This window comes from Paenibacillus gyeongsangnamensis, assembly GCF_027533625.1.
GTDB lineage: Bacteria > Bacillota > Bacilli > Paenibacillales > NBRC-103111 > Paenibacillus_G > Paenibacillus_G gyeongsangnamensis.
Map to the genome: position 1 here is coordinate 1 of NZ_JAQAGZ010000036.1, position 44,574 is coordinate 44,574.

Below are 44,574 nucleotides of genomic sequence, written 5' to 3' on the forward strand. Positions count from 1 at the left end.
GAGTCATGGGATGGTGAACCCCAAGGTAAGTGTGGAGTATGCGTGCAGAAGAATAACCCTTGGAGAAATGTTCCAGCACTTCTTCTGTTCCCGTATGCCCAAAATTGGGATAGCTATGTCTGATAAGCTCTCTCCTGAATAACATCTGCAAACCAAGGTGTTAAAATCCTGCGAATGAGTGAGTATATGTGAGATAAACCATTAAAACCGAGGGAAGGGCAGTTATGTAAAATAAAGACCCTCAATATTAGAGGGTCAAATGCTTAGATAATTGAATAATTAATCCAATCCCCTTGAATGCCTCCCATCTTATCAAAAAACCGTTGAGCTCGTTTATTATCAGTAGCCGTTATCCAAGACATGTGAGTAAATTGATGCTCCTGCGTGTACCTTTGACATTCTAAAAACAGTTGTGATTCCACTCCTGTATCTCTGTATTGCTCAATAACAAAAAGGTCGTTCATTACAGTATATTTATCTGCTTTCATAGTGCTGAATGTAAAGTATAATGTAGCAAATCCAACTAACTTTCTATCTTGTAATGCAACAAACTGTACACCATTTTGCTTCTCTAAAAGTATTTGAATCAAATTATGAATTTTTTCTATGGCTGGCTTAGGTTTCTGATAAAAACCAACTATGTATTCATACATTAATTCGGTCAAATCGTTCAAATCATCAGGTTCAGCATTTCTTATGACAAGTGGCATTAAGCAACCCTCCCAATATTGTATTGAATAAATATACAGTAAAATGTAATAATATTCAATCCCGGCATAATGGGGACATTCTTCTCGATGAGCAGGAGAAGGAAGTCGTCGTCGGCCGTTTCGGACTCGAGCATGGCGGGGAAGAGCGGACACAGAGGGAGATTGCTAAAGAACTGGGGATTAGTCGCTCGTATGGAAAATTTCGCTTGGAACTCTTTTACGACAATCAGAACAGTAAAACTTGTTTGCTAATTCAATTAGGAAAACGAAGTCCCTCAGCCGCTATCCGACGGTGAAGGACTTCTGTCGTTTTTGATAGTATCCACATGAAAATTCTGCTTTATTCTCGTCAACAAATTAATTTAGAGCGTCAGCCCGCCGTCAACCAATACGATGGAGCCCGTCATGTAGCTGGCGCGATCGGAAGCGAGGAATGAGACGACTTCCGCCAGTTCTTCCGGCTGCGCATAGCGGCCCATGCGCATATTGCCGACTTCCTCCGGCACGTATCCGCCTGACATGAAAGCTTGCTCTACGCTCTTCGTCAGAGCCGTCTCGACACCGCCCGGGCAAATGCCGTTGACGCGGATGCCTTTCTTCACATACTCGATCGCCGCGCCCTTCGTTAGACCGACAACCGTTGGTACCCCCGGAGCGCGCCCGCGCGCTGAGCCTGATGATCCACTATGCGATTCGCTCGCAGCCCGTCGACCCGTCAGCGAACCTTCTGGCAGACGGCGTGCCGATGCCGGAACCGGTTGTGAAGAAGCAAGAGCCAGATGCCGAGCTGTCCCGAAGCCGTCGCAGCGGCATGCTTCACGCTAACTTGTCACATGAGCGCGTTCTGCTTCACTACGTGCGCACGGGAGAGAGGGAACGAATTCGGACATTCGTCATGGAACCCATCATCGGCGAGGACGAGCTCGGCGTGTTGGCCAAGCGGAGCCGGCTCCGCAGCGAGAAGAACCTGATGATTACGGGAATCGCTCTGATCTGTCTAGCTGCGATTGAAGGAGGTATGCACGAGGAGGATGCGTTTACGCTGAGAGATTTCTATATTCAGCAGTTGAAGGAGAAGGATACGCTGCAGGCGGTCACCGCCGTCATGACGGAGGTGCTGTTCGACTTCGTCGACCGGGTGGCGGAAGTCCGCCGGGGCGATTACTCACCAGCCGTGCAGGATTGTCTGCACGAGATCGCCAACCATTTGTACGGTGACATTACGCTCGATCGGCTCGCCGAGCGTACCAATCTCAGCCCGAACTACTTGTCGAGCCTGTTCAAGAAGGAGGTTGGTTTGACGATTTCTGAGTACGTCCAACGCGAACGGATCGAGGAAGCGAAGAAGCTGCTCACACTGACCGACTATCCGATCACCGATATCGCAGCATGGCTGAACTTTAACGACCAGAGCTATTTCAACAAGGTGTTCAAGAAATGGGAAGGTATGACGCCAAAGGCATATCGGCAGTCCGAACGGCGTCCGGCGCGAACATATTCAGAACCAAAGTAGTTACTAAAAGAATTATGGTTTTCCGCCGCACCCACGGCATGAATGTGTCGATGTCAATAATAAACTTAAAAGGCACCCACCAGGGTGCCTTTCGATTTCGCTTTATAGGTGGTACGCTGAACCGTATCATAAAGATAGACGCAGACCGGGCGAATGAACTCAATCGTGCGATAATGGAGTGGCTGGAGCTAACCTTGCACCCGATTAAAACGTACATCGTCGGACTTTGGGCAGGAGAAGAAGGTTTCGACTTTCGCGGCATGCATCATCGCAAACCAAAAGCAGAAAAGTTTAGCCTTGTTGTAGCCCTTTGATTCGTTAGCCTATCAATCGCTCAAAACTGCTAAGTCGAGCTGGCGAAGGCGCGTCTGATCGGCAATCATATCGATCTCGGTTATCTTGCCATCCGCAACCTTGAGTTCGAGTACGAAAAGCAGTCGACCGTGTGGGGCCACGACGACGCCTACTGATCCGCTCACGAGCATCGGCCGTGCGCCCTGGGCACGGCCCGCGAATTGTTTGGCCACGGCTTCCGAACCGTGAACAAACGGTAAATTGGAGACCGGCGCAAATGCCGTATCGTTTCTGAGTACGACATTCGGGTCTAATACCGTGAGAAGCTTCTCAAAGTCTCCGGTGCGCGATGCTGCAAGGAATGCATCGACAAGCTCCCGCTTGCGCTTGAGCTCCGCTGAATCCGAAGTTGTCACGGCACCCTGAACCCGCCGTCGCGCGCGGCTGGCAAGCTGTCTTGTTGCGGCCTCGTTGCGGTCTACGATCGGAGCAATCTCCGAAAAAGACAAGGCGAAAATGTCGTGCAGCACGAATGCAATGCGTTCGGCGGGATTTAAGTTTCCGAGGACCACGAGCATAGCAAGCCCGACAGAATCGGCCAACAGCGCTTCGTGCTCGGGGTCGCTTCCGTCCTCACGACTAGTAACCGGCTCGGGTACACTCACCATCGTAAGCTCCTCGCGCTGCGATTTTCGAGATCGCAGCATATCAAGACATACCCTCGAGACGATTGTTGTCAGCCAGCCTCCCATATTCTCGACTCCGCTAGTATTGGAGCGGCAAAGACGTATCCACGACTCCTGCACAGCGTCATCCGCTTCGCTCAGAGAACCGAGCATCCGGTATGCCACTGCTTGCAGGTGATTCCGATGCGCCTCGAATTGTTCCACAAGCCAATGATTATCGTTCAAGCGTCACATTCCTTCCTGCATTTTCTCTTTTACTTATATGTCGAACGGAATTCAGAAGATGTGACGAAGATGTACGAAAACTGCTGTTCTTTTCTTGAGCTACCCATCTAAAAAAAATTTTCGCCGGATCGGTCACGTTTCCTCGCCGACCTCCGACATAGTTAGTGTCAAGGGAAACCGGTCAATGCAAAAGAAACCGAGTGTCCCGGTATAAACATATTAACCAAGGAGATGATAGTTGTGAGTACGAGTTTGATCCCTTTTCTTGAAATGAACGGCAGCGCTAATGAGGCTATCGATTTTTACGTGAAAGCGCTGGAAGCCAAGGTTGTCTTTACGCTGCGATTCGGCGATGTGCCGGGAAATCCGGAATCCCCGCTGCCTCCGGAAAAGAAAGATTTGATAAGCTACGCCATCTTGAAAATCGGCGAATCGGAGCTTCAGCTCACCGACAATGTTACCGGCAGTAGCTACCAGAAGGGAACGCAAGTGACCATCGTTGTTCAAACCAATGACAAAGACAAGGCTGCCCAATATTTTGAAGCGCTGAAACAGGGCGGTCAAGTGAACGAGCCGCTGCAAGCAAGTTTCTTCAGCCCCGCTTACGGCAACGTAACGGATAAATTCGGCATCACGTTCCGGATCCTCACAAAAGAACGCCAGTGATCTATTGGTGATCTAGCGGCTCTGTTCGCATCGTCAGCGGCAGGACCTTAAATCACAGAGAATTTTTATAAAGAGATCGCCAACCATCTGGTCTAGCTGGCCGGATAGGGCGATCTATTTTTTTGCTTACTCTCAGTATTTCAATTTTTTGGATAAAAAATGATGGTATGGTATACCGTCTTGCCATCCGAGACGTTCTTGTAAGTATGCGGCTTATCGGCTGTGAAATGGAGGGCGTCACCGGCTTGAAGCCTGTAGGTTTCCTGATGAATATCGAGCTGCATTTCCCCCCGCGACATCAGGATGTATTCCTCAACGCCTTCGTTATGAGCCTCAGATTCATGTTCGCAGCCGCTTTCCATTTCAACGGTGTACACTTCAAATTGCTTTTGCTGTTCGAACGGGATAAGCGGATAGGAGCGATACTGTCCGTCTTTTTCCGAGAAGGGTTCCAATTCATCAAAGCGGGTATGAGTCACCTTCGGCGCCTCTTCTTCAATCAGAGAGGTGAAGGAGATGTGGAGACCGTTAACAATTTTCCATAAAATCGAGATGGTCGGGTTGGAATCGCCACGCTCGATTTGGCCGATCATGGCTTTGCTGACTCCTGTCAGCTCGGCAACCTGATCCAGGCTTAATGATCTCGCTTTACGGATGCTCTGAAGGTTTCGTCCGATTTTTTTATGGATTTGGTCTTGTTCCATGGCGCTTCTCTCCTAATCATTAGCTAGCCTCCATTATATATGAAATATACGAGGGATGCGATGAAAGAACAATGCTTCTTAGAAGCTGACGATTTTTGTAAAAAATTTTATCGAGGAACATCTGTACAATATGTAGCACATATGTATAATATAATATATATTCGTATTATATTTTGCACAAACGTACAACATAACAAACGTTTTATAGGGGAGGGCAGTCGCCATGAGCACGACCATGATTGGTTTAGTAAAGGAGGTCCGTGGACCTGGAGCGGTATTAAAGGAGGTTCCTAAACCCCGTTGTGGACCTGATGAAGTGCTGGTGAAGGTTAAAGCAACTTCAATCTGCGGGACGGACGTTCATATTTATTGTTGGGATGCCTGGGCGGATCGTACGGTAGTAACCCCGAATGTATTCGGTCACGAGTTTGCCGGCATTGTCGAATCGGTCGGCTCAGAAGTGGTTCATGTCAAGCCTGGCGACTCGGTTTCCGGGGAAGGGCATATGGTCTGCGGTATTTGCAAGGCATGTCGGACTGGTAATGCCCATGTCTGCCCGAATACGAGAAGCTTCGGTATTACAGCCCCCGGTTGTTTTGCCGATTATGCGATTCTTAAAGAATCCAATGTTATTCAAAATAAAAAGGAAATGCCTTACGAGCTTGCTTGTCTCCAGGACCCGCTAGGCAACGCCGTGCAGACGGTTTTATCGGGAGATATCGTCGGCAAGTCGGTCGTCATTATTGGTACTGGGCCGATCGGGTTGATGGCTGTTGCCGTAGCTAAGGCTTGTGGAGCTGGAGCCGTTATAGCTGTGGACGTTAACCCATACCGGTTGGAGCTGGCGCGCCGGATGGGTGCAGATTCAATTATCAACAGCGCGCAAGTGCCGATGGCAAATGCGATAAAGGATTGTACCGGAGGTGAGGGGGCCGAGGTCATTCTGGAAATGTCCGGTCATCCGGATGCAATCCGCCAAGGGTTTGAAGCTGCCGCCCCTGCAGCGCACGTGTCGCTGCTCGGCATTCCTACTCGTGAGGTATCACTCGACTTATCTTCTCATATTATTTTCAAAGGTCTGAGGATAGAAGGAATTACCGGTCGGCGTATGTACCAGACCTGGTATCAGTTAAAGGGGCTGCTTGAGCAGGGGCGCATTGATCTAACGCCGTTAATTACTCACCGGTTCCCGCTGCATCGTTATGAGGAAGCTTTTGAATTAATGACCTCAGGCCAATGCGGAAAAATTGTTTTTACACATGACAGGGAAGCGGGTATGGAAGACCGCTGGAAGGAGGAAAACCATCATGGCCAACTGGCAATCACTATATGATGAGCTGGAGAATCTGAAGAAAGAAGGACGTTATCGTCCTATGACCGTGTGGGACAGCGGCTCCAGTACTTGGATGACGCTGAATGGACGCCGGGTGCTTCAGATGTCATCCAACAATTACTTGGGACTTACCGGGCATCCCGAGTTGAAAGAATCGGCAATAGCCGCCATTCGTGAATATGGCGTAGGCAGTGGTTCGGTTCGTACCATCACGGGTACCATACGCATCCACGATGAGCTGGAGCGAGAGTTGGCTGCTTTCAAAGGGACGGAAGCGGCGCTGGTATTTCAGTCCGGTTTCACCACGAATCAGGGCGTGCTGGCCTCGATTCTAAGTCCAGATGACGTTGTCATCAGCGATGAGTTGAATCATGCGAGTATTATCGACGGCATCCGTCTGACTAAATCTCATCGAAAAATATATGCGCACAAGGATATGGATCAGCTGGAAGCAGCATTGAAGCAATGCTCCAGTTACAAGAAGCGCATTATTGTTACGGATGGGGTATTCAGCATGGATGGAGATATCGCACCTTTGCCTGCCATTGTCAAATTGGCCGAGACTTACGACGCCCTAGTCTATGTGGATGACGCACATGCGAGCGGAGTACTCGGCAAAAACGGAAAAGGAACGACCGATCATTTCGGATTGAACGGCAGAGTCCATATACAGATCGGAACGCTCTCCAAGGCTGTTGGGGTTGTCGGGGGCTATGTTGCCGGGGATCGAGTTCTTAAAGATTTCCTGATTCATAAAGCCCGGCCCTTTCTGTTTAGCACGTCGCAAACCCCTGCCGTTGCCGCATCCTGTCTGGCTGCAATTCGAGTGTTACGGCGGAGTGAAGAACGGATTGCGCAACTGTGGGCTAATGCAACGTATTTTCGTTCCGGCGCTCAAGCTCTCGGATTCGATACAGGCGCGAGTGAAACCCCAATCATCCCGATCATTATAGGCGACCCGGCCAAGACCATGCGGTTTTCTGATTTGCTGTTGGAGGAGGGGGTGTTCGCTCAAGGAATTGTGTACCCAACGGTCGCCATGGACAAGGGACGCGTTCGTTTCATTGTTGCGGCTGAGCATACGCGAGAAGATCTTGATATAGCCTTAGGCGCTATGAGAAGGGCATACCAGAAATTAAGCATTATAGGCTGAGCATTTTGAACTGGATATGCAGCGAACCTAGTCCGAGAGAATGATGAAATTTTTCAGGAGCATTAGAAGAACATCCAATAAACCGTTGGGATGTTCTTTTTTTTGTAAACAACTGCAAACAAAATTGTACGATATCGTTTTGTGCAACCTGTGTAGATTTCTATTATTATTTATAGATTTGTCTTATTTCGTTACTTCTTCCAAGACATTAAGATAATCTTAGAAAGGAGCAGTGCAGATGATAAAGGCTACGAAATTAACCGGAGTGAACGAAAACCTGCAAAAACCGATGACTCGAAAAATGAACCGTTGGATCGAGCCGGTTTGGGGATATGTATTTATTGCTCCGTGGCTCATTGGATTATTTGTTCTCACCATCGGCCCCATGTCCCAATCCTTTTACTTATCGCTAACGCAATATAATTTATTGGAACTTCCCGCTTACATCGGCTTCGAGAATTACCATGAAATTTTTACGGACGACAAAGATTTCTGGAAGGCGCTTCAGGTCACGCTCACGTATGTCGTACTTTCCGTACCGTTAAAACTCATCTTCGCATTATTGGTAGCTATGCTATTGAGTAAAGCGATCCGCGGCATGTCCTTGTTCCGCGCGATCTTTTACCTGCCCTCGCTGATCGGCGGGAGTGTGGCGATTTCGGCCATTTGGCGAAACCTGTTCGGCATGGACGGATTCCTGAACAAATTCGCGGCGCTGCTTGGCATTCAAGGCATCGACTGGATCAACACTCCGGAGACCGCGCTTTATACCTTGGTCATGCTTGCCGTGTGGCAGTTCGGCTCCTCGATGGTCATTTTCCTGGCCGGACTCAAGCAAATTCCGAAGGATTTGTACGAATCCGCCTCGGTGGACGGCGCGTCGAAATTCCATTCCTTCTTCTCCATCACGCTTCCGATGCTGACGCCGATCATATTATTCAACTTGGTCATGCAGATCATAGGCAGCTTCCAAATGTTCACTCAAGCGTTCATCGTAACCAAAGGCGGTCCGATTAATTCCACGCTCGTTTACGCGCTTTACTTGTATCAGAAGGCATTTGCCTACTTTAACATGGGCTATGCCAGCGCCTTGGCCTGGATTTTGCTGTCTATCATCGGACTGTTTACCATGCTCATTTTTTGGTCGTCCAAAAAATGGGTTCACTACGAAACATAGGAGGGCGGCTAGATGAAACGCAGCGGCTTGATTCAATACAGCTTTTTGATTGCGTGCAGCGTTATAATGATATATCCGATTTTTTGGCTGGTAGGGAACGCGCTGAAATCGAATGAGGAAATCCCTAAGTCCAACCTAATCCCATCCGAGGTCCACTGGGAAAACTTTTCCAACGGATGGACGGCCATTCCCGGCTTCACCTTCGCTCACTTTTTCTATAATTCATTTTTCATCGCGGTATTTTCCGTCATAGGAACGCTGATATCGAGCGCTTTCGTTGCATTCGGCTTCGCCCGACTCCACTTTCCGTTAAAAAAATTCTGGTTCAGCATTCTCATGATCACCCTTATGCTGCCGGCTCAAGTTACATTGGTTCCGCAATATGTCCTGTTCAAATATTTCGATTGGGTAGGGACTACGCTGCCGCTGATTATGCCGCATTTTTTGGCGGTAAGCCCGTTCTTCGTTTTTCTGATGATCCAGTTTATCCGCGGCATCCCGAGGGACCTTGACGAATCAGCCAAAATCGATGGCTGCTCGACGCTCGGCATTGCATTCAAAATCGTTCTGCCGCTTTGCACGCCGGCTTTTATTACAACCGCAATTTTCAGCTTTATCTGGACTTGGGATGACTTTCTCGGACAAATGATTTATTTGACGGATACCGCCAAATATACTGTTCCGCTTGCACTCCGGCTGTTCCTGGATAACACCTCCGCCGTAACCTGGGGGCCGATGTATGCAATGTCCCTTTTATCGGTGATTCCTTGCTTTGTCATCTTTATTGCAGCCCAAAAGTATTTTGTGGAAGGTATTTCCACGACCGGGATTAAAGGCTAAGGTTTACAAACGCCGTTTAAGAGCTTTATGCTTAATTCAAAACGGCACAACTGCAGGTGATGATTCGCATGAAGAATCCGTTCAAGGCTTTTTCCTTCCAGGTGACGTTCTTCACGTCCTTTATCCTGATTTCAGCGCTGCTGATTCTGCTGCTGGGGATTACCAGCTATTATATTACGAACCAGGAGATGGTCGACCAGACGATTGCTTCCCGAAAGCTTCTCTTAAGCGAAATAAACAAGCAACTGGATCAGCAGCTCCAGTCCGTAGAATATGACTCGCTTGTTCTGGCAAGCAATCCGAAGCTGATCGGTTACTTGCAATATGGAGAAGATTCCTTTGAGAGGATCCAGCAGAAATCGGAGATGATCGATCTGCTCAGCCGTCTCAGCTATGTCAAGGAAGGCGTCCATTCCGTGCAGCTCTATGCGAAGGATACGACTCTGAACAGCAGGATCGCCGCGAACGGGATCTTCGAGTATTCGATTTTGGAAAAAAGCTCCTGGTATAATGAAATTAAGGACGCCGATTACGGTTGGATCGGTACACATCCTGTCGAAGTGGATGGCTACCCGGCGGATGAACGAATGGTAGTCAGCTTTGCGAGAAAGGTCCTTTCCCCTTCGGGAAAGGAAGTAGGAATCCTGGTTATCAATTTGAAAATGCCTTTCATGCAAAAGCTCGTTACCGGCAGCGCCGGAGATGTCAGCCGGTTCATCGTGGATTCGCATAACCGTCTGGTTGTCGAGCATTACGGCGGAGTCAAGAAAACAGGCTCTTATGACAGCATGAAGAACGAAATATCCGATATTCTTGAAAAAGCTGTTATCGGTGCCGATACCTTTGCGACTGCGCGGCTCCAAGACAAGGATCTCATGATTTGGAGCCGCCAGGACCGGACGCGGTGGATTACGATGGATATCATTCCTTGGGAGGATATTATAAAGGGGAGCCGCCGTATCGAAAAGGTGATTGTGCTCGCGGCCGTTTTTTGCATTTTACTGGCTGTCGTAATGGCTTATTTCCTGTCCAGGCAATTCGCGCTGCCGATCCGTAAGCTGATTCATGCGATGAAGCTGATGAAAATAGGCAAATGGGATGTTCAAATCGCGAACGATTATGAGAACGAATTCGGTCACTTAAACGAGCATTTCAATCAAATGACCCAGCGGATCGATCAGCTGATGCTTGAAGTGGATGAACAGAATCGGCGCAAGAGGGAAGCGGAAATCCAAATCCTACAGGAGCAAATCAATCCTCATTTTATTTATAATACTTTGGATATGATGAACTGGCATGCGATCGAGTCCGGCGCGCGCGAGCTCAGCCATATGCTTTCCTTGCTCGGCAAGATGCTGCGGATCGGCCTCTCCAGCGGAGCGACCTTCATTCCTGTCCGGAGAGAACTGGAGCATCTCCGTTATTATACGGAGCTGCAAAAAATCCGGTTTCACCAAAGGGTGGAGTTTATCCTATCGGCGCCGGAATCCATGATGGTTTATTACACCCCGAAGTTGATCATACAACCGTTTGTCGAGAACGCGCTCCTTCACGGACTTCATTCCAAGGAAAAGGGATGGATAAAAATTACGGGGTGGGAGGACGACTCCAGCCTCTATTTCGGCGTGGAGGATAATGGTGTCGGGATGGATATGAATGAGGTCCATGGCAGGGAACACAGCGGTATCCGAAATGTGCACGAGCGCATTCAGCTGTACTTCGGCGAAGGATACGGGGTACACCTTCATAGCGAGCTTGAACGGGGAACGAAGGTGACCATATCTTTGCCTAAAATGAAATCAGAGCCGTCGCATCCCAGGGAGGGAAAGCCCAATGGTCAAAGCTGTCATCATTGACGACGACATAACCACGATTCATGGTCTCACCCGCACGGTTCGGTGGAACGAGCTGGGCATCCAGTTGGCGGGAACCGCAAAGAACGGCAGAGAAGGGCTGGAGCAAATCCGGGCACATTGTCCCGATATTATTTTAACGGATATCTTCATGCCTGTCATGAACGGGATTGAAATGCTGAAGGCGCTGCGCGAGGAAGGGAACCATGCAGAAGTGATCATCCTGAGCGGGTACGAGGATTTTAAAACCGCCCAAGCCGCCGTCAAGCTGCAGGTGAACGAATATTTATCCAAACCGGCTACGCTCGATGAGATCGAAAATGTCCTGGTCACTACGATGAACAAACTCGAGAAAAGAGAACAATCCAAGAAAGAAGACAAGGAGCTTCGAGAGTTACTGGAAACGAACCTCCCCACCACAAAAAAGCAGCTGTTCAAGGGTCTGCTTGAGCCTGAATTTTGCCATTCGGCTTTTTTCCAAAAAGCGGCGGATTACCTGAAAATCGATTTTACGGACCAATACTTTACGGTGCTGCTGATCGAATTTTTCATCAATCGCGAGCGGACGTCGTACCGTCCAAGCGACTTATCGTTGTTCGCTTATGCCGTCAAAAATATCGTAGATGAGCTTTCGCAACCGAAGCAAGGGGTATATGTAGCCGATGTTCAGCGGAATTTAATTACGGTCATCGTTTCAACGCCCTCCCGCATGAAGAAGGAGCGGGTGAAGCTGCAGGTTAAGCAAACAGCCTTAGAATATTTGGAAAACATCCAAAAATATTTGAAGCTCCAGGTATGCGCATCCATCGGCCAGGTTGGGGATCAAGTTGAAGACATCCACAAATCCTATGCCTCTGCGGTAGATTTACTCGCCGAGCGTGAAAAAATGCCGGATCAGCAGATCATTACGGAGGAAGATAAGAAGGATCAAAGCAAGGCCGTTTGCCGGCGTCCGATCGAAAGCTATCAAGCCATCATCGATGCTGTGATACTCGGCCAGGAGGACCTGGTAGAGGAACGCATAGGAACTTTGATCGGCAAGCTCCGCCGTGAATCCATCCCAAGCATCAGCGTCTTAAGGGAATTTTCGATCGATATCGTCGGCATCCTCGCGCTGGCTTTACATGATCATGGGCTGCAAATCGAAGATATCCATTCGGATTTCAACATGTGCAAGGAGCTGGAGCTTCTTCACAGCCTAAAGGATTTCGGCGATTGGCTGCGCGATCTTTTCCTTCCCATATGCGAAGTGATGAGCCGGCGCAGCTCACAGAAGCACCGCAAAACAATCGACTTTATCATGCGGTACGTCCAGGAGCACTATGCGGAAGACATCACGTTGGACGTTCTGGCCGAGAAGGTATACCTGACGCGGAATTATTTAAGCCAAATTTTCAAGCAGGAGACCGGCGAGAACTACAACAACTACTTAACGCGAATCCGCATGGAGAAGGCAAAGGAGCTAATGCTTAGCGGAAACTATAAGATTTTTGAAATCTCGCAGAAGGTCGGCTACAAGAACAACACATATTTCAGCCAATTGTTTAAGAAGCATACGGGAGTTAATCCTTCCGAATTCAATCAGTAGCCCCAGAACAGTCTGTAGTTTTTTGATACATTTTATAGATTTCTCTAATTTTAATAAATGACAGATTTTTTATAATGAAAGGGTAAGCCAGTAAACGACAGGGGGCCTCACTAATGATTGGATACAGCAGCAAGGTAAGCAAGCTCGTGAAGGCGAGCGTAACATCGACCCTCGTGATGAGTCTGCTCGCAGGATGCGTGCCGACGGAGAAGAAGAATGCGCCGGCTTCCAGCGGCGCCGCGCCCGCAGCCTCACAGGAAAACGTCGAGCTGCGCTTCTCCTGGTGGGGAAGCCAAGGCCGGCATGACCGGACGCTCAAGCTGATCGACAAATTCCAGCAGCTTCATCCGAATATCAAGATCAAGCCGGAATATACCAGCTTCGACGGCTATTGGGAAAAGCTTTCCACTCAAGTGGCGGCCAACAATGCGCCCGACCTGATGCAAATGAGTATTTTGTACATCAAGGAATATTCGGACCGCGGCGTACTTGCCGATCTGACACCGTATTTGGGCAAGGATGTGCACATTGATGATTTGAATAAGGATGTGCTTAAGAATCAAGGGACCATTAACGGCAAGTTAACCGGATTACCTGTTTCTGATAACGCTTCCGTAATGATCTACAATAAAGAAATGTACAAACAGGCGGGCATTGAGCCTCCAAAGAACGATATGACCTGGAAGGAATATTTTGACAAGGCCCGTGAGATAAAGTCCAAGCTGGGTGACAAAGTATACGGCTCGTTCGATTTATCTACTTCGCTGGAAGGTTTTATGTATTATTCCTTCTCGGTCGGCGATACCCTATATAATAACAACAAACTGGGCTACAAGGACGAGACGTTAACCAATTGGCTGAAAATGTGGGATGATGCCCGGAAGGAAGGTCTTGTGCCGCCGGCGGCAAGCACCGCTTCGTTCCTTCCGATCGGCAACGCGGATCCGAACAAGGATGCGCTCATGAAGGGCGTTGTTCCGATCATGGGTCCCCAATTTACGGCAACGTTCCCGGCTTACGAGAACGTGATGAAGGATAAGATCGATATGATCACTTATCCGAAGGATAAGAAAACCGGGAGCGTGCTCGAGACGGCCATGTTCCTTTCCGCTTCCGCCAAGTCGAAGCATCCGAAGGAAGCGGCGATGTTCCTTGACTTTTTCTTAAATTCCAAGGAGGCTGCGGATATTCTGGAGACGGATCGGGGCCTGCCGGAGAACAAAAAAATGCTGGAATACTTGACGCCTAAGTTTACGGAGCGCGACAAGAAGATGGTGAAGATGCTGGAGTATGTTTCCGGTATTCAACCGGCCTGGTACGATGCGGGTCCGAAGGGTGCGGGCGAAGTGACGAAGCTATTTGAACAAACGGTTCAAAAGCAGCAGTTCGGCAAAGTGACCATTGATGCGGCTGTCGCTGAATTCCGTAAAGAAGCGGACAAAATTTTTGAAAAAAACAATAATTAGCAAATAACGTAATAAAAGGAGATCTAATCCAAAATGAACGCACAACAGTTTTCCGTCATCGGCTGTCAGCATGCCCATATCGGGATATTTATCAGCGAAATGCTGGCGCTGGGCTATACTTGCGCCGGAATTTATGAAGAGGAGAACCACAGACTGGCTCGGGGCTTTTCGGACAAATTCGGAATTCCGCTCGCAGCGAATAAGGAAAGCTTGCTAGGCGATACGGTGGCTGTCGTAGGGTGCGCCTCTATTAACGAGGACAAGATCGAAGTGATCGAGCTCTGTGAAAGCCGAGGCAAACATGTCATGTTGGATAAACCGGCGGTCACCAGCCGCAGGGGGTTAGAGCGTCTTCAAGATTTGATCGGCAGGGGGCGCATTCAAATCGGCATGCTGCTGACCGAGCGGTTTCATCCGGCCATCTATACGTTAAAGCAGACAATCGATCAAGGCGTTCTCGGAGAGCTCGTCTCGATCGGGATGCGTAAGCCCCACCGGCTGGATGTACCGATGCGACCGTCCTGGTTCTTTTCCAAAAGACAATCCGGCGGAATTCTGATCGATTTGCTTGTCCATGATTTCGACCTGCTCCGCTGGCTTACGGGGAAAGAAATCGTAAAGCTGGAAGGCATGGTCGGGAAGACGGTCCTGCCCGAATATCCTACCTTTTACAATACGGCCAGCTTGCAGGTATTGATGGAGGGCGGCATCGCAACCCAGCTTTACGCCGATTGGCACACCCCGGACCGGAGCTGGACTTGGGGGGACGGAAGGATTTTTGTAACCGGTACGGAAGGCTTTGTCGAGCTCCGGCTGTCAGGCGATCCGTTAATTAGGGAAGATGCGCTTATGATCCAAATCACCCATCAAGAGCCGGTTGCATCCGCCAAACTGATGCAGCCTCCTCGCACGATCACGGAAGATTTTATCCGTCGCATTCAGGGATACGAGTCCATACTGACCCACGGGGATCTGCTCAAGACAACAGAAGCGACGATTGATGCGGATGAGCAGGTCCACTATTTCACTCATCTGGAAGGGAAGGTGCAGTCCTGATGGAAGGCACGACAACGAAGTTTTCTATTCTCGGATGCGGCGTCATCGCGGAAGTTCATGCCAATGCCATTCACGGGATTAAAGAAGCCGAACTGATTGCCGTATGCGACACCGATCTGTTGAAAGGGCAGTCGTTTGCCCATAAATACGGAGCTGAATTTTACCCGCAGCTGGAACGGATGCTGCAAAACGAACAGATCGACGTCGTCTGCATCTGTACGCCAAGCGGCTTTCACGCGGAACAGACGATTCTTGCGGCCAAGGCAGGCAAGCATGTGGTGGCTGAGAAGCCGATGGCGATCCGGCTGGATGATGCTCATCGAATGATCCGGGAGTGCAAAGAGCGCGGAGTGTTGCTTGCAACGATTTTCCCAAGAAGAATGTCGCCGGTGGCTCAATTTGTCAAACAATTTATTGAGGGCGGAGGACTCGGGAAGCTCAGCCTCTGCGACGCCTATGTGAAAATCTATCGCAGCCAGCAGTATTACGACAGCGCGGGCTGGCGTGGAACTTGGGCGATCGACGGCGGCGGCGCCATGATGAATCAGGGAATTCATACGGTGGATTTGCTTCAATGGCTTGTCGGTCCTGTTCGTTCGATTTACGGCAGAGCGGGTACGATGCTGAGAACAATTGAGGTGGAAGATACGGCTGTGTCGTTGTTAAGCTTCCGGAACGGGGCGATGGGCGTGCTCGAAATGACGACGACTGTCTACCCTGACCTGGGTCAACGCCTGGAAATTCACGGGGAGAAGGGTTCAATCATCATTAAAGAGGATGATATCGAGCTGTTGAAAGTGGAAGGCCAAGAAATTCAATTGCCGGTCTTCGAGCCGTTCAAGGTCATACCGGACGGGCATCGCATCCAGTTACGCGACATGGCGCTCGCCGTACAGGAGAAGCGTACGCCCATCGTACCAGGTGTAGAGGGCATCCATGCGCTAGAAATTATACTGGGTACCTATGAATCCTCCAAACGTCAAAGTGAAGTCTTTCTATGAATTAATTGGAACCCGTTCGGCGGCAGCAAGGTCACGTCCTTTAAAAAAGAGGTAGTGTAAAATTCAAAAGGCCGTCGAGATTAATCTCGATGGCCTTTTTTACAGTTTCAATATGTGGAAGCAGAATGGTTAGAACGTTATATTCCACATTATCAAGCTTTATTGAAGATTCGCTCTTACAGTTCAGTATGATACAGAGCTTCGGCCAACAACACGATCACTAAGGCTTGTCCATAGGCAGTCGGTGCGAAGACGATCTTTTTATAGTCTTCCTTATGCTCGCAGATCGGAGTTCCCGCAGACACGTTTAACACCGTACCGTCTTCAGAGATGTTCTTCAGCACTGCGGCAACCGCTTTACGGCACGGTGCCAGGTAGCTGGAATCCAACAAGCCAAGGCGGATCCCCTTCAGAATGCCCGCTGTAATCGCAGCCGAGCCGGATACCTCCGTATAGCTGATCTTATCGTCAAGGAGGGTGTGCCAAAGTCCGTTCTCATGCTGCAATTCAACCAATTTATCTACTTGAGCCTTATAGGTTCCGAAAATAAGGTCACGGGACTCCGCCGTTATGGAATCCTGCATAATTTCCATAAATTCAGGGGCGGCCAGTGTAAACCAACTGTTGCCCCGGCACCAATGCGCTGCGCTGAAGTTGTTTTGGTTATTGAAATCGTATCCATGGAAGAACAAGGAATTATCAGGATTAAAGATATGTTTGATATGAAGTGCAAATTGATAGGCCGCTTCGTTCATCCATGCCGGATTATTATATTTTTTGCCCATTTTGGCGGTGAACAACACAACCATAAACAAAGTATCGATCCAAATTTCCTGATCGTGCAGGTTTAACTCGAACTTCGAAGTATTGCCGGAGGTTACATGCTGAATCCCGTTCTCCTTCGTCCGCGGGCACTCATTCTCAACCCATTGCATCCATTCCAAAGCAAGCTTCTCCACGCCGTGCAGGTCCATCAGGGTATGTAACGGGGCCGTCGTATTAACATTTTTGAGGGGCAGCCCGCGCTCGATCTGTTCGCCCGCCCACTTCACGAAGAAGTCTTGATATCCGTCAAAGCCGTCTTGTTTCGTGAGTTTATTTAAGCCGTATAAGCCTATGCCTTGCGGCCAGTCCCATTCGTCCATTCCAAAGTCGCGTGGAAAGTATCCCAAGGCTTTACCCTCGGCGGACAATTCCTTTAAATGGCTTTCGTTGTCAGGTCTTTTTAGATGTAACAGCTGATTGATGACTTTCTTTAATTCGTGTTGGATGGTTTCCTGCATAGCATTTGCTCCTTTTTGTTTATGTTTGGTTTATGGTGATCCCTGAAAGGTGAAGCGCTTAATTCAATAAAAAACAATAAAAAAAGCAGAACTTAATAGACATTGTACCTTCTTTCCTCCTTCTGAGCAACGAAAAAAGTAACCGGGAGGTCTGAGAAACAGTAACGGAACTTCGCTCAATCGTTTGGGACCGGAGAAGGCACAGATATTTTACTCGAGCGACTGCGCCCGGTTTGTTTCACCCTACCGTTTCATGTAACGTTCATAGGAAGCCTGCTGAATTTTCAGGACGCTGTCCAGCCCGATTTTCTCGATGTTTTTGACGTAGTCGTCGAATTTGTCGAGCGGCTCCGCCCCCATGATGAATTTGTTCACCATCTCGTCCTTGTAGGTCGTAATTTCCGCGAATTTCGAATTCAGCACATCACGCTCCGCTTGCTTGTAGGAGAGGGCTGCCGGAAATTTATCCTTGATGAACGGCGTAATCGAATCGCGGATTTTTTCTATCTTCGGCGTGACCATAGCGTTCTCGTAACGAATGTCCCATTGGTAAGCAAATTCGCGGTGGCCGAGCTCGTACATTTTAATCAGAGGCGATTTGTTCTGGTCCTTCATGATCAGGTCGGTGTATTTCGGCTGATTGTTCTCCATCGTGTACGTTTCGCCGAGCTTGCCGAAATTCATCGCCAGCTGTCCTTCCTCGCAGTAAAACCAGTCGTGCATTTTGGCCAGCTCCGCCTTGTATTTGGATTTCGAGCTGATAGCGAAGCCGTTTTTGATCAGCGTTTGTTGGCTTTTCGTATACGCGTTGCCGGACGGGCCCTTAAGCGGCGTAATGCCGATCATATTGACCTTCGGGTCGGCCTTGGCCACCAGCTTCTCCAAATACTCGATGCGCGGGAACGAATCAAACGTGATGCCGGACAGCTGGTTCGTAAAGCGGGATTCCCACACCTTCTGGTCGTTCGTAATGTATTCCTTGTCGATCAAGCCTTCGCGGTACAACTTGGCGGCGAAGGCGAGCGCTTCCTTCAGCTTCGGATTCGTGTAGGTGTATTTGACTTGGCCGTTCTCCACGTAAAAATCTTCCTCGAACGACACGCCGAACGGCTCGATAAACGCCAGCAGCCCCCTCAGTTTATTGCGCGTCGTAAACGGGATTTCGTCGTTTTTCCCGTTGCCGTTCGGGTCCTTCTCTTTAAAAGCCTTAAGCACCTCGTATAGTTCGTCCGTCGTGGTCGGCGCCTTCATCCCGACTTTATCCAGCCAGTCCTGTCGGACGATTAGCAGATTGATCGTTTTGACCGCGGAAATTTGCGGGAAGAAGTAAATGTTGCCGAAGGTGCCGGCCTACAGCGCCGCTAAAGCGGCGATTAACAACTTTACCCAATGGCTAGCTGTACATATGGCGGACGTCGGTATTCGGGTCAACGCGATCGCCCCTGGATTTTTCTTAACGGAACAAAACCGCACATTGCTAACGAATGAAGACGGCTCGTTAACGGAACGCTCCCACAAAATCATCACCCATACACCGATGAGAAGGTTTGGCAAGCCTGACGACCTACTCGGCACATTGGTCTGGCTCGCTGACGATAAGATGTCGGGCTTCGTAACTGGCATCACGGTACCGGTAGATGGCGGCTTTATGTCATACTCCGGGGTGTGATGAATACAATCAACCGGAACTGTGCTGATTCTGTTTACAATCCTGATCCAGCGTACCTAGTGGTGGCGTTTTTTTATTTCGTGGCCGAATCGACAATAACAATGGCGCAAAACACAATGAAGAATCGGGGCTCACCCGGTAAGATGGATTTAAAGAACAAATCTGATGTCGCTATCGCGAATTGACTCGGGGAGGGGCTGAGAATATGAACCTTAACATGGCGGATAAAGCGACGAGCACCCTGCACGCCATAGACGCGTCACGCTTGAAGAAGAGAAGGCTCTTGAAAAAGCATATGATCGCTTACGCCTTTCTTGTTCCGATCTTTCTTTCGATGGCGCTGTTCAAATATTATCCTTTGCTGACGGCGGTCACGAAATCGTTCTACCAATGGAACGGAGCGAATCTCAACAAATTCGTCGGCCTGGGTAACTATATTCAACTGCTGAAGGATCCTACGTTCTATGTTTCTCTCAAAAATGTAAGCGTCCTCACGATATCGTTTGTGGTCATACAGCTTACTCTTCCGCTCTTTGCCGCCATTTGCGTCTACCATTCCCGGAAGAGTCTGCAAAAGGTTTACCGCGTGCTGTTCCTTGTTCCCCTGGTTGTTCCCCATATCATCATATTTTTGCTTTGGCGATGGATCTACATGGGGAACGGGGTGCTCAATACGCTGCTCCGGCAGTTCGGATTGGAAAGCTGGGTGCATGCATGGCTCGGGGAGAGCGGTACGGCGCTGGGTGCCATCATTTTCGTTAATTTCCCATGGATTGGGGGAATTTATTTCCTGATCTATTTGGCCGGCCTTATTACGATCTCAAAGGAATTGTTTGAGGTCGGCAGCATGGAGGGGATGGGCGTGTGGCAGCGTTTCCGGCATATCGAACTGCCGCTGATCCGAAATCAGCTTCGCCTCGTCGTCATACTGGCCTTCATCCAGCAATACCAGAGCTTCGAGAATGTTTTGGTGCTCACCAATGGCGGGCCCGGTTTTTCCACGCTAACACCTGCACTGTATTTATATAAAAAAGGTTTCGAATACAACGAATTGGGCTACGCTTCGGCGATCGGTGCGGCGGTTTTCCTCGTTCTTTTATTGTTTACGCTTGCCATGAACCGGTTCGTCAAGCCGGCGGATACGCTGGATTAGGAGGAGAATGCGATGCGGAAGCTTACCATAGGACCACTTGCCAATCAGCTGATTCTCTTCGTTCTTCTCTTGCTGACCCTGATGCCCTTTTACATGCTGCTCATCACATCCTTGAAATATCAGGACCAGATCATACACCAATTCTGGGTTCCGTCCTTCCCGTTTCATTTGGACAATTATGTCGAGGCATTCCGGCAGACGGCGCGTTCCATCGGAAACTCAATCCTCATCTCGGCCGGCATCATTGGAAGCGTGCTGTTGAATTCCACGCTGGCTGGATACTCGTTTGCCCGCTTTGAATTTTTCGGCAAGAAGCTGCTTTACTACCTGATTCTTTGCCTGATGATGGTTCCCGCCTTTCTGCTGCTGATCCCACAGTTTATGCTGTTCAAGCAACTGGGCCTTCTCAATACGTATTGGGCGCAAATTTTCGGTCCCATGGCCGGGGCTTCCGCACTGGGTACCATGCTGACGCGGACCTTCTTTGAAGGCATCTCGCGCAGCCTGCTGGAAGCAGCCGAGTTGGAGGGAGCCGGGGAGCTGCGCATCTTCTGGCAGTTTATCCTGCCGCTCTCAAGGCCCGTCATTTCTACGGTGGCCATTATCAATGCATTAAATGGCTGGAACAATTATATATGGCCGCTTGTCGTAACATCTGGGGACAAGGTAAAGCCGGTCATTCTGGCGCTGAGTAATATCAAGGGCCCGATGGACCAGGTGCAGGGAATTCAATTTGCAGGCTACGTCATAGCAGCGCTTCCGCTGCTGCTGCTGTTCATTTTCGCCACCAAATCATTTATTAGCGGCATCACTTCCGGTGCCGTCAAAGGGTAGGCAACGATGCCTGCATAAAACTCCCATGGGAAGGAAGTTAGACCTAATGAGTCCACTGAAAAGATTGCTCCCTCTATGTCTTACCGTTCCGCTGGCCTTTACCGGTTGCGGTGATGCCGCAACCACAAGCTCATCTGCGGGCTCTTCCAATCAAGGCGGCAAAACGGAATTGAACGTCATGATCATGGCGGAAGCCAGCGGCGATCAGACGGAGCAGCAGGTATGGGAAGAGACGGCCCGATCTTATATGGAAAAGCACCCGAATGTAGACATCAAGCTTCAGCTGCAAAATTTCGGAGGAGTCGAGCAGCATCGGGCATGGATTACCACTCAGCTTCTTGGGGGCACGGCGCCGGATGTGTTCACAACCCGATACATTTGGGACCAGGAGGACTTGAAGAAAGGGCTGCTAGTGGATCTGACGCCTTATTATTCGAAGAAGCAGCCCAATCTGGGAGACAAATCGTGGGAGGAGATTTTCCCTAAATCCATGCTGCAGAGATTGATGGGGGACAATAAAACGTTTGCCAGCGTTCCGACCAGTGTGGACTCGGTTCGCGTGCTCTATAATAAGGATCTGTTTGCCAAAGCAGGTATTCAGAATATCCCTAAGACTTGGAACGAATTTCTTGAGGCGCAGGAGAAGCTGAAGGGCATCGGCGTAACCCCTTTCGGTTTTCCGAATACGAAGCCGGGCGATTACAGCTACAGCTGGTCCGTCCGCATCCTTACGGAGGAGCTGATCGCGGGGCAGTATGAAAAGATGGATGTAAACAAAAGCGGTTTTATCGAGATGAATGAGTATGTGCGGGCGGTCGACCAAGGCATCGTCGATATCACGAAGCCGCCTTACAGGGATGTATTCCCGATTATCAAGAACTGGAGTAAGTATTGGCCGAAGGGCTACAACGGCATCGATTTCGCTACCTCCTCGGATATGTTCCTCCGCGGCGAAGTGGCGATGGTGATGAGGACTTCCGGACAGAGCAAGCCGCTCTATGAATCGAAGGCTCGGAAGTTCGAGATGGCCGCTTTTCCGCTGCCGTATTTAACCAAAGACAATCATCCTGACGCTATTAGCAAGCTGATGGAAATCGGCGGCGTACCTGCAGGCAATCTGGCTATTCCGAAATCGATCAAGCCGGAGAAGCTGGATGCAGCGGTTGACTTTATGGCTTACGTGACCTCGGCGAAAATCCAAGGGACGCATGCGGAGAAGCTGTACCGGACGCCGGCAACCTCTACGGCCGAGCTGCCCGAACAGCTCAAGGGCTTTATGTTCGTCGGAGATCCGATGAAGCTTAATATTTACGGCGGCGAGGTAGACAAGAACGTAACGGAGAATAACCAAAAGCTCGGCCAGCTTTACCTGGAAGGCTCGATGCAGCTGGATAACTATTTGAATGAGCTAAAGAAAATCATGCTCGCCGGCGTTCAGCAGAAGAAGGAGGAGAATAAATGGAACGCAGAGAATAATTATGGGCTAAAATAACAAGCTGCCCGGCTGGACAAGGACGGTGCCAGGCCGATGCTAAAAACGAAAATGTTTCTATCGTTCTCCATCGTATCCTTATTCATAGTGGGGATCACCTGCTCGATTTTCTTCGTCAAATACACAAGCGACATCAAGAACCAGACCTTCTCCTTGTCCTCCGTCATCTCGAGGCAGTTTTCCCAAATGGTCGATTTATATATGCAAAACATCGAAGAGCTTAGCCTGGCCGTATCGATCTCGCCGGCGGTTCAGAACAGTCTGCTGGATTACCGGAGGGCATCCGAATCCATTGAGAAGGAAATTATCGGATATAAGCTGAACCCTTTCCTGTTTGATTTTTCTTATCCCAAGCCCTACGTGCAAAGCATCTCCATATATACCCTGGACGGATATATGTACTATTACACCAAGCTGGTTGAACATAAGCCGGCGGTTCCTTATTCCTTCGATGAGCTGCAGCAATTTAACCTGCTTCTCGAAAACAAAAAGTTCATATTGCAGCCCATGATCGGCGGAGAAGGCATAGGCGAAGCGCCGAAGCGCATTGTGTCGTTTCTTCGCAGGATACATCGCATTCCCACGCAGCAAACGATCGGCTATGTAAACATCCACATTAACGTAAATGCCTTCAAAGCGCTGGTGCTGTCCCAAGTGCAAGCCGGAGAATTCGCCGGCAGCATGCGTGTTCTGCTCGTAGATGAGCAAGGAGAGATTGTGTACGAGAACGGAAGCAGCGCGGCGAATAATACATCCAGGCAAAGGTTCGACTTGGGACTGCTTCAGCAGGGAAAATTGGAGGGGGAGCTGCAGTGGAACGGCAAATCCCAATTGTATACCTGTGAGACTTCAAGCTACACGGGCTGGAAAACGATTGTTCTGATTCCCAAGGATATCGTATTGAGCAAGCAAAAGCGCATTCAGGATATTGTCATTGTCGTCGGCATCGTGACGATGCTGCTCGTCGCCTTGGTATCCTATATCCTGTCTCATCAGATCACGCTGCCTCTCCGGAACATGATGCGGAAGATGTCCAGCGTGGAACTGGGGGATTTCAATCAGCGGATGGATTACACAGGGAGGAATGAGGTCGGAAAGCTTAGCAGAATGTATAACCACATGCTGGACAGCATCTCAAAACTGATCCATGAGGTGTATGAATCCAAGCTCGCCGAGAAAAACGCGCAGCTCGCCGCGCTTCATGCACAGATCAATCCGCACTTTTTGTACAATACCTTAAATATTATGAAGTCGATCAGCAGGCTCAAGGGTATAGAAGAAGTGGCCGAAATTTCGGAATCGTTAGCCGGCTTGTTCCAATACAGCATGAAAAATCTTCACAAGTCCGTTTCGCTGCAAGAGGAATTGGATCATATCAACAACTATTTCAAAATCCAAAAGCACCGGTTCGGGGATCGGCTGGAGCTGTCGCTATCCGTGCCGGACGAATTGCGGCAGGCTTCGATCTTGAAGCTGACGATCCAGCCGCTGGTCGAGAATGCCGTGAACCACGGGGTACAGCGAATGAGATCGGGAGGCTTCATCCACGTAGGAGCAAGGGATCACGACGGACTGCTGACGATTACGGTTATGGACAATGGTCCTGGCATCGAGGACACTAAGCTGGAGCAATTGCAGCACGCGCTTCATACCGCGAATGCGCTTCACGGGCTTCGCGATGCTGCTGACGGCATAGGGCTTCTGAATATTCATCAGCGGATTCAATTATATTACGGGAAGGAATACGGTGTAACGATTAGCAGTCCGCCCGGCAAAGGAACGATGGTCAGTGTAACGACGCCCTTACGACTTGTCGATCAAGAGGAGGCTGACGGAATGCGATGAACATATTTCTGGTAGAAGACGAATATTGGGCACTCGCAGAGCTGAAGGAGCTGTTTAGGGTCTACGAACCGGAACACCGCGTGTTCGCCTTTGATAACGGGGAGGATGCCCTGCTGGCGGCGGATACCGTCCGTCCCGATTTGGTGCTTACGGATATCAATATGCCCGGAATGGATGGGCTGGAGCTGGTACAGAAGCTGAATGAGCGGGATGCCTCGATTATGAAAATGATCATCAGCGTCCACGATCATTTCGAATACGCCCGGCAAGGAATGAAGTTCGGCGTGGCGGACTTTTTGGTCAAGCCTGTGAAGAAGGACATTATGCTCAAAACCGTGGATCAGGCACTGCAGCAGATCAAGCGTCAAATGACGCAGACGGAAGAGCGGCTGCACGCTTCTTTGGTACAAGCGCTTTTGACGCCGGAGTTCCCTACAGGCCCGAAGCTGGAGCGTTTTTACAAAGATCCGTTTTGTATGCTTCTGCTCCAATTGGAGGGAGCAGCCTATATCGGCTGGAAGGATACGGGGCTGCGCCTCGCGGATTTAAAGAAGCTGCCGAGTAATCCCTCGCAAGGTGAAATATTGGGAGTGGAACTGGATGGCAGGCAGCGAGTTCTCCTCTTCGAATGCGATCCGGACGAGGGCCACGACATGATGGAAGTGATTGTCGAACAATTATTCGAACGGATCCGGAGCGATATATATCATATTCATATCGGAATGACGAAGAAATCGGCCCGGCAATCTCTATACGAGGCGTTCGGCCTTCTGAAGCAGCATTTGGAAGACCGGATGCTGTTCGGCATGCCGACATTAGCGCTTCAACAGGGTAACCGCGATGTGGAGCTCGGCGATGCTTGGGACCGGGTGAGACTGCTCGAGACGCATTACAGAAAAGGGGAGCTGGTGAAAGGCGAAGCGGCCCTGCACAATATGCTAAAGGAATTAAGGAATAAAAAAATCACCAGACGGCAGCTCCGCCTGTTTGTAAGCGACATGCTCTTCTCGTTGAAATACAAACTGCTCAGCTCCCGAAGCGGGAGCGTAATTCTGCATGATCTCCACGAGGATCCCCGTTTGCTGCAGCACGTATCCGGCTACGGCGAGCTGCTTCACTATCTTCATGAGAAGATCGTTCGTCTTTATGGGGAGGAAGAACCCGCAGACCGCAACCCGAAGGGACTGATTCCGGTGCTGTTAAGGCTAATTCACTCCCGGTATCAGGAAACGATCTCCTTACAGCGGTTTGCCGCTGAGCATCATGTCAGTCTCGGGTACCTGTCCCGAATGTTTAAGGCTCAAACCGGACTTACGTTCTCCGAGTATTTAGCCGAATACCGGATCCGTAAGGCCAAAGAGCTGCTTAGCGGAGGAGTGGAGCGGCTGCAGGAGGTGAGCCGCATGGTCGGCTACGAAGACCCGAAGCACTTCAGCGCGATATTCAAGAAACTGGTTGGCGAGACGCCGATGACGTACGCTAAGAGGGCGATGAATAAGTAAATGTTGTTCCGAACCATCCAAACAGGAAAATTTACCCCCCTAAATCGGTTCAATTCCTATGTATTCCCATGTTCCTCGTTCAATTACAATATACATAAGATCCGGTGCCGGAGTATAACTCGATAGTAAAGGTGCATACACCGGAGAGTTTCCTGGGAACCCGGGCCTTGGGAACTCATTTGGTAACGAGAGTCGTCGTGAACAGGTGTATCCAAAAGGGAGGAAATGGAATGAATCGGACGAAAATTGCTGCATTATTCTCATGCACAGCCTTACTATCAACCGTCATCGCGGGATGCGGACAAGGACAGCCGTCAGGGGGAGCCGCAGCCGGGGGAGGAGACAGCAAAACCACCCAAGAGAACAGCAAAGCTGCCGCGCCCAAAACGCTGACCCTTCTTACAGGAAGTACCGGTACTGCGTATCCCGCTTTGCAAGCGGTTGCAGCGGAGGCGGAGAAAAAGCTGAACATCAAGATCAAGTTCGATATTAAGCCGGACGGGACGGAAGGCGACAATCTGGTGAAGACGAGGCTGGCTACAGGGGAAATGTCGGACATTCTTTACTATAACTCGGGCTCGCTGTTCCAGGCGCTGAATCCGGAAGAGAACTTCGTAGACCTTAGTAAGGAGCCGTTCGTCGACAAGCTGCTGGACTCCTTTAAATCGACGGTCAGCGCAGGCGGCAAGGTGTTTGGCGTTCCAGGCGGCTCATCCAACGTCGGCGGCATTATGTATAACAAGCGGGTATACAAAGAGCTGGGCCTAAGCGTTCCGAAGACATGGGCCGAGTATATAGCAAACTGCGATAAAATTAAGGCGGCCGGGAAAACGGCGGTGATCGGGTCCTTCAAAACAACCTGGACCTCGCAGCTGTACGTGTTGGCTAACCATTACAACGTTCAGGCGCAGACTCCGAATTTTGTTGCGGATTATACAGCCAACAAAGCCAAATACGCGACCACGCCGGCAGCGCTGCGGGGCTTCGAGATGACAGCGGAAACCTATAGCAAAGGCTACATGAATAAGGATTTTCTCGCTACCACTTATGACGGCGGGCTAAAGCTGCTGGCGGAGGGTACAGGCGTTCATTATCCGATGCTGACCCATGCAGTGGATGCGCTCGCAATGAATTTTCCGGATAAAATCAAGGACATCGGCGTATTCCCGGTCCCTAGTGACAATGCAAGCATCAACGGCTTCACCGTTTGGATGCCAAACGGCCTTTATATCAACAAGAAGAGTAAAAATATCGACGCGGCCAAACAGTTCCTCGACTTCCTGATCTCTCCGGAAGGCATGAAGGTTTACATGTCCAAGAGTAAAGCGAACGGTCCTTACGTGATTAAAGGAATCAATGTGCCGGACGATGCTTACGACGCCATTAAGGAAATGCAGCCTTACTTCGACGCCGGCAAAACCGCACCGGCGCTTGAATTCGTATCGCCGGTGAAAGGACCGAATCTGGAGAGCATTCTGATCGAAGTCGGTACAGGCCAGAAGTCGCCGGTGGACGGGGCAAACGATTACGACAAAGACGTCAAGAAGCAAGCGCAGCAGCTTAATCTGAAGGGCTGGTAACTAGAGATTACGGTTTGATCGGCCCCGGCACAGTTGTGCGGGGCCGATTCTTAAAGGAGGGAAACGAATGACCCTATCCCAGAAGAAGATGTATTCGTATTTGTTCTTGCTGCCGGCGGGCATTATCTATTTCGCGTTCTACCTGCTTCCGACCTTCATGTCGCTCTTTTTTAGTTTGACGCGATGGACGCTCACGAAATGGCAATTTATTGGGCTGGATAATTACAAAATGTTTTTCGAAGAAACCTCTTTGAAAATCGGGTTTAAGAATACGCTCATCTTCGCTGTGGTAACCTGCGGGCTGAAGGTGATTCTCGCCCTGCTGCTTGCCACGCTGCTGACCTCGAAAATTTGGCTGAAGGATTACTTCCGTTCGATGGTGTTCTTCCCTACGCTGCTTAGTACGATTGCCGTCGGGATTGCCTTCAGCACGATGATGCATCCCACGTCGGGTGTGATCAATACCGCTCTGGCCGCGTTGGGCATCGAAGGACCCGATTGGCTTGGAAATACGAAGCTGGCGCTGTATTCCGTAGCCTTCATTGATGTATGGAAGGGAGTGGGGATAGCGACCGTCATCTACATCGCCGGGATCATGTCGATTCCGCAGCATTATTACGAGGCGCTGAAGATCGATGGCGGCAATGCGTTCCGCAGCTTCTGGCATATCACGCTTCCGCTAAGCAGACCTGCAATGAATTCGGTTATTATTCTCGCCTTCATTGGCGGTTTGAGAACGTTTGACCTGATCTGGGCAACGACCCGCGGCGGCCCGGGCTTCTCCACGGACCTCATTGCCTCGATCATTTATAAGCAATACCAAGCGGGCTTCTACGGGCTGGCGACCGCCGGAAACGTGATTCTTTTCATTGGCATCTCCGTGCTCGCATTCCCGCTCTATATGTTCTTGAGCAAGCAGGAGGTTGATTTATGAACAGCGTCACGCGCAAATCGCTGGTCGGTACGATGGAACGTAAAATCAACGTCCGCGCCTTAGCCGGAAAATCGTTGGTCACGTTTTGTATGCTAGTGATTTCAACCGTTATTTTCTGGATCCCTTTTTACTTTGTCATCGTCAATTCGTTTAAATCGAGCGTGAAGGCTGCCGATATGAACATGTCTTGGCCGGACACGTTTCATATCATCGAAAATTATGCCGCCGTGCTGGCAGCCTCAGACCATATGCTGGTCCGGGCCTTTTACAATAGCACGCTGCTGACTGTCTTTTCACTTGCAGGTCTCGTTTTCGTCAGCTCGCTGGCCGGTTTTGTGCTGCAGCGCCGGGAGAAGGGACGAAGCGCGGCAGCTCTCAATTTCCTTGTGCTGGCAGGGCTTATGATTCCGCCGGCTGTCGTGCCTACGATTTGGGTGCTGAATAAGGTAGCCCTGTTCAAAACGATGACGGGGCTGACGCTGGTGGAAATCGCCTTGCACTTCCCGTTTTGCGCCATCTTGTACAAGGCGTTCACCGCAACCATCCCGCGCGACATCGATGAAAGCGCGTTTATCGACGGCTGCGGCGGCTTCAAGCTGTTCACGCATATCATTTTTCCGCTCTTAAAGCCTGTCTCGTCAACCATCATTATTATTCAATCGGTCAGCATTTTTAATGATTTCGTGAATCCGCTCTATTTCCTGCCGGGATCCGAGAATGCCACCGTTCAGCTGACGCTTTACAATTTCATGAGCATGTACCTGACCAACTGGAATCTGCTCTTTGCGGATGTCGTGTTGATCTCCATTCCGCCGCTCATCCTGTTCCTATTCTTCAACAAGCGCATTGTTGCGGGCATGACCGCAGGTGCGGTGAAGGGCTGAGCGATTGCCGGATGAGGTGAAGCTTCCGTGATTGAAAAGGCGGAATGGACATCTAAGATGGCGCAAACGACAATGCGGAGGCCGTCAATCTTATCTATAATAGTAATAGAACGATAAGGAAGGGGAGTAAACATATGGCAGGGAAAAAGACCTGGTTCATTCCCGACGGCTTTCTGCCGCCGAAGAGCACCGGCGACCAAATCAGCCACGAAGCGGTTTGCGTGCTGAATCTTGGTAAAGAAGATGCGCACATTAAGCTCACCTTCTACTTCGAGGATCGGAACCCGATGGATCGCTTCCAGTCGGTCTGCGGCGCCGAGCGCACGCATCATATCCGCCTGGACCAGCTGAAGGACCGGGAAGGGCAGCTGATTCCGGTCGGCGTTTCGTATGCGATCAAAGTGGAGAGCTCGGTTCCCGTGATTGTGCAGCATAGTAGGCTGGACACTACACAGGAAGCGCTGGCGTTGTTTACCACGATGGCTTATTCCGAGGAATAGAGGGACAACCGATGGTACATCAGCTGCGCAGGGCACAGTTTATTAAAGATAATGCATGTCCCTTCAGTATCGGTTCTTATGTTCACGACAGCGAGCATGTTATCTCGGACCATTCGCACGATTTTGTCGAGCTCGTGTTTCTGGTGGATGGGCAGGCCGAGCATTTATTTGAAGGCCAGTGCTATCCCATTCGAGCCGGAGATGTTTTTATTATCAACCCTGGCGAAATTCATTCGTACCGAACGAAGCCCGGACAGCGGATCGAAATCATTAACTGCCTGTTCTTGCCGGAGCTGATCAGCGAGGCGATGCTCCGCGAGCTCGGGGTTTCGCGCTCGATGGATTATTTTTATGTGTACCCTTTTCTGGATGCCGGAGAACGCTTTCATCACCGGTTGAACCTGGCGGGAACGAAGGCGTCGGAGGTGGGCGCACTGCTTGCAGCAATGATCGTGGAGTGGGAACAGCGGAGGCCGGGCTACACCACCATCATCCGTTTGCAGCTGCTTCAGCTGCTTATCATGCTTTCCCGGTTCTATGCCGAGGTCTCGGGCAAAGAATACAAACCGGTAGAGAAGGAGCGGACCGTGCTGATCCGCCGAATTAACGGGTTTCTGGAGAGGCATTTTGATCAGAAGCTGGCCATACCGGACTTGTGCACCTTTTTCAATATCAGCAACCGGCAGCTCAATCGGATTTTTAAACAGGAGACGGGGCAAACCGTCACGGAGCGTATCCATCAGATCCGCATCGAACGCGCGAAGCAATATTTGATGGATGGCCATGACAAAGTGATCGAGATTGCCCATAGGGTCGGTTATGAGGATCCCTCCTTCTTTACCCAGCTGTTCCGCCGCAAGGTAGGCTGCTCTCCGGGGCAATACAGGGATCTGTATATAGAATCCATTTCACAGACGGAGGTTATATCATGACGTTGAAGGTTGCGGTTGTGGGAGTAGGAAACATTGGTTCCATTCATGCGGGAGTCTATAAGGACCACCCGAAGACGGAGCTCGTGGCCGTATGCGACATTATGAAGGAGAAAGCGGACAAGGCCGCAGAGAAGTTCGGCTGCCGGGCCTTCTACAGCGTCCGCGAAATGCTGGACAGCGGTATCGGGCTGGATGCGTGCAGCGTGGCCACCAAGGGAGAGGAGAACGGCGGAGAGCACTTTGAGCCGACGATGGAGCTGCTGAATGCAGGCATTGCGGTGCTCGGGGAGAAGCCGATTTCCAACCGGATCGAGGAAGGGGAGCGTATGGTGAGGCTTGCCCGCGAGAAGCACCTGCCATATGCGGTCAATCTGAACCATCGCTTCACTCCGGCAGCCGAGAGGGCGAAGAGCTGGGTCCAGGAGGGACGTCTCGGCAAGCTGCACATGATCAACATGCGGATGTGGATCAACAATCCGGTGGAAACCTCGCCTTGGTTCCATCTGCGCGCGCTTCATCCGCATTCCTTCGATGTGATCCGGTATTTCTGCGGAGATGTCAAGCGAGTTTCCGCCTTTATGATGAAGGGAGAGGGGCGTGCCATCTGGTCCAATGCCCAGATCATCATGGAGTTTGAGAACGGCGCCATCGGCAATTTGGTCGGAAGCTACGATGCGGGGCCCGGCTACGGGCTGGAGCGGTGCGAGCTGGTAGGCTCCAAGGGCAGGTTTGTGCTGGAGGATGCATGCGAGCATCTCACCTTCTATCCGCGTAAAGGGATCGAGACGGAATCCTACAGCTACTTAGGCGGTATGCGGTCTTTCCCCGAGACGTTCAAGAGCCGGATCAGCGATTGGATCGAGCAGCTCGACGCAAAGACAGCCTACGATCGGATCAACGGCTCCGGCGAGGATGCGCTGAAAGCTCAGAAAATTATTGAAGCGGCCATTCGTTCCTTCGAGACGTCCAGCGTCGTCGAACTTTAATCAAAGGGGGATAAAAAGCATGATTCAATTAGGGATTAACTCCGTTCTGTTTAAAGAGTATGACTTTGCCACAGCGGCAAAACATATTCAGCTCTGCGGCTATGACGGCATCGAAATTGCGGCCATTAAGGGAATGTGCGAGCATCTGGAGCTTGACCGGTGGAACGAGCAGGCGGCTGAGATCAAGCAAATCACGGAGGAGCTTGGCCTGAAGCTCCTTTCCATGGAGGTGGCATCGCTGGATGAGAACCGGCTGAAGCTGGCCTTCGAGGCGGCGCGCGAGCTCGGAATTCCGATTGTCAACGTAGGACCCAGCGGGAAGTCCGATGTGGTGGAGGACTTGACGGCTTCAATCGAAAAGCTTTCGCGAATGGCTGATCTGGCCGGAGATTATGGCGTAACCTTGTGCGTGAAGGCCCATGTCGGTCAGGCGGTATATAATACGCCGACTACGCTGCGCGCGATGGAGAGCATCGATTCGGCTTCCTTCGGCATTGACATGGACCCCAGCCATATTTTCCGGGCGAATGAGAATCCGGAAGAGGCTTTGGCTCAAGTGGTCGGCAGGGTGAAGCATATCCATATCCGCGACTGCAAAGGCCGCCAGGCCGGTCCGGGATCGATTGAGGCCCAAGCCTGCGGCCGGGGGGACATCAACCTGATCGACTACTGCAAAGTATTGGTCGAGAGCGGCTATGACGGTCCTGTCAATCTGGAAGTGATCGGTGCGAAAGGCCACAGCCTTGCACAGCTGGCCATCGTAGCCGCTGAGAGCCGGGGGTACCTGAATGCGGTGCTGAAATCGCTGGGGGCCCGGGAGAACGATTCGCTTTTGCCAACTCATTAGTAAAGGAGCTCGTTCCATGAGTAAAAAACAGCCTAACCTTCTACTGCTAGGGATCGACAGTCTGCGCAGAGACCACATGAGCGGATACGGATATTCCCGCTTGACCACGCCTCACTTAGACCGGTTTAGTCAAGAGGGGGTTCTGTTCGAGCAGCACTTCTCTCCGAGCATCCCTACGACGCCGGGATACGCCTCCATGCTGACGGGTATGGACTGCTTCGGTACGGATGTGGTAGCGCTCCGTCATAAGGGCCCTCTCGGAGATCATGTGAAAACGCTGGCCGAGGTGCTGGGGGAGCAAGGCTATAATACGACCTGCGTCGGCTTCACCGGTAACCCCTCCTCACGGGGCTTCCAGAAGTATCTCAATTATGAATCCTGGCTGCCGGATGAAACCGGACGCTGCCCGAAGGCGGAAAATCTGAACGCGGTAACCCTTCCCGAGCTGCAGAGACTTGCCAAGGATGAGAAGCCGTTCTTCTTATTCCTCCGGCATATGGATCCGCATACGCCCTACCTGCCTCCGAAACCGTTCGAACGTTTGTTCTACGGAGGAGACGAAAAAGATCCGGATAATCATTCCTTGGACGCACTGTACGCGTTTAAGCCGTTTGTGGAATATTTCTCCTCCTGGTTTCCCGAGGGCTGTACGGACAGCGAGTATATTGACGCCCAGTATGACGGGGCCGTCGCCTACATGGATGCATCCATACAAGCGCTGTTCAATGGGCTGGAAGCACTCGGCCTTAATGAAGAGACCTTGGTCGTCGTGACCGCGGACCATGGGGAAACGCTGAACGAATATGAATGCTATTACGATCATCACGGTCTATACGAATCGAACCTGCGGGTCCCGCTTATCCTCCGCTATCCCGGTAAGCTCCCCGAAGGGAAACGAGTAAGCAGCCCGACGCAGATCAAGGATATCATGCCTACCATCCTGGAGCTCCTCGAGATTGAGACCGGCACCTCTTACGACGGGCGAAGTCTGATGCCGCTTGTAAGGAATGAAGTCCGTGTTCCCGAGAGCGAAATGTATATTACCGAGTGCACGTGGATGCGCAAGCACGGCTGGCGTACGCCGGAGTGGAAGCTGATCGTCGCTCTGGAGCCGGATATTCACTTCAAGCCGATGGTCGAGCTGTATAACCTCGTTCGCGATCCGTTGGAGCAGACGAACCTGGCCGAGCAGGAGCCTGAGGTGGTAAAACTGCTGTCCGCCCGCATGGAGGCACATATTGCCTCTATGGAACAGAAGACCGGCCGTACCAATCCGATGTATACGAATTTGAACTGGCACGGTCTGGATGTCGGACCCTTTGCCTCTTCTCAGCAGGCCTACGATTCTATGCGGATTAGGTCGGCATCCTCGGCTAGACGGCTGCAGGAGAAGGAAGCCGCCAAGAAGGCTGCCGAAGCCGAAGCTGCTATCACGGCTGCGAAGGAAGAGACGTCCGAGAAGGTTTAATCAGGCAAGCTAACATGATCATGGAGGCGATGCTGCGATGCAGAAGGCAGCGGTTGTCGGCCTGAACAATATCGGGCGCATTCATTGCCGCTCCTATAAGGAGCATCCGGACGCAGAGCTGACGGCCGTCTGCGATCTGAATCGGGAGCTGGCGGATCAGGCCGCAAGGATGTTCGGAGTGAAGGCATACTACGATGTGAACAGCATGCTGGAGCAGGAAGCGATAGATATCATAAGTATCGCTACCGGGGGTGTGGAAAACGGTTCCCACCATTACGCGCCGGCCATGGCGGCCATAGAAGCCGGCAAGAGTGTCCTTGTGGAGAAGCCGCTCTCCAACGATCTGGCGGAAGCCCGGGAAATGGTGGTCTTCGCCAGAGAGCGGGGGGTGCGTCTCGGGTGCAACCTGAATCACCGGTTTACTCCCATGGCGCTTAAAGCGAAGGATTGGATCCATGCAGGCGACCTCGGCGACCTTCTATTTGTCAACATGAAGCTGACGATCGGCAACGCCAAGGAATCCAGTCCATGGCTTCATATGAGGGCCCTTCACCCGCACTCCTTCGATGTATTGCGATACTTTGCAGGCGATGTGAAGCGGGTTCAGGCATTTATGACCAAGGCGCCGGGGCGGACCATGTGGTCAACTGCGTCTATTAATCTGGAATTCAAGTCCGGTGCGGTAGGCCACTTGATGGGCAGCTACGACATGGACAATAGGCATCCGATCGAAGCCTGCGAGGTGGCGGGTCACCGCGGACGCTTTGTCCTGGATAACGTTTATGAATCGCTCACGTACTATCCCCACGGCCAAGAGGAGCTCCGGGTGTACCGCAATCCCGTGCTTGGCGGTTTCCCCGGATTCGATGCGACATTCCGTTCCCGGCTGGACACGTTCATCAAGCAGGTGGAGGCCCAGGTGCCTCCGGATCAGATCGAAGCCTCCGGCGCCGATGGATTGGCCGTTCAAGAGCTGATTGAAGCGGCCATTCAATCCCAGCTCTCCGGGGGCAAGGTCATCGATCTATCCTGAAGAGGAAACACGAATCGTAAAGCCTACAGCCAAGGGGGGATCCGCGTTGAATGATCGGTACGGTCCTGTTCTGTGGTTTACCGGGCTCTCGGGAGCAGGAAAGACGACCACGGCGAAGGCGCTGCAGGACATCCTGCAGGCCTCCGGCAAAAGGGTGGAGCTGCTTGACGGCGACGAGCTCCGGACCAAGATTTCCAAGGGGCTAGGCTTCAGCCGGGAGGACCGGATGGAAAATATCCGCCGTATCGTCTATGTCAGCAAGCTTCTGTCGCGCAATGGGGTGACCGTATTGGTAGCGGCCATTTCACCCTACCGGGAGATGAGGGAATATGCGCGGCAGGAGCTGCCGGGCTATGTGGAAATTTTCGTCGATTGTCCTCTGGAGGAATGCGAGCGCCGGGACGTTAAGGGGCTTTACGCTAAAGCCAGGGAGACTAAGCTGAACCATTTCACCGGCATCAGCGACCTCTACGAAATTCCGGAATGGCCCGATTTGGTCTTGCGTACGAATCAGTACACTTTGGAAGACAATCTCCAGCTCATTCTCGGTTATCTTTCGGAAAGCGAGCCGAAATGGAGGAAATCGGTTTGAATATCGTCTTTGTCTCATTGGATACTCTGCGGGCTTCGCGTCTCGGCTGCTATGGCTGCGAGAAGCCCACTTCCCCTTACATCGATCGAATTGCATCCCAGGGCGTTCTGTTTGAGCGGGCCTATGCGTCTGACATTCCAACGGAGGCGGCACATACGGGCATTTTCACCGGCAGGCTCGGCATCCATACCGGAATCGTATCGCATGGCTCCGCATTGTCCTATCTGCCAAAGGGCGGCGCTTGGATGCCCGAGCTGCTGCGCAGGAAGGGCTTTACGACGGCAGCCGTAGACAACTTGTACCAACTCAAGGAGTGGTTCGCCCGCGGGTACCGGTATTATATGAATTCTGTCGGCGAACATCGGCATATTGACGGGCGTACGGTGAATTCGTTGGCATTTCCGTGGATACGGGAGCATAAGGAGAAGAGCTTCTTTTTGTTTCTGCATTACTGGGACGCCCATACGCCTTACCTGCCGCCCAAAGAGTATATCGAATCTTTCTATGAAGCCGGGCGCGACCCGTTTGATTCGTCAAACCGCAGCATGGATCAAGCTTATAACCATCCGGCCTATCCGTTCTTTAAGCATCATCACTACGATCATTTGGGACCGGTCACGGACTCGGCTTACATCGATGCGCTGTATGACGCAGAGGTGCGCTATTTGGACGACCGGCTTCGGGAACTGGATCAATGCTTGATTCAGGAAGGTTTGTATGAGAATACCCTCTTGGTCCTTTTCGGGGATCATGGCGAAAGCTTAACGGAGCACGGGATTTATTGGGACCACTGCGGTCTTTATGAAACCACCGTCCGGGTACCGGTCATTATGCGCTGGCCGGGGGTTATATCCGCCGGTAAACGGGTGACCGGTCTCGTACAGCATGTGGATTTGATGCCAACCGTCATGGAGGCTGCAGGACTGAAGCTGGAGGAGCCGATCGACGGAAAGAGCTTGTGGCCGGTCATCCGCGGGGAGCAAGAAGGGACGCAGGAGCGAATTTATTTAAGCGAGTGTGCATGGCAGGCGTCACGCGGTATCGTGACGCGCGATTATAAATTCATCCGCACGTTGGATTCCGGACCGTATGTAAGACCGGTGCGGGAGCTCTATGCCCTGAATGCCGATCCGGAGGAACTGGTCAACCTAGCTGTCGAAATGCCAGTATTTGCCGATCAATTGGAACACGATCTGGAGCAATGGGTGGCACGCGAGTTAACCGGAAAGCAGGATCCGATGCGGCTTCAGCTGGAGGCGGGGCTGCCGTTTCAGCGGCGGATCGATCTTATCCTGCAGCAGTACGGCTTAAGCTGGGAGGAATGGAACGCAGACCCTAAGCGCGAGATTTTTGACGAAGCTGTCGAGAAATCACGTTATGCGGGGGAGGTCACGTAAACATCATGAATTCCGAAGAGGGTCGCCCGAACGTATTGATTCTGATGGCTGATCAGCTGCGTTATGATTGCGTCGGTTATTCGGGTATGGTTCCGGTAGCTACCCCCCATATCGATCGTTTGGCGGAGGAAGGGATCTGGTTTGATTCCGCCTTCTGCCATTTTCCTGTTTGCGGACCGGTACGGCAATCACTGGTATGCGGCCAGCGGCCCGATTCCTTCGGAGGCCTTTGGAATTTTTCGATGGGGCTGAAGGTAGGAGCCTTGGAGCCGGGCGCTTATTCCTGGGCAAGAACGCTAAAGGCAGGCGGCTATCGCTGCGGCTATGTCGGCAAGTGGGATGTTCACCCGGACTATGACCCTACCTTTTATGGATATGACGAATATGTCGACAGCAGGGCTTCGCACCGCCGAATGGTTCGTGAACGTTATCCGGAAGTCAGGTATACGAACGGATATTTGGGAGAGACGGATCCGCTTCCCCTGGAAGACGCTAACACACATTGGACGGCCCGGCAGGCTGTGGAGCTGCTCGCAACGCTAGCTTCCTCCGGCAGCCCTTGGCATCTGCGGGTAAATTTCACCGAGCCGCACCTGCCGTGCCGGCCGGCCCAGCCCTTCGCCGGGCGATATGGTCCGGGGGATGCGCAGGAATGGGGCAGCTTCTCCGACACTTTTCAAGGCAAGCCTTATATCCAAGCGCAGCAGCTTCGCAACTGGGGGATTGAAACATACGGCTGGGACGATTGGGCGCCAATCGTTGCACGCTATTATGCGGTGATCAGCCAGCTTGACGATGCGGTCGGCAGGCTGCTGAAGCAGCTGGAGGAGCTGGGGCTTCGGAACAATACGTGGGTCATCTTCACTACCGATCACGGGGATATGTGCGGAGGACACCGCATGCTCGACAAGCACTATGTTATGTATGAAGACGTGGTAAGGGTACCGCTGGTCATGCGATGGCCCGGCGTCATTCCGGCAGGTCAGCGAACATGCGAGATGGTTTACAACCTGCTGGACCTTCCTCCTACCATCCTGGACGCGTGCGGTTTGGCTGCACCGGAGACGCACCGCTTTCACGGAAGATCACAGTTAAAGCTGATTACTTGCGGCGTTTCGGATGCCTCAAGACAGGAGGTGGTCGCAAGCTATAACGGGCAGCAGTTTGGGCTGTACACGCAGCGCATGATCCGCACGAGGGAATGGAAATATGTCTGGAATCTGACGGATGTGGATGAGTTGTATGACCTGAGAAGAGACCCGTACGAGCTCCACAATCAGATAGACCACCCGGGAAATGCCTCCGTTGCACAAGAGCTGCGAAAAAATCTATATGACATCCTGCTGAGCGACGGAGATCCCATGGTTTGTAACGGCTGGCTAAAGCGCCAGCTGCTTGGCGGGCAGACCGGCTTGGGCTTCTAATGCTTAAGCGCACAAGATGCGGATGCAGGGGTTCTGAAGCCTGCAGCGGTATAACCGATCGGAACCGGTACCCGTACGATAGCCGAGTGGTTTTCTAAAACAAGGGCCACTGCAATGAATTATTTGCCGCGGCTTTAAATAGTTACGCTTCGAACATGGCGGCGAGGAGCGGATACGGCGGGAGATCGTGAAGGAGTTGGAGATCTCGCGCTCCTACGTATCGCGAATTGAGAAAGGAGCGCTGATGAAGCTGTACCATTAGTTTAATAAGGCGAAGCGGTAGTGTAAAATTCAAAAGGCCATCGAGATTATTATTCTCGATGGTTTTTTACTCAGTTTCAAAATGTGGAAGCAGAATGTATGTTCTGAATAGAAAGCGGCACGCTCTTACAGTTCAGTATGATACAGAGCTTCGGTCAACAGCACGATCACTAAGGCTTGTCCATAGGCAGTCGATGCTAAGTCGATTTTTTTAACGTTATAGAAAGTTTAAGTCCCTAAAGCGTTAAAGCGGACTGCAACTTTCTATACCAAGAAAAACTACCTCTAAAAACGGTCTGGCTGCTTTGAAGGACTCCGATAAGGAGTTTTTCTTATAGTCTTCCTTATGCTCGCAGACCGGAGTTCCCGCAGAGACGTTTAACACCGTACCGTCTTCAGAGATGTTCTTCATCACTGCGGCAACCGGTCCGTTCTCATGCTGCAGTTCAACCAATTTATCTACTTGAGCCTTATAGGTACCGAAAATAAGGTCACGGGACTCCACAGTTATAGAATCCTGTATAAACGAAGGAGCTGCCGCGGCATGCTCCTTTCGTGATTTTCGCCGTTATGACCGTTAAGGTGAACCTTACTATAAGTAACGGCAATTCTTTTATGAAACGCCTAGAGCCTGTAAAAATTATGTTGCGTGGCCTTTGGGACGTGATTATACAGGGTGAAAAATGCGTTTTTATGGGCTTTCTGTGGCCAGTTTGAGATCAGATGAAGATGGTAAGATTAATTTTATAAATTAATATGTACAAGTAAAACATTTCCGTTATATTATTACTGTTTCAATCGTTTCAAAAGGGTTATAATTGATTAAATAAATCAATGCCTGGAGGCAGTCAGAGATGCTTCAATTCTTGGGTCATATAGGATCATTTCCAATTCGATCGTATAGTTTGCTTTTTATGTTAGCTTTTGGGTTAGGTGTTGGCGTAACCGTTACTTTAGCAAAATTACAAAAGAAAAATGAATTGGCAGAACATTTTCTTAACATGGTGGCTCCTATGTTCTTATGTGCCATCTTGGGGTCTCGTTTTTGGCAAGTTTTCTTTTTTGATTGGGAATTTTATTCTCAGCATCCAGGGGAAATCATTGCAATCTGGCATGGTGGTCTTTCCATCCAAGGTGGGATTGTAGGGGCCCTTTTGTATGGAATATGGTATGTAAGAAAGCACAAAATCTCTTTCTGGGAGCTCGCTGATTTATGTGCACCGGGTCTTATTCTTGGACAAAGTATCGGTAGGGACGCAAATCTTATGAATGGTGATGCTTTCGGAGATCCAACTGGAGGAAATTGGGGAATTCTTTACCCAGAAGGTACTAATGCTAGAGCTGCATTCGGTGATAAGCCATTATATCCAGCAGAAGTATGGGAAGGACAGATGGATGTCATTATTTTTGCTATCGTTATGATTCTTTTGCCACGGAAATTAAATAGAGGGTATCTGTTTTTGATAACCAATGCTTTATACAATATTGGACGTTTTCTTTTGGAAATGTTGAGAGGGGATTCACCTGGATTTTTATTTGGTTGGACAGCGGCACAGTGGACATCGGTGAGTATTATTACCATTTGTGTCATCGCAGCGATTATTATTTATTTAAAAGAAAAAGAGAACCCACCGTTAAAAACCACGGATGAAATGTTGTAAAGAGATCAATAGCAGAGCAGCAACAACCAACCGCGGCGGCAGTTGGTTGTTGTGCTAACTGGAGATAAGAGTTCAATAAGCGACGTCATCATGAGGCTTTCGAGGGATCGATCTATAGCCTTTGATCTCTCTAAGCTCAGTTCTTCCGACGATAGGAATCATGGACGAGGTTGATAAATACATTAGGTTTAGCAACGCATGAATGGGGGACGGCAAATGTACTATCAACCATGGTCTCCATATCCTCCGATCGCTTCATCCTTATTTCCCAAATGTAGTAATAAGATTGAAGTCACGGGGGAAGGAACTATTTCGGCAGCTCCCCAAAAAGCCATTATCGTTGTTGGCGTGATAACTGAGAATGTAAGCCTGACAGCGGCTCAGAAAGAAAATGCAAGTGCTGTTACCAATATCGTCGAAGCGTTGTTAAAACTATCCATCCCGAAGGAGAATATTCAAACGACGCATTACAGCATCGACGTCCAATATAACTATGAAGATGGCAAACAAGTGTTTCGGGGATATAAAGTAACCCATTTGCTTCAACTAACAATTGATAAAATCGATCTGACTGGACTTATTGTGGATACGGCCGTCAAGAACGGTGCCAATACTGTGTCGAACATTCAATTTACATTGGCGCACCCGGAAATTGCCTATAACAATGCATTATCAATAGCTATAAAAAATGGCCTGTTCAAGGCCACAACCATAGCCAGAACATTAGGCGTGACGCTTTATCCGGCTCCTTATCTTGTTCAAGAAATATCCCGTAGTCAAGAACCAATTCCATACGCTGCTGCATTATATACCAAGAGTGCAGCAACGCCAATTCAGCCGGGTGAGTTGAAAATTTCCGCCTCGATAAAGGCTAATTTCACATATAATTGATACAAATTAACCATCAATAATCTTCAGTATTATGATTTCTATGACGGAAGCCTTGATAAATCCTCAATCTCCGCGGTGTAAGCGGCTCGTACTCTTCGAATGATAAGCGGCCGCGCAGTGATGGTTATTGGGAGTCTTTTGGCAAGAAAAGAAAGATCCATCCAAATCGGTACAAGATACGGTTCAATATAGCACACTAAAAATAACCAGGCTGCTTCGGCAGCCTGGTTTATATTTGTTGATAACGGAATCCGGGGTATGCTTTTGTCCGGCGGCGCCGCATTTTCGCTGAAATCGGGTTGTTCTCACATCTGATTACGGCTGCACTCTAAAAATAGCTTATCCATTTATGGCATAATTTCCAAAGTAATGTCATTTATTTTAATAGGATCACAAAGATGCCGCATCGTGTGGTAACTTTCCCTAAAGCAAACTTTTTTCTAAGCGGGACTGCAAACGCTTTCTTTTTATTTTTGCGAACTAACTCTCATTTTCTTATTAAGTGATCTTTAAACAAAACGAAATTTTGTAAGCGATTCCATTTTTAGTTGAATTAAGGAGGAGTTCGATGATCCGAAATGGAGTAGGAATTACGTTGGTATTGATGGCCGTGATGATGTTCGACGGGTGCTCTACACGCGATACCGGTTCTGTCCCCAAGGATGCAGAGGGCAATGATAAGCAAATGGATGTTTCCAAACCGGTGACCGTCAAAATTCTACGTGGGGCTTCAATGAATGATGAAACATTTCAAATGTTGATTCTGGAACCGATGGCCAAAAAATATCCGAATATTACTGTAGAACCTCTAAGCGGTAAACTGGAAGACCTGATCGCCGCCGGCAACATTCCGGATTTGCTGACTACACCACAAAACAGTTTGCCGGGCTACGCAAAGTTCGATGTGTTGGAGGACATGACGCCACTCTTGAAAAAGCATAATTTCGATTTGGGTCGCTTCAAGCCGATTTATATTGATGCCATTCGGGTCGCTTCCGATAAAGGAGAACTGTATGCCATTCCATATTACGCGCAGTTGAACGCACTGTTCTACAACAAAAATTTGTTCGACAAATTCGGAGTTCCCTATCCGAGGGACGGAATGACATGGGAGGATGCCATAGAAGTAGGAAGGAAAATGACGAGGGTTGAAAACGGAGTACAGATCCAGGGGTTGAATATCGAGCATATAAGCCGTATTTCCTTCCCATGGTCACCTAATCTGATAGAGAAAAAAACAGACAAAGACAAAAAAATAGAAAGGGCCAACGTCAATAACGAAACCTGGAAGAACGTATTCGAGTTGGCGTTCCGAATCCAATCGTTCCCGGGCAACTACCCGAACAAAGATTTTTACAAAGGTGAAGCGGCTATGTATGCAACTGTCGGAGACGCTTTTCAAAACATCAAAAAAGCAGTTGATTCGCAGGTATTTGAGGTTGGCATCGCGCAATATCCGAGCTACAAGGAGCTGCCCAACACTTACGGCATGGTGGATGAACACTGTATTTTCGTGACAAAGACGAGCAAAAACAAGGATGCGGCCATGAAGGTGATTGAGGTACTGACCTCCGACGAAGTGCAGATGACGGCCTCCAAATATTTGGCTCGGCAGTCAACGCTGATCAATGCGGAATTGCAAAAACAATTCGGCTCGGGATTTCTGACGGGAGTCGATACTCAGTCCATCTTTAAAAGCAAACCGGCTTCCGGCACCGAATTTTCCGTTTATTATTCCGATGCCCGAAAACTTCTGGATGCCGAGTATAAACAGGTCATAGAAGGTAAAACAGATATTAACACCGCTTTGCGAGATCTCGAGGATCAAATCAACAAAATGCTTGACCGGATGGCGGTCAGCCAATGATAAAGCGTTTAAATACGTTGGAACTGAAAATAATAATAGCTGCCTGAGGTTACCGAGACTTAGGGATACGTTGCCCCCTAAGTCCCGGTAGATTTTTATTCGACAGGGATTCCATTCTCTGATTCGTCCAATGAATATACGGAATCGTCCACTATGATTTATTACTGGTTGTTCATATGAATCTTGTAATAGGCCTGCCGGTACTCGGTCGGTGTCATATTTTCGTATTTTTTGAATAATCGCATAAAATACTTCTCATCATTGAAGCCTACCAGCTCCGCAACAAGCTTAATGCTTTTCGTGCTGCGGGTTAGCAGATCCTTTGCTTTGGATATTTTCAGCAGATGAATGTATTCCTGAAGATTGTACCCTGTTTTTTTCTTGAAAAAGCGGGAAAGATAGTCCTTGTTATAAGCGAATTTCGCCGCAATATCGGTAACGGAAATATCCTCTCTCACGTGAATCCGGATCCATTCCACGATTTCCGAGATCCCCTTGTCCCCTTGGGATACCATGGCGGATTGGTAATACTTCGAGATCATCTGCTCGGACAGTTCGATCAGGAGGGACGTGGATATGTAATTGGAGCCCTGCTGCGTGTAATAATTCGAGCTCACGATATGCTGTAGCTGCTGGAATAGGATATTGACCCTCTCGATTCTCGCAGGCTTAAAGTAGACGGGAAAGCATATTTCCGAGAAGGTCTTGAACGAATCGGGATTTGTCAGTCTACCAAGTTCTTCCTTCAGGGCGACTTCACCCAGCAGTTCGGACGGTCCGGCCGGAACAAAATGAAACCAGTAAAAAGAAATTCCCGCCCTGCATTCCCGGTACCCCTCATGGGGTTCGTCCGGCAGAATCAGGAGCGTTTCCCCGGGCTTTACCTCGTACTCCGTACCCCCTTGCGAGATATACAGGCATTCGCCTACTCCGATAATCAGCTCGAACGAATTGATATTCCGCCTGGTGTGAGTCCAGGGAACATCGGAGACGAATAAGCCGCAGGAGATAAACTCAACCGGCCTATCGATCCCCGACTTGAAATATTTCATAGCCGTCCCTCCTTGTATGCTAAGAGCAGTTACCGATTCTTTAATGAATTGGAAATTGCTCTTATTTAATTTTTGTTCTTTGAAAAATGAATTTTGATTTATTTATCCGGTTGAGGACGTAGCCCAAGCGAAGGCGCGGGAGTCGTCCCTCCGGGACGAAAAAAATCTTTTAAAAGGTGTTTACGATCTTGTGATGTCTTTGGGAAAATGCCAATAGGTGCT

Annotated in this window: 39 protein-coding genes and 4 pseudogenes; 35 read left to right on the top strand and 8 right to left on the bottom strand. The window is 50.2% G+C overall.

Going from position 1 to position 44,574, the window contains the following annotated elements; genetic code table 11:
* Positions 1–263: 263 nt before the first annotated feature.
* A complete protein-coding gene (locus O9H85_RS34365) occupies positions 264–710 on the bottom strand; it encodes a GNAT family N-acetyltransferase (protein ID WP_269885876.1) in 447 nt (148 codons plus the stop codon).
* Between the two features lie 68 nt (positions 711–778).
* On the opposite strand from O9H85_RS34365, the pseudogene O9H85_RS34370 reads away from it, so the two are divergent.
* Positions 779–1,006: pseudogene (locus O9H85_RS34370) on the top strand (sigma factor-like helix-turn-helix DNA-binding protein); the annotation flags it as partial.
* A gap of 66 nt (positions 1,007–1,072) precedes the next feature.
* Here the strand turns inward: O9H85_RS34370 and O9H85_RS34375 are convergent.
* Positions 1,073–1,348: pseudogene (locus tag O9H85_RS34375) on the bottom strand (SDR family NAD(P)-dependent oxidoreductase); the annotation flags it as partial.
* Between the two features lie 2 nt (positions 1,349–1,350).
* On the opposite strand from O9H85_RS34375, the gene O9H85_RS34380 reads away from it, so the two are divergent.
* Together O9H85_RS34380 and O9H85_RS34385 are read left to right on the top strand one after the other, a co-directional pair.
* Positions 1,351–2,223, top strand: a complete 873-nt coding sequence (locus O9H85_RS34380; RefSeq protein ID WP_269885877.1) for a helix-turn-helix domain-containing protein — start codon at positions 1,351–1,353, stop codon at positions 2,221–2,223.
* 50 nt (positions 2,224–2,273) lie between these two features.
* Positions 2,274–2,537 (top strand): hypothetical protein, encoded by a 264-nt coding sequence (locus O9H85_RS34385; protein ID WP_269885878.1) that lies wholly within the window; start codon positions 2,274–2,276, stop codon positions 2,535–2,537.
* Positions 2,538–2,549: 12 nt separating this feature from the next.
* Here the strand turns inward: O9H85_RS34385 and O9H85_RS34390 are convergent, their stop codons facing one another.
* The gene (locus O9H85_RS34390) at positions 2,550–3,428 is read right to left on the bottom strand and encodes a sigma-70 family RNA polymerase sigma factor (RefSeq protein ID WP_269885879.1); all 879 of its coding nucleotides are present in this window, start codon (positions 3,426–3,428) and stop codon (positions 2,550–2,552) included.
* A 240-nt stretch (positions 3,429–3,668) separates the two neighbouring features.
* Between O9H85_RS34390 and O9H85_RS34395 the strand changes: the two genes are divergently transcribed.
* Positions 3,669–4,094: a VOC family protein gene (locus O9H85_RS34395; RefSeq protein WP_269885880.1), complete on the top strand. Its 426-nt coding sequence runs from the start codon at positions 3,669–3,671 to the stop codon at positions 4,092–4,094.
* 140 nt (positions 4,095–4,234) lie between these two features.
* Here the strand turns inward: O9H85_RS34395 and O9H85_RS34400 are convergent, their stop codons facing one another.
* Positions 4,235–4,798, bottom strand: coding sequence for a helix-turn-helix domain-containing protein (locus tag O9H85_RS34400; protein WP_269885881.1), 564 nt, complete (start codon positions 4,796–4,798; stop codon positions 4,235–4,237).
* A gap of 223 nt (positions 4,799–5,021) precedes the next feature.
* On the opposite strand from O9H85_RS34400, the gene tdh reads away from it, so the two are divergent.
* The 9 genes from tdh (at position 5,022) to O9H85_RS34445 (ending at position 16,265) form a co-directional block, all read left to right on the top strand.
* A complete protein-coding gene (gene tdh, locus O9H85_RS34405) occupies positions 5,022–6,131 on the top strand; it encodes an L-threonine 3-dehydrogenase (RefSeq protein ID WP_269885882.1) in 1,110 nt (369 codons plus the stop codon).
* Positions 6,106–7,284 (top strand): glycine C-acetyltransferase, encoded by a 1,179-nt coding sequence (locus O9H85_RS34410; protein WP_269885883.1) that lies wholly within the window; start codon positions 6,106–6,108, stop codon positions 7,282–7,284. Before tdh ends, O9H85_RS34410 begins: the two co-directional genes overlap by 26 nt.
* A gap of 238 nt (positions 7,285–7,522) precedes the next feature.
* The gene (locus O9H85_RS34415) at positions 7,523–8,461 is read left to right on the top strand and encodes a carbohydrate ABC transporter permease (protein ID WP_333474307.1); all 939 of its coding nucleotides are present in this window, start codon (positions 7,523–7,525) and stop codon (positions 8,459–8,461) included.
* Positions 8,462–8,473: 12 nt separating this feature from the next.
* A complete protein-coding gene (locus tag O9H85_RS34420) occupies positions 8,474–9,301 on the top strand; it encodes a carbohydrate ABC transporter permease (RefSeq protein WP_269885884.1) in 828 nt (275 codons plus the stop codon).
* A gap of 68 nt (positions 9,302–9,369) precedes the next feature.
* Positions 9,370–11,157: a cache domain-containing sensor histidine kinase gene (locus tag O9H85_RS34425; protein WP_269885885.1), complete on the top strand. Its 1,788-nt coding sequence runs from the start codon at positions 9,370–9,372 to the stop codon at positions 11,155–11,157.
* The gene (locus O9H85_RS34430) at positions 11,135–12,742 is read left to right on the top strand and encodes a response regulator (protein ID WP_269885886.1); all 1,608 of its coding nucleotides are present in this window, start codon (positions 11,135–11,137) and stop codon (positions 12,740–12,742) included. Before O9H85_RS34425 ends, O9H85_RS34430 begins: the two co-directional genes overlap by 23 nt.
* Before the next feature lie 113 nt (positions 12,743–12,855).
* A complete protein-coding gene (locus tag O9H85_RS34435; RefSeq protein ID WP_269885887.1) occupies positions 12,856–14,208 on the top strand; it encodes an ABC transporter substrate-binding protein in 1,353 nt (450 codons plus the stop codon).
* A 33-nt stretch (positions 14,209–14,241) separates the two neighbouring features.
* Complete coding sequence (locus O9H85_RS34440) at positions 14,242–15,264, top strand: Gfo/Idh/MocA family protein (RefSeq protein ID WP_269885888.1); 1,023 nt, start codon at positions 14,242–14,244, stop codon at positions 15,262–15,264.
* On the top strand, positions 15,264–16,265 hold the full coding sequence (locus O9H85_RS34445; RefSeq protein WP_269885889.1) for a Gfo/Idh/MocA family protein: 1,002 nt from the start codon (positions 15,264–15,266) through the stop codon (positions 16,263–16,265). Before O9H85_RS34440 ends, O9H85_RS34445 begins: the two co-directional genes overlap by 1 nt.
* Positions 16,266–16,441: 176 nt before the next feature.
* Here O9H85_RS34445 and O9H85_RS34450 read toward each other — a convergent pair whose 3' ends face one another.
* Together O9H85_RS34450 and O9H85_RS34455 are read right to left on the bottom strand one after the other, a co-directional pair.
* Positions 16,442–17,548: a glycoside hydrolase family 88/105 protein gene (locus O9H85_RS34450; protein ID WP_269885890.1), complete on the bottom strand. Its 1,107-nt coding sequence runs from the start codon at positions 17,546–17,548 to the stop codon at positions 16,442–16,444.
* Positions 17,549–17,791: 243 nt separating this feature from the next.
* The gene (locus O9H85_RS34455; RefSeq protein ID WP_409348251.1) at positions 17,792–18,880 is read right to left on the bottom strand and encodes an extracellular solute-binding protein; all 1,089 of its coding nucleotides are present in this window, start codon (positions 18,878–18,880) and stop codon (positions 17,792–17,794) included.
* A gap of 1 nt (position 18,881) precedes the next feature.
* Between O9H85_RS34455 and O9H85_RS34460 the strand changes: the two are divergent.
* From O9H85_RS34460 to O9H85_RS34550, 19 genes and pseudogenes are all read left to right on the top strand, one after another.
* Positions 18,882–19,217 (top strand): annotated as a pseudogene (locus O9H85_RS34460) (SDR family oxidoreductase); the annotation flags it as partial.
* Positions 19,218–19,422: 205 nt separating this feature from the next.
* On the top strand, positions 19,423–20,370 hold the full coding sequence (locus O9H85_RS34465) for a carbohydrate ABC transporter permease (RefSeq protein ID WP_269885892.1): 948 nt from the start codon (positions 19,423–19,425) through the stop codon (positions 20,368–20,370).
* A gap of 12 nt (positions 20,371–20,382) precedes the next feature.
* Positions 20,383–21,204, top strand: coding sequence for a carbohydrate ABC transporter permease (locus O9H85_RS34470; RefSeq protein WP_269885893.1), 822 nt, complete (start codon positions 20,383–20,385; stop codon positions 21,202–21,204).
* Positions 21,205–21,250: 46 nt separating this feature from the next.
* Positions 21,251–22,696, top strand: coding sequence for an ABC transporter substrate-binding protein (locus tag O9H85_RS34475; protein ID WP_269885894.1), 1,446 nt, complete (start codon positions 21,251–21,253; stop codon positions 22,694–22,696).
* 36 nt (positions 22,697–22,732) lie between these two features.
* Complete coding sequence (locus O9H85_RS34480) at positions 22,733–24,541, top strand: cache domain-containing sensor histidine kinase (RefSeq protein ID WP_269885895.1); 1,809 nt, start codon at positions 22,733–22,735, stop codon at positions 24,539–24,541.
* Positions 24,538–26,043 carry a response regulator gene (locus O9H85_RS34485; RefSeq protein ID WP_269885896.1) on the top strand — a complete coding sequence of 502 codons (1,506 nt, stop codon included), beginning with the start codon at positions 24,538–24,540 and terminating at the stop codon, positions 26,041–26,043. Before O9H85_RS34480 ends, O9H85_RS34485 begins: the two co-directional genes overlap by 4 nt.
* Before the next feature lie 230 nt (positions 26,044–26,273).
* A complete protein-coding gene (locus O9H85_RS34490; protein ID WP_269885897.1) occupies positions 26,274–27,623 on the top strand; it encodes an ABC transporter substrate-binding protein in 1,350 nt (449 codons plus the stop codon).
* Positions 27,624–27,690: 67 nt separating this feature from the next.
* Positions 27,691–28,557, top strand: a complete 867-nt coding sequence (locus O9H85_RS34495; protein ID WP_269885898.1) for a carbohydrate ABC transporter permease — start codon at positions 27,691–27,693, stop codon at positions 28,555–28,557.
* An 89-nt stretch (positions 28,558–28,646) separates the two neighbouring features.
* Positions 28,647–29,441, top strand: coding sequence for a carbohydrate ABC transporter permease (locus O9H85_RS34500; RefSeq protein WP_269885914.1), 795 nt, complete (start codon positions 28,647–28,649; stop codon positions 29,439–29,441).
* Positions 29,442–29,575: 134 nt separating this feature from the next.
* The gene (locus tag O9H85_RS34505) at positions 29,576–29,941 is read left to right on the top strand and encodes a sensory rhodopsin transducer (RefSeq protein ID WP_269885899.1); all 366 of its coding nucleotides are present in this window, start codon (positions 29,576–29,578) and stop codon (positions 29,939–29,941) included.
* 11 nt (positions 29,942–29,952) lie between these two features.
* Entirely contained in the window at positions 29,953–30,873 is a 921-nt protein-coding gene (locus O9H85_RS34510; RefSeq protein ID WP_269885900.1) for an AraC family transcriptional regulator, read from the top strand.
* Entirely contained in the window at positions 30,870–31,859 is a 990-nt protein-coding gene (locus tag O9H85_RS34515) for a Gfo/Idh/MocA family protein (RefSeq protein WP_269885901.1), read from the top strand. Before O9H85_RS34510 ends, O9H85_RS34515 begins: the two co-directional genes overlap by 4 nt.
* Positions 31,860–31,878: 19 nt before the next feature.
* Positions 31,879–32,706, top strand: coding sequence for a sugar phosphate isomerase/epimerase family protein (locus tag O9H85_RS34520; protein ID WP_269885902.1), 828 nt, complete (start codon positions 31,879–31,881; stop codon positions 32,704–32,706).
* A gap of 16 nt (positions 32,707–32,722) precedes the next feature.
* Positions 32,723–34,174, top strand: coding sequence for a sulfatase family protein (locus O9H85_RS34525; RefSeq protein WP_269885903.1), 1,452 nt, complete (start codon positions 32,723–32,725; stop codon positions 34,172–34,174).
* Positions 34,175–34,211: 37 nt separating this feature from the next.
* Positions 34,212–35,207, top strand: a complete 996-nt coding sequence (locus O9H85_RS34530; RefSeq protein WP_269885904.1) for a Gfo/Idh/MocA family protein — start codon at positions 34,212–34,214, stop codon at positions 35,205–35,207.
* 46 nt (positions 35,208–35,253) lie between these two features.
* A complete protein-coding gene (gene cysC, locus O9H85_RS34535) occupies positions 35,254–35,799 on the top strand; it encodes an adenylyl-sulfate kinase (RefSeq protein WP_269885905.1) in 546 nt (181 codons plus the stop codon).
* Positions 35,796–37,196 (top strand): sulfatase family protein, encoded by a 1,401-nt coding sequence (locus O9H85_RS34540; protein WP_269885906.1) that lies wholly within the window; start codon positions 35,796–35,798, stop codon positions 37,194–37,196. Before cysC ends, O9H85_RS34540 begins: the two co-directional genes overlap by 4 nt.
* Before the next feature lie 5 nt (positions 37,197–37,201).
* Complete coding sequence (locus tag O9H85_RS34545) at positions 37,202–38,620, top strand: sulfatase-like hydrolase/transferase (protein WP_269885907.1); 1,419 nt, start codon at positions 37,202–37,204, stop codon at positions 38,618–38,620.
* Between the two features lie 151 nt (positions 38,621–38,771).
* Positions 38,772–38,882, top strand: a pseudogene (locus O9H85_RS34550) (sigma factor-like helix-turn-helix DNA-binding protein); the annotation flags it as partial.
* Between the two features lie 243 nt (positions 38,883–39,125).
* Here O9H85_RS34550 and O9H85_RS34555 read toward each other — a convergent pair.
* Positions 39,126–39,386, bottom strand: a complete 261-nt coding sequence (locus O9H85_RS34555) for a hypothetical protein (RefSeq protein ID WP_269885908.1) — start codon at positions 39,384–39,386, stop codon at positions 39,126–39,128.
* Between the two features lie 349 nt (positions 39,387–39,735).
* Here O9H85_RS34555 and lgt point away from each other — a divergent pair, with 349 nt between their 5' ends.
* The 3 genes from lgt (at position 39,736) to O9H85_RS34570 (ending at position 43,300) form a co-directional block, all read left to right on the top strand.
* Positions 39,736–40,542 carry a prolipoprotein diacylglyceryl transferase gene (gene lgt / locus O9H85_RS34560; protein ID WP_269885909.1) on the top strand — a complete coding sequence of 269 codons (807 nt, stop codon included), beginning with the start codon at positions 39,736–39,738 and terminating at the stop codon, positions 40,540–40,542.
* 216 nt (positions 40,543–40,758) lie between these two features.
* A complete protein-coding gene (locus tag O9H85_RS34565; protein ID WP_269885910.1) occupies positions 40,759–41,433 on the top strand; it encodes an SIMPL domain-containing protein in 675 nt (224 codons plus the stop codon).
* A gap of 568 nt (positions 41,434–42,001) precedes the next feature.
* Positions 42,002–43,300 carry an ABC transporter substrate-binding protein gene (locus O9H85_RS34570; RefSeq protein WP_269885911.1) on the top strand — a complete coding sequence of 433 codons (1,299 nt, stop codon included), beginning with the start codon at positions 42,002–42,004 and terminating at the stop codon, positions 43,298–43,300.
* A gap of 161 nt (positions 43,301–43,461) precedes the next feature.
* Here the strand turns inward: O9H85_RS34570 and O9H85_RS34575 are convergent, their stop codons facing one another.
* Positions 43,462–44,352, bottom strand: coding sequence for an AraC family transcriptional regulator (locus O9H85_RS34575; RefSeq protein ID WP_269885912.1), 891 nt, complete (start codon positions 44,350–44,352; stop codon positions 43,462–43,464).
* Positions 44,353–44,574: the final 222 nt, after the last annotated feature.

Bases quoted from the DNA above. Each gene is read 5' to 3' on its own strand.
- O9H85_RS34365 (WP_269885876.1), bottom strand. From the start codon at position 710: ATGCCACTTGTCATAAGAAATGCTGAACCTGATGATTTGAACGATTTG.
- O9H85_RS34385 (WP_269885878.1), top strand. From the start codon at position 2,274: ATGTCAATAATAAACTTAAAAGGCACCCACCAGGGTGCCTTTCGATTT.
- O9H85_RS34400 (WP_269885881.1), bottom strand. From the start codon at position 4,798: ATGGAACAAGACCAAATCCATAAAAAAATCGGACGAAACCTTCAGAGC.
- tdh (WP_269885882.1), top strand. From the start codon at position 5,022: ATGAGCACGACCATGATTGGTTTAGTAAAGGAGGTCCGTGGACCTGGA.
- O9H85_RS34410 (WP_269885883.1), top strand. From the start codon at position 6,106: ATGGCCAACTGGCAATCACTATATGATGAGCTGGAGAATCTGAAGAAA.
- O9H85_RS34415 (WP_333474307.1), top strand. From the start codon at position 7,523: ATGATAAAGGCTACGAAATTAACCGGAGTGAACGAAAACCTGCAAAAA.
- O9H85_RS34420 (WP_269885884.1), top strand. From the start codon at position 8,474: ATGAAACGCAGCGGCTTGATTCAATACAGCTTTTTGATTGCGTGCAGC.
- O9H85_RS34425 (WP_269885885.1), top strand. From the start codon at position 9,370: ATGAAGAATCCGTTCAAGGCTTTTTCCTTCCAGGTGACGTTCTTCACG.
- O9H85_RS34430 (WP_269885886.1), top strand. From the start codon at position 11,135: ATGGTCAAAGCTGTCATCATTGACGACGACATAACCACGATTCATGGT.
- O9H85_RS34435 (WP_269885887.1), top strand. From the start codon at position 12,856: ATGATTGGATACAGCAGCAAGGTAAGCAAGCTCGTGAAGGCGAGCGTA.
- O9H85_RS34440 (WP_269885888.1), top strand. From the start codon at position 14,242: ATGAACGCACAACAGTTTTCCGTCATCGGCTGTCAGCATGCCCATATC.
- O9H85_RS34445 (WP_269885889.1), top strand. From the start codon at position 15,264: ATGGAAGGCACGACAACGAAGTTTTCTATTCTCGGATGCGGCGTCATC.
- O9H85_RS34450 (WP_269885890.1), bottom strand. From the start codon at position 17,548: ATGCAGGAAACCATCCAACACGAATTAAAGAAAGTCATCAATCAGCTG.
- O9H85_RS34465 (WP_269885892.1), top strand. From the start codon at position 19,423: ATGAACCTTAACATGGCGGATAAAGCGACGAGCACCCTGCACGCCATA.
- O9H85_RS34470 (WP_269885893.1), top strand. From the start codon at position 20,383: ATGCGGAAGCTTACCATAGGACCACTTGCCAATCAGCTGATTCTCTTC.
- O9H85_RS34475 (WP_269885894.1), top strand. From the start codon at position 21,251: ATGAGTCCACTGAAAAGATTGCTCCCTCTATGTCTTACCGTTCCGCTG.
- O9H85_RS34480 (WP_269885895.1), top strand. From the start codon at position 22,733: ATGCTAAAAACGAAAATGTTTCTATCGTTCTCCATCGTATCCTTATTC.
- O9H85_RS34485 (WP_269885896.1), top strand. From the start codon at position 24,538: ATGAACATATTTCTGGTAGAAGACGAATATTGGGCACTCGCAGAGCTG.
- O9H85_RS34490 (WP_269885897.1), top strand. From the start codon at position 26,274: ATGAATCGGACGAAAATTGCTGCATTATTCTCATGCACAGCCTTACTA.
- O9H85_RS34495 (WP_269885898.1), top strand. From the start codon at position 27,691: ATGACCCTATCCCAGAAGAAGATGTATTCGTATTTGTTCTTGCTGCCG.
- O9H85_RS34500 (WP_269885914.1), top strand. From the start codon at position 28,647: ATGCTAGTGATTTCAACCGTTATTTTCTGGATCCCTTTTTACTTTGTC.
- O9H85_RS34505 (WP_269885899.1), top strand. From the start codon at position 29,576: ATGGCAGGGAAAAAGACCTGGTTCATTCCCGACGGCTTTCTGCCGCCG.
- O9H85_RS34510 (WP_269885900.1), top strand. From the start codon at position 29,953: ATGGTACATCAGCTGCGCAGGGCACAGTTTATTAAAGATAATGCATGT.
- O9H85_RS34515 (WP_269885901.1), top strand. From the start codon at position 30,870: ATGACGTTGAAGGTTGCGGTTGTGGGAGTAGGAAACATTGGTTCCATT.
- O9H85_RS34520 (WP_269885902.1), top strand. From the start codon at position 31,879: ATGATTCAATTAGGGATTAACTCCGTTCTGTTTAAAGAGTATGACTTT.
- O9H85_RS34525 (WP_269885903.1), top strand. From the start codon at position 32,723: ATGAGTAAAAAACAGCCTAACCTTCTACTGCTAGGGATCGACAGTCTG.
- O9H85_RS34530 (WP_269885904.1), top strand. From the start codon at position 34,212: ATGCAGAAGGCAGCGGTTGTCGGCCTGAACAATATCGGGCGCATTCAT.
- O9H85_RS34545 (WP_269885907.1), top strand. From the start codon at position 37,202: ATGAATTCCGAAGAGGGTCGCCCGAACGTATTGATTCTGATGGCTGAT.
- lgt (WP_269885909.1), top strand. From the start codon at position 39,736: ATGCTTCAATTCTTGGGTCATATAGGATCATTTCCAATTCGATCGTAT.
- O9H85_RS34565 (WP_269885910.1), top strand. From the start codon at position 40,759: ATGTACTATCAACCATGGTCTCCATATCCTCCGATCGCTTCATCCTTA.
- O9H85_RS34570 (WP_269885911.1), top strand. From the start codon at position 42,002: ATGATCCGAAATGGAGTAGGAATTACGTTGGTATTGATGGCCGTGATG.
- O9H85_RS34575 (WP_269885912.1), bottom strand. From the start codon at position 44,352: ATGAAATATTTCAAGTCGGGGATCGATAGGCCGGTTGAGTTTATCTCC.